The sequence below is a fragment of the Tabrizicola flagellatus genome (genome assembly GCF_046295235.1).
Lineage (GTDB): Bacteria > Pseudomonadota > Alphaproteobacteria > Rhodobacterales > Rhodobacteraceae > Tabrizicola > Tabrizicola flagellata_A.
The window spans coordinates 56,477-99,658 of sequence record NZ_JBKBLV010000013.1; the positions used below are offsets into that span (position 1 = coordinate 56,477).

44 protein-coding genes, 1 tRNA gene, 2 pseudogenes and 1 riboswitch (1 of these 48 running past the window's edge) are annotated in these 43,182 nt (G+C 68.0%); of the genes and pseudogenes, 27 read left to right on the forward strand and 20 right to left on the reverse strand.

The genetic code is table 11. The features are described 5' to 3' along the window. Both ACK4IU_RS07640 and folE2 read right to left on the reverse strand, forming a co-directional pair. Positions 1-305, reverse strand: the start of a protein-coding gene (locus ACK4IU_RS07640; protein WP_409733317.1) for a TrkH family potassium uptake protein. The gene continues 1,144 nt to the left of window position 1, outside the view; 305 of the gene's 1,449 nt are visible here — the first part of the coding sequence; the start codon lies at positions 303-305; the stop codon falls past the left edge of the window. Between the two features lie 46 nt (positions 306-351). Further along, positions 352-1,437, reverse strand: a complete 1,086-nt coding sequence (gene folE2, locus ACK4IU_RS07645) for a GTP cyclohydrolase FolE2 (protein ID WP_409733319.1) — start codon at positions 1,435-1,437, stop codon at positions 352-354. A gap of 607 nt (positions 1,438-2,044) precedes the next feature. Between folE2 and ACK4IU_RS07650 the strand changes: the two genes are divergently transcribed. Then, the gene (locus ACK4IU_RS07650) at positions 2,045-2,620 is read left to right on the forward strand and encodes an imm11 family protein (protein WP_409733321.1); all 576 of its coding nucleotides are present in this window, start codon (positions 2,045-2,047) and stop codon (positions 2,618-2,620) included. 330 nt (positions 2,621-2,950) lie between these two features. On the opposite strand, the gene metZ is transcribed toward ACK4IU_RS07650, so the two are convergent. After that, positions 2,951-4,135 carry an O-succinylhomoserine sulfhydrylase gene (metZ, locus tag ACK4IU_RS07655; RefSeq protein WP_409733323.1) on the reverse strand — a complete coding sequence of 395 codons (1,185 nt, stop codon included), beginning with the start codon at positions 4,133-4,135 and terminating at the stop codon, positions 2,951-2,953. Positions 4,136-4,186: 51 nt separating this feature from the next. Then, positions 4,187-4,264: riboswitch (SAM riboswitch) on the reverse strand. Between the two features lie 128 nt (positions 4,265-4,392). On the opposite strand from metZ, the gene ACK4IU_RS07660 reads away from it, so the two are divergent. Beyond that, complete coding sequence (locus ACK4IU_RS07660) at positions 4,393-5,301, forward strand: alpha/beta fold hydrolase (protein ID WP_409733325.1); 909 nt, start codon at positions 4,393-4,395, stop codon at positions 5,299-5,301. A gap of 138 nt (positions 5,302-5,439) precedes the next feature. On the opposite strand, the gene ACK4IU_RS07665 is transcribed toward ACK4IU_RS07660, so the two are convergent. From ACK4IU_RS07665 to ACK4IU_RS07690, 6 genes are all read right to left on the reverse strand, one after another. Then, positions 5,440-6,075 carry a hypothetical protein gene (locus ACK4IU_RS07665; RefSeq protein WP_409733327.1) on the reverse strand — a complete coding sequence of 212 codons (636 nt, stop codon included), beginning with the start codon at positions 6,073-6,075 and terminating at the stop codon, positions 5,440-5,442. Between the two features lie 97 nt (positions 6,076-6,172). Beyond that, complete coding sequence (locus ACK4IU_RS07670; RefSeq protein ID WP_409733329.1) at positions 6,173-6,781, reverse strand: inner membrane-spanning protein YciB; 609 nt, start codon at positions 6,779-6,781, stop codon at positions 6,173-6,175. Between the two features lie 34 nt (positions 6,782-6,815). Continuing rightward, a complete protein-coding gene (locus ACK4IU_RS07675) occupies positions 6,816-7,694 on the reverse strand; it encodes a hypothetical protein (RefSeq protein WP_409733332.1) in 879 nt (292 codons plus the stop codon). Beyond that, entirely contained in the window at positions 7,684-8,610 is a 927-nt protein-coding gene (locus tag ACK4IU_RS07680; protein ID WP_409733334.1) for a hypothetical protein, read from the reverse strand. The genes ACK4IU_RS07675 and ACK4IU_RS07680 overlap by 11 nt, the downstream gene beginning before the upstream one ends. Continuing rightward, a complete protein-coding gene (ftsY, locus tag ACK4IU_RS07685) occupies positions 8,607-9,785 on the reverse strand; it encodes a signal recognition particle-docking protein FtsY (protein ID WP_409733336.1) in 1,179 nt (392 codons plus the stop codon). The genes ACK4IU_RS07680 and ftsY overlap by 4 nt, the downstream gene beginning before the upstream one ends. Positions 9,786-9,940: 155 nt before the next feature. Then, positions 9,941-10,645 carry a lysoplasmalogenase family protein gene (locus ACK4IU_RS07690; RefSeq protein WP_409733338.1) on the reverse strand — a complete coding sequence of 235 codons (705 nt, stop codon included), beginning with the start codon at positions 10,643-10,645 and terminating at the stop codon, positions 9,941-9,943. Positions 10,646-10,692: 47 nt separating this feature from the next. Here ACK4IU_RS07690 and ACK4IU_RS07695 point away from each other — a divergent pair, with 47 nt between their 5' ends. The 6 genes from ACK4IU_RS07695 to ACK4IU_RS07720 are packed head-to-tail and all read left to right on the forward strand — an operon-like array spanning position 10,693 to position 13,845. Then, positions 10,693-11,766, forward strand: coding sequence for an alkane 1-monooxygenase (locus ACK4IU_RS07695; RefSeq protein ID WP_409733340.1), 1,074 nt, complete (start codon positions 10,693-10,695; stop codon positions 11,764-11,766). A gap of 54 nt (positions 11,767-11,820) precedes the next feature. After that, positions 11,821-12,213 carry a hypothetical protein gene (locus ACK4IU_RS07700; RefSeq protein WP_409733342.1) on the forward strand — a complete coding sequence of 131 codons (393 nt, stop codon included), beginning with the start codon at positions 11,821-11,823 and terminating at the stop codon, positions 12,211-12,213. Between the two features lie 4 nt (positions 12,214-12,217). Beyond that, on the forward strand, positions 12,218-12,652 hold the full coding sequence (locus tag ACK4IU_RS07705; protein ID WP_409733345.1) for a hypothetical protein: 435 nt from the start codon (positions 12,218-12,220) through the stop codon (positions 12,650-12,652). A 2-nt stretch (positions 12,653-12,654) separates the two neighbouring features. Next, complete coding sequence (locus ACK4IU_RS07710; protein WP_409733346.1) at positions 12,655-13,053, forward strand: hypothetical protein; 399 nt, start codon at positions 12,655-12,657, stop codon at positions 13,051-13,053. A gap of 1 nt (position 13,054) precedes the next feature. Further along, positions 13,055-13,447 (forward strand): hypothetical protein, encoded by a 393-nt coding sequence (locus ACK4IU_RS07715; protein ID WP_409733348.1) that lies wholly within the window; start codon positions 13,055-13,057, stop codon positions 13,445-13,447. Then, positions 13,447-13,845: a hypothetical protein gene (locus ACK4IU_RS07720; protein ID WP_409733350.1), complete on the forward strand. Its 399-nt coding sequence runs from the start codon at positions 13,447-13,449 to the stop codon at positions 13,843-13,845. Before ACK4IU_RS07715 ends, ACK4IU_RS07720 begins: the two co-directional genes overlap by 1 nt. Positions 13,846-14,038: 193 nt before the next feature. Here the strand turns inward: ACK4IU_RS07720 and xseA are convergent, their stop codons facing one another. Beyond that, positions 14,039-15,601 carry an exodeoxyribonuclease VII large subunit gene (gene xseA, locus ACK4IU_RS07725; protein ID WP_409733353.1) on the reverse strand — a complete coding sequence of 521 codons (1,563 nt, stop codon included), beginning with the start codon at positions 15,599-15,601 and terminating at the stop codon, positions 14,039-14,041. Between the two features lie 64 nt (positions 15,602-15,665). Between xseA and purD the strand changes: the two genes are divergently transcribed. The 3 genes from purD to ptsP all read left to right on the forward strand — a co-directional run bounded on the left by purD (position 15,666) and on the right by ptsP (position 21,069). Then, a complete protein-coding gene (gene purD, locus ACK4IU_RS07730; RefSeq protein WP_409733355.1) occupies positions 15,666-16,934 on the forward strand; it encodes a phosphoribosylamine--glycine ligase in 1,269 nt (422 codons plus the stop codon). Positions 16,935-17,232: 298 nt separating this feature from the next. Further along, entirely contained in the window at positions 17,233-18,489 is a 1,257-nt protein-coding gene (locus tag ACK4IU_RS07735; RefSeq protein ID WP_409733357.1) for an aspartate kinase, read from the forward strand. Positions 18,490-18,825: 336 nt separating this feature from the next. Then, the gene (ptsP, locus tag ACK4IU_RS07740) at positions 18,826-21,069 is read left to right on the forward strand and encodes a phosphoenolpyruvate--protein phosphotransferase (protein ID WP_409733359.1); all 2,244 of its coding nucleotides are present in this window, start codon (positions 18,826-18,828) and stop codon (positions 21,067-21,069) included. Positions 21,070-21,078: 9 nt separating this feature from the next. Here ptsP and ACK4IU_RS07745 read toward each other — a convergent pair whose 3' ends face one another. Next, entirely contained in the window at positions 21,079-22,296 is a 1,218-nt protein-coding gene (locus ACK4IU_RS07745) for a PqqD family peptide modification chaperone (RefSeq protein WP_409733361.1), read from the reverse strand. Positions 22,297-22,344: 48 nt separating this feature from the next. Here ACK4IU_RS07745 and ACK4IU_RS07750 point away from each other — a divergent pair, with 48 nt between their 5' ends. Beyond that, on the forward strand, positions 22,345-22,575 hold the full coding sequence (locus ACK4IU_RS07750) for a hypothetical protein (protein ID WP_409733363.1): 231 nt from the start codon (positions 22,345-22,347) through the stop codon (positions 22,573-22,575). A 356-nt stretch (positions 22,576-22,931) separates the two neighbouring features. Here the strand turns inward: ACK4IU_RS07750 and ACK4IU_RS07755 are convergent, their stop codons facing one another. The 3 genes from ACK4IU_RS07755 to ACK4IU_RS07765 all read right to left on the reverse strand — a co-directional run bounded on the left by ACK4IU_RS07755 (position 22,932) and on the right by ACK4IU_RS07765 (position 25,778). Continuing rightward, on the reverse strand, positions 22,932-24,404 hold the full coding sequence (locus tag ACK4IU_RS07755; protein WP_409733365.1) for an AMP-binding protein: 1,473 nt from the start codon (positions 24,402-24,404) through the stop codon (positions 22,932-22,934). 83 nt (positions 24,405-24,487) lie between these two features. After that, positions 24,488-25,237 (reverse strand): EcsC family protein, encoded by a 750-nt coding sequence (locus ACK4IU_RS07760; protein WP_409733367.1) that lies wholly within the window; start codon positions 25,235-25,237, stop codon positions 24,488-24,490. A 55-nt stretch (positions 25,238-25,292) separates the two neighbouring features. Then, positions 25,293-25,778 (reverse strand): GNAT family N-acetyltransferase, encoded by a 486-nt coding sequence (locus ACK4IU_RS07765; RefSeq protein WP_409733370.1) that lies wholly within the window; start codon positions 25,776-25,778, stop codon positions 25,293-25,295. A gap of 105 nt (positions 25,779-25,883) precedes the next feature. Here ACK4IU_RS07765 and ACK4IU_RS07770 point away from each other — a divergent pair, with 105 nt between their 5' ends. Both ACK4IU_RS07770 and ACK4IU_RS07775 read left to right on the forward strand, forming a co-directional pair. Next, on the forward strand, positions 25,884-26,465 hold the full coding sequence (locus ACK4IU_RS07770; RefSeq protein WP_409733372.1) for a flavin reductase family protein: 582 nt from the start codon (positions 25,884-25,886) through the stop codon (positions 26,463-26,465). Between the two features lie 6 nt (positions 26,466-26,471). Then, positions 26,472-26,858 (forward strand): annotated as a pseudogene (locus tag ACK4IU_RS07775) (PACE efflux transporter); the annotation flags it as partial. A gap of 89 nt (positions 26,859-26,947) precedes the next feature. Here ACK4IU_RS07775 and ACK4IU_RS07780 read toward each other — a convergent pair. Continuing rightward, complete coding sequence (locus ACK4IU_RS07780) at positions 26,948-27,232, reverse strand: YiaA/YiaB family inner membrane protein (RefSeq protein WP_409733374.1); 285 nt, start codon at positions 27,230-27,232, stop codon at positions 26,948-26,950. Positions 27,233-27,265: 33 nt separating this feature from the next. Beyond that, positions 27,266-27,961: a PspA/IM30 family protein gene (locus ACK4IU_RS07785; RefSeq protein ID WP_409733376.1), complete on the reverse strand. Its 696-nt coding sequence runs from the start codon at positions 27,959-27,961 to the stop codon at positions 27,266-27,268. An 82-nt stretch (positions 27,962-28,043) separates the two neighbouring features. Here ACK4IU_RS07785 and ACK4IU_RS07790 point away from each other — a divergent pair, with 82 nt between their 5' ends. The 5 genes from ACK4IU_RS07790 to ACK4IU_RS07810 all read left to right on the forward strand — a co-directional run bounded on the left by ACK4IU_RS07790 (position 28,044) and on the right by ACK4IU_RS07810 (position 31,273). Then, on the forward strand, positions 28,044-28,661 hold the full coding sequence (locus ACK4IU_RS07790) for a TetR/AcrR family transcriptional regulator (RefSeq protein ID WP_409733378.1): 618 nt from the start codon (positions 28,044-28,046) through the stop codon (positions 28,659-28,661). A gap of 153 nt (positions 28,662-28,814) precedes the next feature. Next, the gene (gene rpsF / locus ACK4IU_RS07795) at positions 28,815-29,270 is read left to right on the forward strand and encodes a 30S ribosomal protein S6 (RefSeq protein ID WP_409733380.1); all 456 of its coding nucleotides are present in this window, start codon (positions 28,815-28,817) and stop codon (positions 29,268-29,270) included. A 20-nt stretch (positions 29,271-29,290) separates the two neighbouring features. Beyond that, on the forward strand, positions 29,291-29,518 hold the full coding sequence (rpsR, locus tag ACK4IU_RS07800) for a 30S ribosomal protein S18 (protein ID WP_103256213.1): 228 nt from the start codon (positions 29,291-29,293) through the stop codon (positions 29,516-29,518). Positions 29,519-29,530: 12 nt separating this feature from the next. Further along, positions 29,531-30,100, forward strand: a complete 570-nt coding sequence (gene rplI, locus ACK4IU_RS07805; RefSeq protein WP_409733383.1) for a 50S ribosomal protein L9 — start codon at positions 29,531-29,533, stop codon at positions 30,098-30,100. A gap of 162 nt (positions 30,101-30,262) precedes the next feature. Then, complete coding sequence (locus ACK4IU_RS07810; RefSeq protein WP_409733386.1) at positions 30,263-31,273, forward strand: GSU2403 family nucleotidyltransferase fold protein; 1,011 nt, start codon at positions 30,263-30,265, stop codon at positions 31,271-31,273. A gap of 50 nt (positions 31,274-31,323) precedes the next feature. Here the strand turns inward: ACK4IU_RS07810 and ACK4IU_RS07815 are convergent, their stop codons facing one another. After that, complete coding sequence (locus tag ACK4IU_RS07815) at positions 31,324-32,148, reverse strand: FkbM family methyltransferase (protein WP_409733389.1); 825 nt, start codon at positions 32,146-32,148, stop codon at positions 31,324-31,326. Positions 32,149-32,355: 207 nt separating this feature from the next. On the opposite strand from ACK4IU_RS07815, the gene ACK4IU_RS07820 reads away from it, so the two are divergent. After that, positions 32,356-33,276, forward strand: a complete 921-nt coding sequence (locus tag ACK4IU_RS07820; RefSeq protein ID WP_409733392.1) for a DMT family transporter — start codon at positions 32,356-32,358, stop codon at positions 33,274-33,276. Here ACK4IU_RS07820 and ACK4IU_RS07825 read toward each other — a convergent pair. After that, positions 33,273-33,800 (reverse strand): HD domain-containing protein, encoded by a 528-nt coding sequence (locus tag ACK4IU_RS07825; protein WP_409733394.1) that lies wholly within the window; start codon positions 33,798-33,800, stop codon positions 33,273-33,275. The two genes, ACK4IU_RS07820 and ACK4IU_RS07825, sit on opposite strands and share 4 nt — an antisense overlap. Before the next feature lie 184 nt (positions 33,801-33,984). Continuing rightward, a complete protein-coding gene (gene tig / locus ACK4IU_RS07830; protein ID WP_409733397.1) occupies positions 33,985-35,319 on the reverse strand; it encodes a trigger factor in 1,335 nt (444 codons plus the stop codon). Between the two features lie 276 nt (positions 35,320-35,595). On the opposite strand from tig, the gene ACK4IU_RS07835 reads away from it, so the two are divergent. Further along, positions 35,596-36,654: a Hint domain-containing protein gene (locus ACK4IU_RS07835; protein WP_409733400.1), complete on the forward strand. Its 1,059-nt coding sequence runs from the start codon at positions 35,596-35,598 to the stop codon at positions 36,652-36,654. A 4-nt stretch (positions 36,655-36,658) separates the two neighbouring features. On the opposite strand, the gene ACK4IU_RS07840 is transcribed toward ACK4IU_RS07835, so the two are convergent. After that, a tRNA-Leu gene (locus ACK4IU_RS07840) sits at positions 36,659-36,743 on the reverse strand. Positions 36,744-36,979: 236 nt separating this feature from the next. Here ACK4IU_RS07840 and ACK4IU_RS07845 point away from each other — a divergent pair. The 6 genes and pseudogenes from ACK4IU_RS07845 to ACK4IU_RS07870 form a co-directional block, all read left to right on the forward strand. Next, positions 36,980-37,399, forward strand: coding sequence for a Hint domain-containing protein (locus ACK4IU_RS07845; protein WP_409733403.1), 420 nt, complete (start codon positions 36,980-36,982; stop codon positions 37,397-37,399). A 104-nt stretch (positions 37,400-37,503) separates the two neighbouring features. Then, positions 37,504-39,099, forward strand: a complete 1,596-nt coding sequence (locus tag ACK4IU_RS07850; protein ID WP_409733406.1) for a GMC family oxidoreductase — start codon at positions 37,504-37,506, stop codon at positions 39,097-39,099. 103 nt (positions 39,100-39,202) lie between these two features. After that, positions 39,203-40,255: a PstS family phosphate ABC transporter substrate-binding protein gene (locus tag ACK4IU_RS07855; RefSeq protein WP_409733409.1), complete on the forward strand. Its 1,053-nt coding sequence runs from the start codon at positions 39,203-39,205 to the stop codon at positions 40,253-40,255. Positions 40,256-40,324: 69 nt separating this feature from the next. Next, the gene (gene pstC / locus ACK4IU_RS07860; RefSeq protein WP_409733412.1) at positions 40,325-41,701 is read left to right on the forward strand and encodes a phosphate ABC transporter permease subunit PstC; all 1,377 of its coding nucleotides are present in this window, start codon (positions 40,325-40,327) and stop codon (positions 41,699-41,701) included. A 9-nt stretch (positions 41,702-41,710) separates the two neighbouring features. Further along, entirely contained in the window at positions 41,711-43,009 is a 1,299-nt protein-coding gene (pstA, locus tag ACK4IU_RS07865) for a phosphate ABC transporter permease PstA (protein WP_409733415.1), read from the forward strand. Between the two features lie 13 nt (positions 43,010-43,022). Further along, positions 43,023-43,182 (forward strand): annotated as a pseudogene (locus tag ACK4IU_RS07870) (phosphate ABC transporter ATP-binding protein); the annotation flags it as partial.

Genomic DNA, 43,182 nt, shown 5'->3' on the forward strand with positions numbered 1-43,182 from the left:
GCGTTCAGGAGGCTCAGCCCCGGCGCGCCGATCCAGAACGGCAGCGCGCCGAAGAAGGGCACGAGGAACCAGATGCCGGCAGTCAGGAGATAGGCCTGCCGCGTGTCCAGCGCCTGACCCAGCGCGTTGCCGGTGGACAGCGTCAGCGCCGCGCCCGTGACGCCGGTCAGCGCGGCCGAGGCAAGGTAGGCATGACCGTTCTCCAGCCCCGCGCGCCAGTCGATGATGGCCGGGGCCAGCATCAGGATCGCCAGCACGATCAGGATGCGGCCGATGACATAGGCGACGGGGCGGAAGTCAACCATGGTCGGGCATGGCTACGCGGCCCCGCGCCTTTGGTCAATCCACCCGTCAGCGGGCGTGGATCAGTGTGCGGAACAGATGCGGGTCCAGGCTTTCGGCTGCGAAGGTCTCGCCCTCGGTCAGAAGGCTGATCGCGTCGTGGCTGTGCAGGCTCTCCTGATGGCTCGCCACCACCCGGAAGTCGCCGATGCGCGGATCGGCCCGCAGCGCCTCGCAGAACAGCCGCGCCGCATCCTCGACGAAGATCGGGTTGGCGGCGTTCAGTTCCGCAAAGGCCTGCTCGTCCTCGCGCTTGACCATGACCTGCGTCTCGGTCACTACCGCGCCGCGCGCGAGGTCCACCAGATCCTCGATCGCCATCTCGCCGGTCAGTTCCACCGACAGCCGCGCCACCGAGCGCTGCGAATGCGGCGTCGCCAGCTGGCCGCGCTCCATCCGGGCATGTTCCGACAGCTCCAGGCTGCACGGGCAGGTCGAGCTGTAGACATAGTCCAGATGCACGATCCGCTTGCGCACACCGGCGGTCTCCACCAGTTCCAGCGCGATGTCGTAATACTGCCAGCCGGTCAGGTCCGATCGCAGGCTGACCATCTGCATCGGGAAGGACAGCCGCATCTGGATGCGCGCGTCGAAGCTGCCGAGATCGGCCTTGTAGTCGTCCAGCGCCGCCTCGATCACGCCGAAGGAGAACTCTTTCTCGGCATGGGCATAGAAGGACCGCATGATGCGGCTCATGTTGATGCCCTTCTTCTCGGCCTCGAGGCTGACCGTGCCGGTCACGCTGGTCTCCAGCACCAGGGGCGCGCCGTCGCGGGTGACAAAGCGGATCGGCAGGCGGAAATTGGAGATGCCGACATGCTGGATCCGCGCCTTCGCGCCCCGGATCAGGCTGGCGGGGCCGTTCTGCAGGTCGGGCATGGCGCGCAGATAGCCTGCATCGGGGCGGAAGGCCTCCGGGTAGATGCGCGACAGCGCCGGATAGCCCTGGCCGGGCAGCAGGAAGCCCACGGCGGAATCCAGCCGGGCGATGTCCTCGTCCGACACCTTGCCTGCCCATTGCCGCAGCACGGCCAGCGCCGCCTCTGCCTCTTCCCGGGTGGGAAGACGGTCGATCTCGGGGGTGTGGATGTTCATGGGCAGGTCCTTTCGGTTCGGGCGCGGCCCTCGGGCAGGCGCCGTCAATTTCCGGAATGTCTTACGAGCAGATCCCGCCTCCGGATCACCCTGGTCCGGGGCAGGCCCCCATCAAATAGGCATTTCCGAGCGCCGCACAAGCGGGGATTGCGACCCGGGCGCCATGATTTCCGTCACGGCGCAGCCGGATGCCGCCCAGGCCGAAGGCGAGACGATGGCAAACATCCGGGATGGTCCGGCACAGCCCCGTCCGTAATGGTCCCGCAGGAAGCGATGCGTGCAGCGTCACCTGCGTTTGCATCTCTCGGATCGCCTGCCGGAAGAGACAACCGCAGCCGGCCTGCACCCGCCCACGCATCTGCGCATGAGACCGGTCTGACGTACGGCAGCGGAGGGATTGCGGTGGCACCGCTGCAATGCGCACCGAGAGGCGCGCTTGCCAGCCATCCTCGGCCTCAACCATAATGAGGGCGTAAATGCCCGCCTTGCGCACTCCATTGCGAACCCGGTCAGCCAATGGAGGTGCATGGTGATCCGGAGTCTCAGTGCCGCGTCCTGGTCCACGCTCGATGGACGGAGTCACCGCTGCTCTCCGATCGACGGAGACATGGACAAGATCGAACTCGATGATACGACGATCGACATCGGGATCTGGCCGATCCCGAGCGTGAGCTATTTCAGGGGCGGTCGCCGCGTCAAAAGCACGGACCTGCCGACGCGGGTCCGAATTGTCGACGGCTCCGGCAGGGCCATTGCGCGCAAGGACATCGACCTGCCCGATCTCATGCGCATGCACATGGCCTATGTCGTTTTGGACCGGTTCAGATCGATTGTGGATAGCTTAGAACCCGGTCTCCATCAGTTCGAAGCCGTCGGCGTGATCTACCCGGGCGGAGAAAGCGAAAGCCGGCCGTTCTACATCCTCGCGGTCGGGCAGCGCGTCGTGACGGCGCTCGATCGGGAAAGAACCAGGCCGCCGATGCGCCAGTTTCCCGAGGTCCCGCAGCTGGTCAGGCCCGATCCTTCCCGGCCGGCCTTCCTGTTCGACAGCGGCTCCACCGACCCCTGGCCCCCGGTTTTGCTGCAAGCTGCGGTCGCGGGCAGGCACTTCTTCTGCGCTGGCGATTTCAACGGCCAGATCTTCGTGTCCGAACCTCTGCATCAGGCATTGACCGAGGGCTGACTGCGAGGACTGCATTTCACGGGGCCTTTCGGCACGACCGAAGACGCCCCCGGACCGGAGCTGAGGTGATCTGCCGCCCTCCGCTACTCCTGTCCGAGAGGACGGTATCCTTTCCTTGTCCGATCAGTGGGTAAAGGCGCAGGGGAAAGGTCAAGCCGGTCTATGTCCGGCAACCCGGCTTCTCGGCGGTCCCCGATGTCTGGATCGACCCGAAGGTAGGCAGAGCGCTGGTCCTGTCGGACCGGCTTCGGGCCGCGCTGAAGGCCGCGCGGTTCGACAAGGCCTTCTCGCTGGTGGCCTGCGCGCCGGGCTGACCGGCCGGACGACCGCTCAGGCCGAGGCCGCCAGCGCGTGCGTCAGGTCGGCGATCAGGTCGTCCGCATCCTCCAGCCCCAGGGACAGGCGGATCAGGCCGGGGGTGATGCCGAGGGCGTCCTTCTGGTCCTGAGGCAGACGCTGGTGCGTGGTGGTGGCGGGGTGGGTGGCGATGGTCTTGGCATCGCCCAGGTTGTTGGAAATCTTGGCGATCGTGAGCGCGTTCATGAAGCGGAAGGCCGCCTCTTTCCCGCCCTTCACCTCGAAGGTGACGAGCGTGCCGCCCGACCCCATCTGCACCATGGCCAGCGCGTGCTGCGGATGGCTCTCGAGCCCCGGATAGATCACCTTCGTCACCTGCGGATGCCCCTCCAGCGCCCGCGCCACGGCCAGCGCGGTATCGGCCATCGCCCGGCAGCGCAGGTCCAGCGTCGCCATGCCGTTGAGATGCATCCAGGCGGTGAAGGGGGACATGCTGCCCCCGGTGTGCTTCATGTAGGGTTCAAGCGTCTTGCGGATGAACTCGCGGCTGCCGCAGACCACCCCGCCCAGCGCGCGGCCCTGCCCGTCGATGTGCTTCGTGGTGGAATAGACCACCACATCGGCGCCCTGCTCGACCGCGCGGGAAAAGATCGGCGTGGCGAAGACGTTGTCGCAGATTACCAGCGCGCCGACGCCATGGGCGATCTCACTCACCCCGCGGATATCCACCAGCTCCAGCGTCGGGTTCGACATCGATTCGAAGAACACCGCCTTCGTCCCCGGCGTGACCGCCGCCCGCCACTGGCCGAGGTCGGCGCCATCGACGAAGGTCACGCGCACGCCGAACTTGCCCAGCACCTCTTCCAGCACATAGAGGCAGGACCCGAACAGCGCCCGCGCGCTGACCACATGGTCCCCCGCCCGCAAGGCCGACATCAGCGCGCCCGAAACCGCCGCCATGCCCGAGGCGGTGGCGAAGGCATCCTCCGTCCCCTCCAGCGCCGCGATGCGGTCCTCGAACATCCGGGTGGTGGGGTTTCCGTAGCGGGCATAGATGAACTCGTCCTCGCCCGCCTTGACGAAACGCACCTCGGCGGCCTCGGCGGTGGGATAGACGAAGCCCTGGGTCAGGAAGATCGCCTCGGCCATCTCGCCGTACTGGCTGCGGCGGCTGCCCTCGTGCACCAGCTGCGTGCGGGTCTTCCAGTCCTTCGTCATCTCGCGGCGGCCCCCCGGCCAAGAAAAAGCCCCGGCAAACCCAAAGGTGCCGGGGCGATCCCCCTCACCTCTTTAGCGGCTTGTTTAACGTGGCCCGCAATCCGGTAACAAAGCGCCACGGGCCGCCTGATACGCCCGCACCCCGCTGTGGTCAAGCTGCCACAGCCGCAGGCTGTCATCTGCCGGTCATCGCTGCGTCACCGCCCCGTTGCCACCCCGCGGCAAAAGGCGGACAAGCGAGCAGTTCGAGACAGGTCATGACCGACGATCCCCGTCCGATCCGAGCCGACATGGGCCCCCGCGGCCTGACCCTCGACCGCGAGCGGCTGGCCCGCAAGCTGGCCGCACTGCCCGCCAGCGCCCCGGTCGTCGTGATGATCCACGGCTGGCGCTATGCCCCGGGCTTTGCCGGGGACTGTCCGCACGGCTCGATCCTGTCGCTCGACCCGCAGCCGGGCGACCGTCGCGCCGTCAGTTGGCCCCGTCACCTCGGCCTTGACGGCTGCTCGGCCCTTGGCATCGCGCTGGGGTGGAGGGCGAAATGCGATCCCTGGCGCGCGCATCTGCGGGCGGGCTGGACCGGCCCCGCGCTGGCCGAGATCGCCCGCACCGTCCATGACCTTTCCGGGCGGCCGATCCAGGTCATCGCCCATTCCATGGGCGCGCGCGTCGCGCTGGCCGCCCTGCCGCTTGTGCCAGCCGGGCACATCCACCGGATGATCCTGCTCGCGGCGGCGGAAACCCGGCGCGTCGCGCTCTCTGCGCTCGACACGCCCGCGGGCCGGTCGGTCGAGGTGATCAACGTCACCACGCGCGAGAACGACCTGTTCGATGCCTGTTTCGAATGGGGCATCCACCTCGGCCTGCGCACTTCGATCGGCCAGGGTCTGGGGCGCAGCCGCCCGAACTGGCACGACCTCTGGATCGACCAGCCCCGCACATTGCAGGCGCTTGCGGGGCTCGGCCATGTGCTGTCCGACCCGCCGCGGCGGATCTGCCACTGGTCGCCCTACCTGCGCCCCGGCACCATCGCGCTTTACCGCGCCCTGATCGAGGGACGGCTCTCGGCCGGGGACTTGCCGCTCCACCGCCCCGGCCGACGCTGGTCGCGCCTCATTCTCGGCGCGCGCGGCATGGATCTGGGCTCGGGCCTGCCCGCCGCCTAGCTTTCGGGCTCAACGGGCGGGTCGATCGAACCGCCCGACCGCGCCCCGCTGACGGAAAAGGAAAGGGCGCCTTGCGGCGCCCCTGATAAAAGTACTTGGGGGAAAAGGTCTTGCGTGGAAATTGCAGGGCCGTCGAGCTCAGGCCCGGTGACCGTTGTCGTCCAGGTTGATGACCGTCAGCACCATGGCGCGCAGGACCGTGTGGCCGATGATCGGCAGCACGGCCCAGAACAGCAGCCAGTAGGACGGATCGGCAACGCGGATCATCGTCTCGTTCATCAGGAGGAAGGCGAAGTTGTAGACCACCATCATACGGGTCAGGTTCGGCAGGTGGTCACGCATTTCCGCGTCGGGCCAGAAGCTGGCTGCGGTCGCCGTGCGGTTGTTCAGGACGTCCTGAAGGAACACGCCGCCGATCACGACATAGAACAGGCTCTGGATCCGCTGGCACCAGAGCGGATCGTCGGCCACGGCCAGCACCAGGAGCGGCAGGCCTGCGAAAGCCAGCGCGAAGGTCACTGCCTGCGCGACCGTGTAGCGGGTCAGAAGCCGCCGCACCATGCCCTCGAAGCCCATCCCGATCCGCACCGCCAGCGCCGCCATGAAGGCCGTAGCGAAGGCCTCGCCGGAATGGTCCGGCCCGTAGGCCACCGAAAGCACCGGATAGGCCACCAGAAGCACCGCACCGGGCAGATAGAGCGACCGCGACAGGGGAGGCAGGTCCTGGAACAGGCTCAGGAACAGGCGGACCAGATCGAACGGTGTGCGGTGCATTGGTCTACTCCCTCTTGCTTGCCGACCGGTCTATCGGTGCATCAAGGCAGCGCTGGGGCAGAACCCGGACCCTTGCGGGGCAATCCTGTGCCGGGCGTCAGGATTTGTCGTCCGGCTCGTCAATCAGGTAGCGTTGCAGCGCCATGAACTGAAGCATGAGGAACAGGAAGAGCGCGGCGGGCATCGCGAAGGTCTCGAGTTTCACCCAAAGCTCGGTGGACTGCGTGCGCCAGATGATTTCGTTGGCGACCGCGAGGGCTGCGAACATCCACATCAGCCGCCGGGTCAGGATCATCCAACCCTCGGGTTTCATTGGCAAAGCCTCGGCCATCACCCATTGCAGGAGACTCTTGCCGCGCAGAAGCCCCGCGCCGAGGATCGCGGCGAAGGTGCCATAGACGATCGTCGTCTTCATCTTGAAGAACCGCTCGTCGTTGAACCAGGCGGTCAGGCCTCCGAAGACCACGACCATCACCGCGACGAAGATCTGCATCCGGCTGATCGTGCCCGTCAACAACCATAGCGCGAAAATTGCGGCAAGAAGCAGCGGAACCAGGATCAGCGCCGCCACAATGAAGCCGGAATAGTCGGTCCCGCCCAGCGTGTAGGTCTGATCCTTGATCCGCATGTAGATCAGGAAGAAGACCAGGGTCGGCCCCAGCTCCAGCACCTGCTTGAGAATCGGGTTGATCTTCTTTTCCGCCATCGCCTCATCCGTCCTTCCTTCGCGCCCGTCGCGCTCATGGCACGATCCCGGGCTGCCAGTCGATCTCCAGCCGGCTGCCCCCGAGGAACCGCGCCAGGGCCTCGGGGCCCGCAGGGTCGCGCGACAGGGCCAGAAGCCCAAGCTCCGCCGCACCGATTCCCCGCTCCGAGACGAGGTCCGCCACCAGCCGCCCCCGCCCCTGCGGCAGGGCTCGCACCGCCGCCTCCAGTTCCGTCCGCCCCGCCTCGGCCAGCGCTGCCTCGGGCAGGGCCGCGACCAGCGCCACGAGAGCGGCCCGCGCCGCCTCCAGTGCCTCGCCTGCCTCGGCGCCCGGCTGCAAGGCCGCGCCCCAGGCCGCCAGCGCCGGGCGCAGGGTCCGCCCGTCGCTGCGCCATTCCAGCCGCAACTGTCGCAGCTTGCCGGAAAGCAGCGACGGGGCCGAAAGCCCGGCGCCCTCAAGCTCGCCCGTCACGCGCAGCGCGCTGCCCCCCGACAGGTCCAGCCGCACGTCTTCAACCAGCAGCCGGTCCTCCCCGGCATCCCGGCGCAGCGCCAGCCGCAGGTCCGCCGTCTGCAACCGCAGAAGATCGCGCAGCCAGCCCGGCAGGTCACGCTCCTGCAGCCCGGGCGCAAGGCGCAGGCCCTGCCCCTCGACCTCCAGCGATACCACCTCCGCCCCCTCGACCCCCGCCCTGGCCCGCAGGCGCGCGGCCGCGACGGTCGGGACACCCGCCCCCGTCAGCCGCGCCCCGTCCAGCACGCACCAGCCGCCCGTCATCGCGGCGGGCGGGGCGCTGACCGTCAGGCCCGAAAGGTCCCGCAGCACCTCGGGCATCCCCGCGCAGGGAACCGGCGTCTCGGCCGCACCCGGCCCCGCCGCCAGCGCGAGGACCAGCGCAAGCCTAAGGCGCATCTGCATGCGTCCAGCTTGCGTCCAGCGCCACGCCCAGAAACAGCGGCGCGGCCTCGGCCAGCGTCGCGGGCATCCCCGTCAGCGCATAGCCGCCGAACCGCACCGGCCCGAGGCCCGGATCGGCCCGCAGCGACAGGTCGAGCACCCCCGCCGGGTTCGGCAGTTCCCCGACCAGCGCCGCCAGAGCCGCCTTGCTTGCCGGCGGAACGCTCGCCTCGGGCAGGTCGGCGACCAGCGCCAGAAGCCCGGCCCGCAGCCGCTCGGCCGCCGCGTCCATGTCGCCCTCGTAGGGCAGCAGGGCCGCCCCCAAGGGCATCAGCAGATAGCCCTCGAACAGCCCGTGCGTCTCGATCCGCAACTCCGCCCCGGTCAGCGCAAAGCCCGTCGCCGACATCTGCATCGCCCCGGTCGAGGAAAGGTCCACCCCCGCCACCGTGGCGCGCAGGTCCAGGGAATTGGCGCCGGGGAAGTCGATGCCCAGCCCCTCCAGCCGCAAGACCCTTGCCGCGGGATCCCAGGCCAGCGAGGCCTCGGCCGCGATCCGGTTCGCCCGCGCCTGCGCCGCGTAAAGCCAGTCGAACTGCGCATTGCCGGTCTGGACAACCAGCCGCAGCCCCTCGACCGCGACCTCAAGCCCCTCGGGCAGGACCGACCCGTCCACCAGCCAGGGCAGCGCGCTGCCGCGGAACCGCAGCCGGTCCATGTGCCAGTCCGGCAGATACTGGCCGTCGAGGTCAAGGACCGGCCGGCCCACCACGCACCAGTCGCCCTCCTGCGCGACGGCCTCCTGCCGGACCGTGCCGAACGGCGAAAGCCCCTCTGCCACCCGCGCCCAGACCTGACCGCACAGCCCCGCCTCGCCCTCGGCGAGGGCCGGCCCGGCCAGCATCAGGGCCAGGGCCGCGCCCCGGATCATGCCTCGGCCCCGACGAGGGCGCGCGCGAACTCCTCGGGGTCGAAGGGGGCCAGGTCGTCGATCTGCTCGCCAACGCCGATTGCGTGGATCGGCAGGCCGAAGCGGTCGGCCAGCGCCACCAGCACGCCACCCTTGGCCGTGCCGTCGAGCTTGGTCATCACGAGGCCCGAGACATCGGCGATCTTGCGGAAGATCTCGACCTGGGTCAGCGCGTTCTGGCCGGTGGTGGCGTCCAGCACCAGCAGGGTATTGTGCGGCGCGGTCGGATCGACCTTGCGGATGACGCGGACGATCTTGGCCAGTTCCTCCATCAGGTCGGCCCGGTTCTGCAACCGCCCCGCCGTGTCGATCATCAGAAGGTCCGCGCCCTCGGTCCGGGCCCTGGTCAGCGCGTCGAAGGCGAGGCTCGCCGGATCGCTGCCCTCGGGCGCGGTCAGCACCGGCACACCCGCGCGCTTGCCCCAGATCTGCAACTGCTCCACCGCCGCCGCGCGGAAGGTGTCGCCGGCGGCGATCACGACCTGCTTGCCCGCCGCCTTGAACTGGCTGGCCAGCTTGCCGATCGTCGTGGTCTTGCCCGATCCGTTCACCCCCACCACCAGCACGACCTGCGGCTTCTGCGGGTAGATCGGCATCGGCCGCGCCACGGGTTCCATGATCCGCGCGACCTCTGCGGCCAGCGCCGCCCGCAACTCGCGGGTGGAGATCTTCCGCCCGAAGCGGCCCTCGGCGATGTTGGCGGTGACGCGCACGGCGGTCTCCACCCCCATGTCGGCCTGGATCAGCAACTCCTCCAGGCTTTCCAGCATGGCATCGTCCAGTACCCGACGCGGCTCCTCGGCCTGGGCGCGCCCGAACAGCCGGCCCAGAAGGCCGGGCTTCGCCTGCGGCGCGGGTTGGGGCGCGGCCGCGGCTCGGGCCCGGTCCATGGGCGCGGGGTCCTCGGGCATCGGCAGCTCGGGTTCGGGCAGGTCGGGTTCGGGCAGTTCCGGCGGCGTGGGCTCGGGCAGGTCCGGTGCGGCGGGCTCGGGCAGTTCCGGCGGCGAAGGCTCGGGCAGTTCGCGCGGCGGGTCCTTCGGGTCCTCGGCCCCCTCGGCGACCAGCGCCTCCAGCCCCTCGCCGATCCGGTTCGAGGACCGGAACATCCGCTCCTTGAGCTTGGTGAAGAACGACATGGGCGGCACCCCCGGGCTGTTTCCCTTCACCTAGTCGCTTTGGCCGGGCTTTGGAAGGCCGGAGGCCGGACCGCGGCTCTTCGTTCGCCTCCGGCTCCTCATCGCAGAGGCGCCCCCCGCGAGGAGCGACGAAGGCGACGACGAGCCGCCGCCCCTCAGCCCGCGTAAAGAACCGCCCCCCACAGGATCAGCGCCTGCCCCGCCCAGTAGGCCGGCCAGAGCGTCAGCGCCAGCCGCCGCCGCCAGCCCGCGCCCTTCACCACGAAGAGTTGCAGGGCCAAAAGCAGGTCCGACAGGATGAACAGCCCCGCCCCCGCCCGCAAGACGACCTGCCCCGCATGCGCGGGCAGCACCAGCGCCGCCGCCCCCATCAGCCCGATCAGCCCGACATAGCCCCTCACCGGCTGCCGCAGGTCCCCCGTGCGCGGCGCGAGCCAGACCTCGGTCGAGACCAGCAGGGCTGCCAGACCCGCCAGCGTCAGCCCCTCCCCCGCCGAGATCCCGTCGAACCCCAGCTCCGCGCCCCGCCAGAGGAACCCGCCGGCATAGGCCAGATGCCCCAGCCCGAAGGCCGCCACCCCGGCCAGGAACCGCCCGATCCCGCCCAGCGCCAGCATCAGGTCGCCCAGTGCCCCCAGCGCCAGCCCGAGGGGCACCAGCCAGAACCACCCGCCCGGCGCCAGCGTCGCCGCCTGTCCCAGCGCCAGCACCGCCAGAAGCCCGGTCGAGGCCGTCTTGACCGCCGCCCCCGTCGCCCCCTTCACCTCGCGCGTGGCGAAGCCAAGCCAGAAGACCACCGCCGCCGCCAGCGACAGGATGGCTGTTGCAATGGCCAGCATTTCGCCCAACTTTTCCGGCATCACTCCCTCCGCGCCACCCGCGCCAGACTTGACCGCCGACCGATCCGATGCAAGCCCGCCCCCTGCCCCTTGCCGCCTTCGCCCTTGCAGCCCTCAGCCCGCTGGCGCTGATCGGGCTCGGCCTCGCGCTCGGGCCGGGCTGGCTCTGGGCGGTGTTCCTCTACATGGCGGTGCTGACCGTGATCCTCGACCAGCTCATCCCGCTGACCGCCGGCCAGGCCGAGGGCGACGAGTTTCCCGCGGCCGACGCCCTGCTGATCGCCACCGGGATCGGCGCGCTCACGCTCTTGCCGCTCGCCACCTGGGGCGTGGCCGGCGCCTCGGGCCTCACGCCCGGCCAGCGGGTGCTCCTGTTCTTCGCGGCGGGCTTCTGGCTCGGCCAGGTCGCGCATCCGGCCGCGCACGAGCTGATCCACCGGCCGCGCCGGGCGCTCTTCCGGCTCGGCGCCACGGTCTATGCCGCCCTCCTCTTCGGCCAGCACGCCAGCGCCCACCGGCTCGTCCACCACCGCCATGTCGCCAGCCGCGACGACCCCAACACCGCCCGCGCCGGGGAAAGCTTCTACCGTTTCGCCCGCCGCGCCTGGATCGGCAGCTTCCGCGACGGCGCCCGCGCGGAAACCGCGCTGCGCAATGGCGCGGCCCGCCCCGGCCTGCACCCCTACGCCGCCTACCTGGCGATCGGGCTGGCCGCGCTGATGCTCGCCACGCTCATCGCCGGCCTGCCGGGACTGCTCGCCTGGACCGGCCTCGCGCTGCATGCGCAAAGCCAGATCCTGCTGTCCGACTACGTCCAGCACTACGGCCTGACCCGCGCCCGCCGTCCCGACGGGCGGCTGGAACCCGTCGGCCCCGCGCACAGCTGGAACACCGCGCACTGGTTCTCCTCGGTCATGATGCTCAACGCCCCGCGCCATTCCGACCACCATGTCCACCCCGCGCGCCCCTTCCCCGCCCTCGCCCTGCCCGCGGCCGAGGACGCCCCCCGCCTGCCCTGGCCCCTGCCGCTCGCCTGCGCTCTTGCACTCGCCCCCCGCGCCTGGCGCCGCGCCATCGCGCCCCATCTCGCCCGCTGGCGGGAAACCCGACCCTCTTCCGCAGCCCCGGACACGGCGGCTTGACTGGTCAAGCCGCGCCGCCTTTGGCACTCTCCCCGCGAAGTCACGGAGCCCGAAATGCGCCCCACCGCCCTTGCCCTGATCCTTGCCGCCACACCGGCGCTGGCCGAAACGCCCCTGAACGCCGATCAGTTCGACGCCGCCACCCGCGGCGACACGATAACCTACGACTACGGCGGCGGGCTCTTCGGCACCGAGGAATACCTCGAAGGCCGCCGCGTCCGCTGGGCCTTCGAGGGCGACCTCTGCATCTACGGCATCTGGTATCAGAAGGACGACCAGATCTGCTTCGAATACGAACGCGACCCGACACCCGCCTGCTGGCTCTACTTCCTGGAGAACGGCAAGATCCGCGGTCGCTACATGGGCGAGGGCGGCGGCTGGGAGATCCTCGAATCCAGACGCGACGGCGGTCCACTGCCCTGCGCCGGGCCGGACGTGGGCGTCTGACGCCATGCGCCGCAGCGCCGCCCTTCTCGCCCTCGTGCTTTCGCCCGCGCTGGCACTCGCGGACACCCCGCCCGCCGGGGAGATGGTCCCATCGCTCGGCACACCAATCTCGGCCGAGGAGTTCGAGGCCCATGTCGTCGGCAAGACCGTGACCTACCACCAGCATGGGCTGCTGTTCGGCATCGAGGAATACCTCCCCGACCGCAAGGTCCGCTGGAGCGTGACCGCCGACACCTGCCAGTATGGCGTCTGGTATCCCTCGGGCCAGGACATCTGCTTTGTCTATGAGGACGATCCCAAGCCCGCCTGCTGGACCTTCTGGCTGAATGACGGAGCCCTTGTCGCGCTTTCGACCGAGGCCGCGCCGGGGCAGGAGCTTTACGAGACCTCCGCCGACACCACGCCCCTGCCCTGCCCCGGCCCGGACGTGGGCGTCTGACCATGCGCGCGGCCCTCGCCTGCCTCATCCTCGCCGCGCCTCTGGCCCAGCCCCTCGTCGCCCGCACCCTGATGACGGCCGAGGAATTCGACCGCTTCTCCCTCGGCAAGACGCTCGACTATGCGACGGACGGGCAGGTCTGGGGGTCCGAGGCCTATTTCGAGGGCCGCCGCGTCCGCGATGCCGATACGGGCGGCCCCTGCCTGGACGGCAGCTGGTTTCCGCAGGGCGATGCGATCTGCTTCGTTTACCCCGCACGCGACGGTCTGCACTGCTGGCACTACTGGCGCGAGGGCGACAGGGTGCTGGCCCAGCCCCTCTCCAGCCCCGACGCGCCCCCGCAAGAGGTGACCGAGGCCGCCTCCCCCCTCGCCTGCCCCGGCCCGGATGTCGGGGTCTAGCATGCGCGCCCTCCTCCTGCCCGCCCTGCTCGCCGCGACCCCGGCCTTCGCCGGGGATCCGGTCACGGCGGACGAATTCGACGCACTCACCCTCGGCCGCAGCATGTCCTGGTCGGAGTCCGGCATGGTCTATGGTCTGGAACAGTATCTGCCCGACCGCCGCGTCCGCTGGGCGGCGGTGGGCGAGGATTGCACCCTGGGCCACTGGTATGCCGAAGGCCCGGCGATCTGCTTCAAGTATGAAACCGATGTCGAGCCCGACTGCTGGATCATCACCCGCAGCGCCACGGGCTTCGACGCGGCCTATACCACGAACCCGCCCGGAACCCCGCCCGTGACCGTCGCCGTTACCCCCGATCCCCCCGCCTGCCCCGGCCCCGAGGTCGGCAGCTGATGCGCCCCGCAGCCCTGCTTGCCGCTGCTCTGCTGCTCGCCCTTCCGGCCCGGGCCGAGCCCGCCGACCCGCCGCTGTCGGCCGAGGCGTTCGAACGTTTCGTGCAGGGCCGCACCTTCGACACCCATGACGAGACCGGCCGCTACGGGGTGGAAACCTTCCTCCCCGGCCGGCGGGCGATCTGGCGCGATGCCGAGCGCTGCCTCGAAGGCCGCTGGCGGCCGCAGGGGCAGCTGATCTGCTTTGACTACCAGGGCATCGACACTCCCTTCTGCTGGACCTACCATGATCGCGGCGGCTCGCTCGAAGCCTGGCTCGACGGCGATCGGACGACGGCGCCGATCCGCCTTTTCCCCTCGCCCGAGGTCGTGACCTGCGAAGGCTGGTTCGGGGTCTGACCGCGCACCCTGGCCCCCGGGGCCACCAAGTTTCTTAAGCAAGAAATCTGCCAAAATCCTAGTTCAAGGATTTTGCCGCCCCCGGTCCGCGCCGGTCGCGTCTTGGCTCACCTTCGTCAACAGAACCTGAACGCCCACGGCCAACCCATTGAGTCTGCGAAGGTCCACCGGCATGTCCCGCATGGACAGGGGCTCAGAACAGGCTGCCCTGCCCGCCGTCGCCCTCGCCCCTCGCCCGCCGCGCGGGACGGTTGCCGACCGCAAGCCGCCCGTCGGCAAATTCGATCTCCAGCGCCGCCGCCCCCTCCGCCGCCGCCTTCGAGGTGACGACCGCCCCATCCCCCCGAACGACCGCATAACCCCGCTTCAGCGTCTCGTGGTAGCCCAGCGTGACCCGGGTCCGGTCCAGCGCCTCCAGCCGGTCCGCCAGCCGCCGGAACCGCTGGTCCAGGGACGCGTCCATGCGCTCGCCCAGCCGCGACAGGTCGCGCCGCCCGTCGGACACCTTCCGCCCCGCCTCGCCCAGAAGCCGCGCCAGCGCGGGCGCCAGCCGCGCCGCGAGGCCCTCCAGCCGCTCGCGCCGCCGCTCCAGTCTGAGAAGGATCGCACGGGCCAGCCGCTCGTCCCTGGCCGACAACTGGTCCCCCTGCCGCGCCAGAAGCCCCCGCAGCGCGCCGGGCTGCAACCGCCCCGCCACCCGGTCGAACTCCCGGTGCTTCTTGGCGACCGCCAGCCCCAGCGCCGACCCAAGCCGCATCGTCCCCGCATCCAGCCGCTGCCGGGGCGAGGCGACCAGCGTCTCCACCCGGGGCAGCGCGCGGCTCAGGTCCCGCAACCGCTGCCGTCGCTGCACAACGCCCTGCCCGACGCCGCGCACCAGCCGCGCACCCAAGGCCTCCAGCACCGCCAGCAGTTCCAGCCGCACCGGCACCGCCAGCTCCGCCGCCGCAGTGGGCGTGGGCGCGCGCAGGTCGGCGGCATGGTCGATCAGCGTCGTGTCCGTCTCGTGCCCCACGGCCGAGATCAGCGGGATGCGGCTCGCTGCCGCCGCGCGCACCACCACTTCCTCGTTGAACCCCCAAAGGTCCTCCAAGGACCCCCCGCCCCGCGCGACGATCAGCACGTCGGGGCGCGGGATCGGCCCCCCGGGCTCGATCGCGTTGAAGCCCCGGATCGCGGCGGCCACCTCGGCCGCGCAGGACTGGCCCTGCACCGCCACCGGCCAGACCAGCACATGCCGGGGAAAGCGGTCGCGCAGACGGTGCAGGATGTCCCGGATCACCGCCCCGCTGGGAGAAGTCACCACCCCGATCACCTGCGGCAGGTAGGGGATCGGCTTCTTCCTGCCTTGGTCGAACAGCCCCTCGGCCCCCAGCGCGGCCTTGCGCTTCTCCAGCATCGCCATCAGCGCGCCGGCGCCGGCAGGGGCCACGTCCTCGACGATCAGCTGATACTTCGACTGGCCCGGAAAGGTGGTCATCCGGCCCGTGGCCACGACCTCCATCCCCTCCTCGGGCCGCACCTGCATCCGCGCGACCTGCCCCTTCCAGCTGACCGCCGCGATCACCGCGCGGTCGTCCTTAAGGTCGAAGTAAAGGTGCCCCGAGGCCGGCCGGCTGACCCGCCCCACCTCGCCCCGCACCCGGACAAGGCCGAACTCCCCCTCGATCACCCGCTTCACCGCGCCCGAAAGCTCCGAGACCGTGTATTCCGGCTGGTTGCCCTGCGGCGCGGGTCCGTCCTCGAAAAGGTCCATACTTGCCCTCCATCGCCCCCGACCCTATGACGCGCCGAGGGAACTTCCAAGCGGGGGCGCGGCCATGAACATCCTGATCCTGGGCTCGGGCGGGCGGGAACATGCGCTGGCCTGGGCGGTGAAGCAGAACCCCAAGACCGACCGGCTGATCGTGGCGCCGGGCAATGCCGGGATCGGAATGCTGGCCGAATGCGCGGACATCGACATCCTCGACGGCGCGGCGGTCGTCGCCTTCTGCGAGGAAAACGCCATCGACTTCGTCATCGTCGGCCCCGAGGCGCCGCTGGCCGCCGGTGTCGCCGACGCAGCCCGTGCCGCGGGCCTCCTGACCTTCGGCCCCTCCGCCGCCGCGGCCCGGCTCGAGGCCTCCAAGGCCTTCACCAAGGAAATCTGCGACGCCTGCCAGGCCCCCACCGCCGCTTACGAACGCTTCACCGAGGCCGCACCTGCCAGGGCCTACATCCGCGCCCAGGGCGCGCCCATCGTGGTCAAGGCCGACGGTCTGGCGGCAGGCAAGGGCGTGATCGTGGCGATGACCGAGGCCGAGGCGCTTGCCGCCATCGACGACATGTTCGGCGGCGAATTCGGCGCGGCCGGCGCCGAGGTGGTGATCGAGGAGTACATGACCGGCGAAGAGGCAAGCTTCTTCGTCCTCACCGACGGCACCCATGCGCTGCCCATCGGCACCGCCCAGGACCACAAGCGGGTGGGCGAGGGCGACACCGGCCCGAACACCGGCGGCATGGGCGCCTATTCCCCGGCCCCCGTCCTGACCGAGGCGATCCAGCGGCAGGCCATGGACCAGATCGTCCTGCCGACAATCCGGGAAATGGCCCGCCGCGGCACGCCCTACCAGGGGGTCCTTTACGCCGGGTTGATGATCCAGAACGGCAAGGCCCGCCTCGTCGAATACAACGCACGTTTCGGCGACCCCGAAGCCCAGGTCCTGATGATGCGCCTCGGCGCTCAGGCGCTGGACCTCATGCTCGCCACCGCCGAGGGGCGGCTCGACGCGGTGCAGGTCAACTGGGCCGAAGACCACGCCCTGACCGTGGTGATGGCCACGCAGGGCTACCCCGGTCATTATGCCAAGGGCAGCCAGATCCGGGGGCTTGAGGAACTGCCCGAGGACAGCCGCCACATGGTCTTCCACGCCGGCACCGCCGAGCGCGACGGCCGGATCATCGCCAGCGGCGGCCGCGTCCTGAACGTCACGGCCCGCGGCGCCTCCCTGCGCGAGGCGCGCGACGCGGCCTACGCCCTGGTCGACCGCATCGACTGGCCCGCAGGCTTCTGCCGGCGCGACATCGGCTGGCGGGCACTGACCGAATAGCGCGGCTGACGCCGCAAGCCTTTTCTCTCGTCGTCGGGGCTTTCGCCCTCCTCCTCGGCGCATGGGGGCGCCGCCCCCACGCCCCCGGAGTATTTGAAAAAGAGCAAATCCATTTGCCCATTCCCAAATACTCCCGCCGGCAGCCCCTGAGGAGGAGGGCGAAAGCCCCGACGACGAGGCAAGGGACTTGCGCGTCAGCGCTCATTTTCGCGCCCGCCGCCACTTGCACCGCCCCTTGGGCTTGCATATGACGCGGCGGGAATTCTGACGGGCCCGAGAGTGCTCTTGGGGAGGGACCATGCCGCTTCTGGTTATGAAATTCGGGGGGACCTCGGTCGCCGACCTCGCGCGGATCGAGAACGCCGCGAAGAAGGTCCAGGCCGAGGTCGAGCGCGGCTATGACGTGATCGTCATCGTCAGCGCCATGTCCGGCAAGACCAACGAACTGGTGGGCTGGGTCGAGCAGACCTCGAAACTCTACGACGCCCGCGAATACGATGCCGTTGTCGCCTCGGGCGAGAACGTGACCGCCGGCCTCATGGCGCTGCGGCTGCAGGAAATGGGCATCCCCGCGCGCAGCTGGCAGGGTTGGCAGGTGCCGATCAACACCACCTCGGCCCATTCCTCGGCCCGTTTCGTCTCGATCCCGCGCGACAACATCGACGCCAAGTTCGCCGAGGGCTTCAAGGTCGCGGTCGTCGCGGGCTTTCAGGGCGTCAGCGCCGAGGGGCGGATCACCACGCTCGGCCGGGGCGGCAGCGACACCACCGCCGTCGCCTTCGCCGCCGCCTTCGGGGCCGAACGCTGCGACATCTACACCGATGTCGATGGCGTCTACACAACCGACCCCCGCATCTGCGCCAAGGCGCGCAAGATGGACAGGATCGCCTTCGAGGAGATGCTGGAGCTCGCCTCGCTCGGCGCCAAGGTCCTGCAGACCCGGTCAGTCGAACTGGCGATGCGCTACAAGGTGCGGCTGCGGGTGCTTTCCTCCTTCGAGGACACCGACGAAAACTCTGGAACCCTGGTCTGCGACGAGGATGAAATCATGGAATCGAAAGTTGTCTCCGGCGTCGCCTACAGCCGTGACGAAGCGAAGATGACGCTCCTCAAGGTCGAGGACCGGCCCGGCGTCGCCGCCGCGATCTTCGGCGCGCTTGCCGACGCGGGCGTGAACGTCGACATGATCGTCCAGAACATCTCGGAACAGGACGACCCCTCGGACAAGCGCGCCCACACGGACATGACCTTCAGCCTGCCGACGAACCAGGTGGACCGCGCGAAGAAGGCCATCGAGGACGCCGCCGCCGCAGGCAAGTTCGTCTGCACCACGCTGGTGACGGATACGGACGTGGCCAAGGTCTCGGTCGTGGGCATCGGGATGCGGTCGCAGGTGGGTGTCGCCGCGCGGATGTTCGCCGCCCTCGCGGCCGAGAACGTGAACATCAAGGTCATCACCACCTCCGAGATCAAGATCTCGGTACTGATCGACCGGAAGTACATGGAACTGGCCGTTCAGGCGCTGCACGACACGTTCGAGCTGGACAAGGCGTAAGGTCCGGTTCGGCCATTCTCGTCGCCACCGGGATCCTTTCGATTGTGGTGGTTGCACCAGGACTGTCCGGGCTCTTCCGGCGCTGACCCGGAGCTGAGCTGCGCATCCTCGGCGCGATCCCCGTTCTGCCCCTTCCCGTCTTCCGGGCCTGGCTCATCCGCAGGCGTGATGGCACCTGACAAATGATCGGGCGGCGCCCGAGCTTGCAGACTCGTTGCGGCCATCCCATGCCCGGATGCCAGACAGGTCGATTGCAGGATCGCGGCGAGGTATCAGCACGGTTCCCCTTGATCGCGTCCTGTGCTCTAAGGGCGGAAACAACCTCAGGGATGCCCGATGCCCGAACGCAGTGAAAGCGAAAGCCGCAAGCTTCTGCGCCGTCTGCGCGACGTGCTGTCCACCCCCGGTGAGGGGCAGGACCGGCTGGACCGCATCACCCACCTGATCGCCGACAGCATGGGGACCGAGGTCTGCTCGATCTACCTCTTCCGCGACCCCGAGACGCTGGAGCTTTGCGCCACCCAGGGCCTGAAGAAGGAAGCCGTCCACCAGACCCGCATGAAGCTGGGCGAGGGTCTTGTCGGCCGTGTCGCCCGCACCGGCCAGCCGGTCAACACCGCCGACGCCCCGAACGAGAGGGGTTTCCGTTACATGCCGGAAACCGGCGAGGAACTCTTCTCCTCCTTCCTCGGCGTGCCCATCCAGCGGGTCGGAGAGAAGCTGGGCGTGCTGGTCGTCCAGTCCAGGACCGCGCGGCAGTTTTCCGAGGACGAGATCTACGCGCTGGACGTGGTGGCCATGGTGCTGGCCGAGATGACCGAGCTTGGCGCTTTCACCTCGGGCGACGGGGCGATGCGGGCCCTGCACAAGCAGCCGGTCATGTTCCGTGCCACTTCCGGCCAGGAAGGCGCGGCCGAGGGGCGGGTCTGGCTGCACGAACCCCGCGTCGTGGTGACGAACCCCGTCGCCGACGATCCCCTGACCGAGATCGACCGCATCCGCGCCGCGGTGGGCGAGTTGCGCGTCTCGATCGACGACCTTCTCGCCGCCGAGCATCTGGACAAGGACCAGAAGCAGGTGCTGGAAGCCTACCGGATGTTCGCCCATTCCCGCGGCTGGCTGCGTCGCATGGAAGAGGACATCATGCGCGGCCTTTCGGCCGAGGCGGCGGTGGAAAAGGAACAATCCGCCGCCCGTGCGCGGATGGAACAGGTGCCGGACCCCTACCTGCGCGAACGGTTGCAGGATCTGGACGACTTGTCGAACCGACTGCTGCGGATCCTGACCGGCCAGGGGCAGGACACCGGGGCCGAGATGCCGGACAACCCGGTTCTCGTTGCGCGCAACATCGGGCCGGCGGAACTCCTGGACTATGGCCGCAAGCTGAAGGGCGTGGTGCTGGAAGAAGGCTCGGTCGGCAGCCATGCCGCCATCGTCGCCCGGGCGCTGGCGATTCCCCTCGTCATCAACGCCCATCGCGTGGTGGCCGAGGCGCTGAACGGCGACCCGATCCTTGTCGATGGCGACCAGGGCATCGTGCACCTGCGCCCCGAGGAGACCGTCGCCCGCGCGTTCCGCGACAAGATCGCCATGCAGGCCGAGGCGCAGAAACGCTATGCCAGCTTGCGCAACCTGCCTGCGACCACGCTCTGCGGCACCACGATCGCGCTGCACATGAACGCGGGCCTCATGGCCGACCTGCCCAGCCTCGAGGGTTCGGGCGCCGACGGGGTGGGCCTTTTCCGCACCGAGCTGCAATTCCTGATCCGTTCGAAGATGCCGCAGCGCGCCGAACTCGCTGCGCTCTATGCCCGCGTGATGGATGCGGCAAAGGGCAAGCGGGTGGCCTTCCGCACGCTCGACATCGGCTCGGACAAGGTGCTGCCCTACATGAAGCCCCCCGAAGAGCCCAACCCCGCGATGGGCTGGCGCGCGGTCCGCGTCGGCCTCGACAAGCCAGGCGTCCTGCGGATGCAGCTTCAGGCGCTGATCCGCGCCGCGAAAGGGCGTCCACTGACCGTGATGTTCCCCCTCATCACGGAGATGAGCGAATTCCAGCAGGCCCGCTCCTACGCCTTGCGCGAGTTGCACCGCGAGAAGTCGCTCGGTCACCCGGTCCCCGAACGGATCGAGATCGGCGCGATGATGGAAACACCCTCACTGGCCTTCGCACCGAAAAGCTTTTTCGAGCTTACCGACTTCATCTCGGTCGGCGGCAACGACCTCAAGCAGTTCTTCTTCGCCGCCGACCGCGAGAACGAACTGGTGCGCCGGCGCTATGACACCCTGAACCTGTCGTTCCTGTCGTTCCTCGAACAGGTCGTCGCCCGTTGCGCCGAGACCGGCACCCCCCTCTCCTTCTGCGGCGAGGACGCGGGCCGGCCGATCGAGGCGCTGGCGCTCGCCGCGATCGGCTTCCGCGCGCTCTCCATGCGGCCGGCCTCGGTCGGGCCGGTCAAGGCGCTCCTGCGCCGGGTCGATCTGACCGAGGCGCGCAAGGTAATCGACCGGGCCCGTGCCGAGGGCGCCGAAAGCGCGAGGCCGCTCCTGATGGACTGGTTGGCGACCGTCGAGACTTGAGACGTTGGCTCAGCCCTTGGCCTCAAGGTCGATCAGGGCTTCCCTCGCCAGCCTCTCGATCAGGTCGCCCAGATCGGCGGCGATCCGTGCGTGCGGCGTGCCAGGAAAAGCCTCGGCCAGATCGGCGGCGATGTCCTCCGGCAGCGCCGGATCGGCCAGGAGCTCCCAGATCAGCGCCGCCATCCCGTCCATCCGGTGGATCGCCAGCCCCTCGGCATCGGCAAGATAGAGGGTGCCGCCGATTTCGGCCGCGACCGTGCCGGCACGCTGCCGGACCCGACCCCGGATGCCGCGATCTGCCATTCCGCGCGCGCTGAACTCTGCCAGCCGGAAGCGGCGGTCCGGGCTGACTGGTTCTGAGGGAAGGTCATCCGGCCAGCCCTCAAAGGCCTGCTCCAGGCAGGCCACGGCTTCGGACAGGTCTTCATAGGTCAGCCGGAACACGGGGCGCAGGGCCAGGACCGAGGCCATCGCCACCAGAACGTCGCCCGAATGGCGGTCGCGGGTGAAGTTCTGATGCAGCAGCGCGTCCATTGCCGCATCCGGCGAAACCGGCTCCAACCGGGGCAAGGTGCGGTCGTCGCGCCGGTCGAGGATCACGAAAGCCCCCAGCGGGCGGACCACGCCATGCGCCGGCTGGTCGGGCAGGCAGAGATACTGATACTGCCGGTTCTTCGGCCCGCCCACGCTGTCCACCCAGGCCCGGAAGAAGGGGTCGATCGTCCCGGGCAGCGGCAGACGCAGGCGCGGGGCGATCCCCATCGCGAGCCCCCAGGCCAGGTCGTCCGTGGTGAAGGACAGGGGCAGCACATCGTCGCTGAACAGCGGATGACCAGCCCGGGCCAGGGCCGAGGACAGCGTGCTTTTCCCCGCCCGCCGGACATTGGGAAAGACCACCAGGCGCCCAGCCATTTCGACCGCGGCCGCATGCAGACAGATCAGCCGGTCGTCCTCGGCCGGCAGCGCGAAGGCGACCGCCGAAACGGCATCGCAGACCGCATTCACGGCATCGAACCGGCGCACGGGGCGATCATCGACATGACTTTCGCAGGCCAGAAGCCCGTCCTCGCCGGCCGTGATCGAAAAGAAGGGCTTTGCCATCGCCCCCGCCGCCCGGGCGTCATAGGGCCAACCCGTGAAAACATCGGGAAGCAGACGCAGCACCGGTTCGGCCTCCTGCAGCCGCAGGGGTGCCTTGAGTCCGCGAAAGGCGATGTCCTGACGCATCGGGGGGAAAATCCGGTTACCCTTGGCACCAAAAGGCGCCAAGGGGTCTTGCAGGGAAATATCAGGGGGACGGACTGCGATCAGCCGCAGCCGGTATCGTCGTCGTTCGGACCCGAGCAGGTGCTGGGCGAGGTCGAGGATCCGGATCCGCTGGTGCCCCCGGATTTGCTCGGCCCGCTGGACCCGCTGGACCCGCTGGAGCCGCTGGACCCGCTGGAGCCGCTGGACCCGCTGCTCGCCTGGGCCACGCTCAACGTGGTCATCGCGGGCACTGCGTAGGCGCCGAGGGCAAGAGCCGCGATCCGTGTCAGGGCCTTGCGGCGCGACAGGATGTCTTCTTTCGTCTTCGGTGTCATCGTCTGTTCCTCTTTGCTTCGTATGCTTTGTGTCCCGGAGGTCACGATCGCGTAACAGCCGGAATACGATATCGAATGCGCAAGTCTTGTCGGCAGGCCAGTTGCCAGAGGTTTATTCCGGGGAATTAAACCAAAGGTATAAGCGAATTCCCGCAGACGCCTGCCAAGCGGGAGGCGCTCTAAGATCCCGGGCGCCCCCTGGCAGACCGCCGACATACAAGTTCAAACCAATGATCGGCTTAGGTCATTCCCGGGTTGCCGCGGCAGACACCCTGCTGCTCACCCTGCCTCGAACAGCCCGGCATGCGCGCGCCGCAGCTCGGCCTTCTGGACCTTGCCCATTGCATTGCGGGGCAGTTCGTCCAGCACCAGCACCCGTTTCGGGATCTTGAAAGCCGCCAACCTGTCCCGCAGCGTCACTCGGATTCGCTCCTCGTCCAGTTCCGCACCGCGCGCGGGCACCAGGCACGCCACGACCGCCTCGCCGAAATCGGGATGCGGCACCCCGATCACTGCCGAGGCCGCAACGCCTGGCAGATCGTCGAGCGTCGCCTCGACCTCGGCCGGATAGACGTTCAGCCCGCCCGTGATCACGAGGTCCTTGGCGCGACCAAGGATCGACAGGTAGCCGTCCGCATCGAAGGCCCCCATGTCGCCGGTGACGAACCAGCCGTCGCGGAACTCTTCGGCGGTCTTTTCCGGCAGCCGCCAGTAGCCCTTGAAAACGTTGGGGCCCCTGACCTCGATCGCCCCGGCCTCTCCCTGCGGCAGTACGGCGCCATCCGGCCCGGTGATCCGCACCTGCACCCCCGGCAGCGGCATCCCCACCGTCCCGGCCCGCCGCGCGCCCTCGTACGGGTTCGAAGTGATCATGTTGGTCTCGGTCATCCCGTAGCGTTCCAGGATCGCATGCCCGGTGCGGGCCTGCCACTCGGCATGGGTCGCGGGCGACAGGGGGGCCGAGCCGGAGATGAAAAGCCGCATGTGCGCGGTTGCCTCGCGCGTCAGGCCGGGGTCGGCCAGGAGGCGCGTATAGAAGGTCGGCACGCCCATCATCACCGTGGCCCGCGGCAGGTCGGCCAGCACGGCGGCGGGCTGGAAGGCATGGTGGAAGATCATGCTGCCGCCAGAATAGAGGACGCAGTTGGTGGCCACGAACAGCCCGTGCGTGTGGAATACCGGCAGCGCATGCAGAAGCACGTCGGATTCGCTGAACCGCCACAGCCCCACCAGCGCCTCGGCGTTCGATGCCAGGTTCTCGCGGCTCAGCATCACGCCTTTCGACCGGCCCGTGGTGCCCGAGGTATAGAGGATCGCCGCCAGGTCATCCGGCCCAAGCACCGGATCGTCGAAGCCGGTCCCCTGCCCCGCAGCCAGCGCCAGAAGGTCGGGCAAGGCCATGACCCGCGCGCCAAGGCCGGCCAGATCGGCGACCCGTCCCGGTTCGGTGACGGCCAGGGCCGGTTCGGCATCGGTCAGGAAATGCGCGGTCTCGGCGACGGTGTAGCCGGGGTTTACCGGCAGGAACACCACTCCCGCCCGCAGGCAGGCAAGGTAAAGCGACAGCACAGCCTCGCACTTCTCGACCTGAAGGAGCAGCCGATCGCCCCGCCGCAGCCCGAGCGACAGAAGCGCGTTCGCCAGCCGCCCCGTCTCGGCCAGCAGGCCCGCATAGGTGGCGCCCCCGACAATCCAGACCCGGCCCGGATCGGCGGCCATTTCCTTCAGCCTGACGATGACATCTGTGCTCATGCTCCCCCTCCCCTTGCGTCGCGGGCATTTATTCGCAACGCCGGAGGAAACCCAAGATCCTTCGCATGGAAATCGTAGCCTGCTCAGGCCCGGATCACTTTGGGCGGCGCGGCCGCAAGCCGGAACTCGGCCTCGACGGCCTCGGTCCCATGCACCTCGGCCAGCTTCAGCAGGGCAAAGCGCACCCGCGCCACCTCGCGGTAGAAGGCCAGGTAGGCCGCGTTCAGCGTGGCGCCCGATACCGCACCCAGGACCGGGATCGCCTGGGCGGCCAGCTTCTGGCCCAGCACCGCCGCAAGCTTCGGCGCGATGGCGGCAATCAGGTTCCGGACCGCCGAACCCGTAAGGGCCAGCCGCGAGCCGATGAACGAGGTGTTGACCCCGTCATCCTGCTTCAGCAGGCTTCCGGCCGAGAACACCTGCAGACATTCGGCACGCACCCAGTCCTCGTTCGGATCAAGGCCCGCCGCCCGGGCCTCGGCCCGGATCGCGTTCAGGAACAGCGTCACCGTCACCGGCAGTTCGGCCACCGCCGTCGGCAGCCCCCCCGCCCCGCCGGCGGCCCCGCTTGCGATCACGGCGGCAATCGGCCCGCGCGGCCCCAGGTCCGGCGTCCGGGCGGCGACGCCGTAGGACGCCTCCAGCGCCTGGGCCGTCACCCGCTCGATCTGGCTGCGGACCGACTCCGGCAAGGCCGAGAGCTGTGCCTCGAAGGCGCCGCCCAGCCGGTTGACCAGCCGGATCACCGGCCCGTTCGCGCGCCTGTAGCGGCGGGCAAGCTCGGCCACCTCGGCAGCAAGGTCGGATGTCGGTTCGGTCAGGTCACGGTCCATGACCCTGATATGGGGCCGCTGGCGCCCCGCGCAATGCCCACCGCGGCCGGGTCGCTCAGGTTGCCTTCGTGACCTTTCCGCGCACGCCCTCCCAGGCCCCAGCCTTCAGTTCCAGCCCCAGGACCCGGTCGGGGTTGGTGGGCGGCGGCATCTCCACCCCTTCCAGCTTGCGAAAGCCGAAGCGGCTGTAATACGGCGCGTCGCCGACCAGCATGACCCGCTCCCAGCCCAGCCGCCGCGCCTCGGCCAGGCTTTCGTTGATGAGAAGCGCCCCCAACCCCTCGCCCTGATGGGTCGGGTGGACGGCAACCGGGCCCAGAAGCAGCACGTCATGCTCGCCGATCAGCGCGGGCCAGTAGCGGATGACGGCCACCAGCGCGCCCTCCTCGTCGCGCAGCGTCAGGCAAAGCGGCGCCACGGTCGGCACACCGTCGCGCAGCCGGTACGAGGACAAGGCCGTCCGTCCGGGGGCAAAACACAGGTCATACAGCGCCTCGACTTCCCACCAGTCGTCCTCGGTCTCTTCCTCAAGCCGGTACACGCGTCATGGTCCCCCGAAGGCCTTGCCGAATCCACTGGCCCGAAATCACTGGAATCGCGCCGTAACATGCCGCAGGGTCACGATCAATTTGTGAAAGGCACCTCGATGTTCTACCGCCCCGCCGAAGGCCATAGCCTGCCGCACAGCCCGTTCCCGGCCATCGTCGCCCCCCGGCCCATCGGCTGGATTTCCACCCGCGCCAGCACCGGGGACAACCTGGCCCCCTATTCCTTCTTCAACGCCGTCGGCTACACGCCCCCGCAGGTGATGTTCGCCGGCGACTACCGCGACAGCATGGCCAACGCCGTGGAAAGCGGCGTATTTGCCGTGAACATCGTGGCCGAAGCGGCGCTCGAGGCGATGAACGCGACCTCGGCGCGCTATCCACGCGGGACGGACGAATTCGTGGCAGCCGGCGTGGCCAAGGCGGACTGTGTCGTAATCGACTGCCCCCGGGTGGCCGATGCGCCCGCGACGCTGGAATGCCGGGTGGTGAAACTGGTCGAGCTTCTGGGTCCCGAACGCATGGTGATCGGCGAGGTGGTGGGCGTCCACATCCGCGACGACGTCCTGCGGGACGGCCGCCTTGACCCGACCCGCTACCGCCCCGCCGCCCGGCTGGGGTATCACGACTACACCTTCGTCCGCGAAGTCTTAGAACTGCGGCGACCGAAGGATCCCGCCTGACCCCTGATGCCACCCACCCGCCGCAAGATCGTCTATGCCGTCACGTTCGAGGCGCTGGGAACGCTGGTCGCCTCGCTCTACCTGTGGCTCGTGTCAGAGGCGAGCCCCACATCCTCCATGGCGCTGGCGATCCTGACCGCGACCATCGCCCTGTGCTGGAGCTACGTCTTCAACACCCTGTTCGAGACCTGGGAATCGCGGCAGTCTGAGAAGGGCCGTTCCTTCAGTCGCCGCACCGTTCATGCGCTCTTGTTCGAGGGCGGTCTGGTGCTGATCTGCGTCCCCATCATGACCTGGTGGCTTGCGGTGAGCCTGGTCGAGGCCGTCGCCTACGAGACCGGGCTGATCCTGGTGTTCATCGCCTACACCTACCTGTTCACCTGGGGCTTCGACCGCATCTTCGGCCTGCCCGCATCGGCCAGGCAGCACCAAAGGCAACCGGGGCCGCATGCGACCCCGGCGCTCTTTCAGGATGTCAAGGATCAGCGGTCGCGCGAGACCTCGGCGAGAAGGCGCTCGGTGCGGGCTTCCTCCAGCTTGTTGTGCAGGCGGTCGGATTCCTCCTTGTCGCGGACGGCCTTGGTGATGCCCACCGTGGACGAGACCAGCATCAGCGCGGCCATGGCGTAGAAGCCCTTGGCGGCAAAGCTTGCCTCGAGGAAGTAGATGCCGCCCGCCATCATCACGGCGGCCACCGCGAAGTTGACATAGCTGAACATGGTGTAAGCTTGCGAGGTGCGGATCGTCGGCTGGATCATGTCGGTCATCTGTGGGTCTCCTTGGGTTTGAGGTTCTGGGGATCAGGCGGATTTCTGTTTCAGCCGCTCCAGGACGGCCGCTGCATCGGGACGGATCGAGGGGCCGCAGCCCGCCGCCGCCAGCCGGGCTGAGATCGCTTCGGCGGACTGACCGGCGGACAGTTCCACCACGGCAACGGCGGTCGCCTCGGCATGCAGTTGCCGCGATTGCAGCCGCGTCAGGGTTGCCTCGGCCTCGGCCAGGGACGCGGTCATCGGACGGCTGACAGCGCCGCGCACGGCCTGGGATTTCTGCGCCGCATCTGCCAGCTGCAACCCGCGCTGCAACTCGCGCAGGCGCAGTTCAGAGGTGCCGAGTTCCTCCTGCAGGCGGGCAATCTCGACCTCATAGGTGGCCAGCGCGCGTTCCGAAGTGGCGCGTTCGGCTTCAAGCTGGGCGATCGCGGCGGCGGCTTCGGTCGCCAGGTCCTCGCGCCCCTGCGCCAGAGCGGCGACGGCCCTGCCCTCCAGATCGGCGATCTGGGCGTTGATCCGCGGCAGCGATTTCCGGTCGCGCTCGGCATAGGCCATGACGACCGCGACCGACCGCCGCGCCGCCTCGACGCCAGCCGCAGAATCGCGCAACTGCTGGCGCAGGATAGACAGCGCGTTGGCATCCGCCACCGCCTGGGCGGCATCGTGGCTTCGTCCCCTGACCAGCGTGATGATCGTGTTGAACATCTGGAACTCCCGGTGCATGAACACTGTTCAAAGCCTGCCAAATTCATGAACACTGTTCAAGAAATTCTCTGAACAACGTTCATGTGACGTGAGGTCACAGATGGAAAAGTCGCCCGACAAGGACCGCAAGGCCGATCTCAGAACGCGCCTGATCGAGGCCGCCGAGGCCGAGATTGCCGAAAAGGGCCTTCTGGGCCTGAAGGCTCGGAACGTGACGCAGCGGGCAGGCTGCGCGCTTGGGGCGATCTACAATGCCGTGGCCGACCTGGACGAACTGGTGATGCGGGTCAATTCGCGCACCCTGGAACGTCTGGGCAAGGCCCTGGCCCCGGCCTCCGACGCCGGAGGACCCGAGGCGGTGACACTCGCGCTCGCCGACGCCTATGCCGTCTTTGCCCTGGAAAACCGACGCCTCTGGTCCGCCCTGTTCGAACACCGCCTGCCCGAGGGGGTCGAGATGCCGGACTGGCACCGGCAGGAGCATGAGGTGCTGATCGCAAGGATCGTCGCACCCTTGCGAACGTTGCGCCCCGACCTGGCGGATGCGGATGTGCGCCTGCGGGTTCGCACCCTGTTCGGCGCGGTGCATGGCGTGGTGCATCTGGCGCTCCAGGGCAGGCTGGTCGGTGTGCCCGAACCGCTGCTCCGCCAGGAAGTGGCGGCCCTGGTCGGCGCCTTGGTGCTGGGGGCCAGGATGGCGCGTCCCGACCCCGCGTAAGCCGCCGCCGATTCGCCTTGCGCCAGGGCGCGCAATCTGTATAAGGCCGCATCCTTTCCGCTTATCCATGAACCGGCGATGCCTCTCGTGGACGGGCTGCGGAAAAGGCCATCGCCCGTCCTATGAAGCCGCCCGAGACAAAAGGAAGCCCGCATGCCTCTTTACGAGCATGTCTTCATCGCGCGCCAGGACCTGTCCAACGCGCAGGCCGAAGGTCTGATCGAACATTTCTCCACCGTCCTCGCGGACAACGGCGGCAAGGTCGTTGAGAACGAGTACTGGGGCGTCAAGACGATGGCCTACAAGATCAACAAGAACCGCAAGGGGCACTATGCCTTCCTGAAGTCGGACGCACCCGCCGCGGCCGTGCAGGAAATGGAACGCCTGATGCGGCTCCATGACGACGTGATGCGCGTGCTGACCATCAAGGTGGACAAGCATGCCGAAGGCCCGTCGGTCCAGATGCAGAAGCGCGAAGAGCGTGACGGCGACCGTGGCGACCGCGGCGGTTTTGGCGGCGAACGCCGTGAACGCCCGTCGTTCGGCGACCGTCCCGACCGTGGCGCCGATCGTGGCGACCGTCCGTCGTTCGGCGCTCCGCGCCGTTGATCCGAGGAAAGGAATAGACCATGGCGAACAAGCCGTTTTTCCGCCGCCGCAAGGTTTGCCCCTTCTCGGGCGACAACGCTCCGGCCATCGACTACAAGGACACCCGTCTTCTCCAGCGCTACATCTCCGAGCGTGGCAAGATCGTCCCGTCCCGCATCACCGCAGTCTCGGCGAAGAAGCAGCGTGAACTGGCCCAGGCCATCAAGCGCGCCCGCTTCCTGGCCCTGCTGCCCTATGCCGTGAAATAAGGAGCGACGCACATGCAAGTCATCCTTCTGGAACGTGTGGCCAAGCTTGGCCAGATGGGCGAGGTCGTGAACGTCAAGGACGGTTACGCCCGCAACTTCCTCCTGCCCCAGGGCAAGGCGCTGCGCGCGAACGAGGCCAACATCAAGTCGTTCGAGGCGAAGAAGGCCCAGCTCGAAGCGCAGAACCTGGAAACGAAGAAAGAGGCCGAGGCCGTGGCTGCCAAGCTCGACGGCCAGACCTTCATCGTGATCCGCTCGGCGTCCGACGCCGGGGCGCTCTACGGCTCGGTCACGCCGCGCGATGCGGCGGAAGCCGCGACCGAGGCGGGCTTCACCGTCAATCGGTCGCAGGTCGTTCTGGACAAGCCGATCAAGGAACTGGGCCTGCACACGGTTTCCGTGCGCCTGCACCCGGAGGTTGCGGTCAAGATCAAGCTGAACGTCGCCCGTTCGCCCGAAGAGGCCGAACTGCAGGCCTCGGGCAAGTCTGTCGCCGAACTCGCTGCCGAAGCCGAAGCCCAGGCCGAGTTCGAGATCGCCGAGCTTTTCGACGAAATGGGCGCGGCCGCGTCCGAAGAATAAGCCTTTCCCTTCAGGGATTTGCAAGCCGCGTCCGGGTAGCCCCGGGCGCGGTTTTTCTTTGCTCCGCATTTGTACTACATCTGAATTCTATTGTAGTACATAGATCTTGCACCTTCACCGCCCCTTATGTACTACACTGACAATCAGACGCAGTACATCACCATGCAGAGACTGAGCGCGATTGCACATTCGGCCTATCTAGACCTCCGCACCGCGCTGGAGGACGAACAGGCAAGCGACATCATTGGCACACCGCGACTGGAGAAGCGCGGAGCCAAGTCCTACTGGTATGACATGTACCGGGTCGGAAGTGACGTGAGAAAGCGCTACATCGGCGAAGATACCCCCGAAATGGCGGAAAGGATCGCCCGGCACCAGGACCTCAAGGCCGCCCGAAAAGCTCGCGCAGCCGACCGCACCCGCTTGATCCGCGTCCTGCGCGCCGAGGGGGTACGGACGGTTGATCCGGCGACCGGCTCGCTGCTCTCGGCGCTGGAACAGACGGGGGCCTTCCGCCTTGGCGGCACCATCGTCGGCACGAATGCCTTTCGCCTTTATGAGTGCGAACTCGGCATCCGCATCCAAGGCACTGAAATCATGCAGACCGGCGATCTCGACATCGCCCAGTTCGAGCGCCTCTCCCTCGCCCTTGGCGATACCGTCGAGACACCCCTCAACGAAACCTTCAAGACGCTGGACTTTGCCCCGATCCCTTCCATCAACCATCGTTCAATCTGGCGCTGGCGGCAAACCAAGTCGAACACTCTGGTCGAATTCCTGACCCCCTCCTTCCGCCCCGAGGAAGACACCCGCGACCTGCCCGCCCTCGGCGTCGCGGCCCAATCCCTGCACTTCCTCAACTACCTCATCGCCGAACCGATCAAGGCCGCCGCCATCTACCGCGCGGGCGTCCTAGTCCAGATCCCCCGGCCCGAGGCCTATGCGATCCACAAGCTGATCGTCGCCGATCGCCGCCAAGGCCCCGACCGGCTGAAGGCGCGCAAGGACATGGCCCAGGCCGCCCTCCTGATCGAGGCGCTCGCCGAGGACCGGCCCGACGAGTTGCGCGAGGCCTACGAGGACGCGCTGGACCGCGGCCCCCAGTGGCGGGCGCATATCGGCGCGACGCTGAAACGCATGCCTGAGACCGCGGCAAGGCTGGCCGCGCTTTGACCTGCAATCATCTGGTCCAGGTCATGGCCGGATGAAAGGCCGGTGGCAGGTCAGCTCCGGATCAGAATCTCCCTTGGAAACATGGAGTGGCGCTTCAGCCCGTCTTCAAGAGCATCCCTCTTGATTTCCGCGCCATCAGATCCCGCAATTCTGCGCGACCAGGGCAGGCTTTCGATGACCGACAGGTGCTGATCGACATAGATCACGGAAGCTTTCATCGGGTCGTTCGTGGCAGCTAACGAATTGCGCAGCATTCTGGGGTGAAACGAAACATAGGCGGTCACCAAGGGGTCAGCGATGATGTCGCCGATCGCGGGCAGCAACTCGTATTCGCCACCCTCGATGTCGATCTTGATGAACACCGGCTGGCCGGGTTGCCGTTCGGTTGCCAACACATCATGAAGCCGCCTTGCTTCGACCGTCCATCGGCTTGTCCGGTTGGGAAACAGGGCACTCGACATCGAATCCCCGCCCTCGCCGCGGCCGCCAAGAATGAAGGATCGTCCATCGCTGTTGATGGCGCACTGATGGAGTTCAAGCTTCTCGACCCAGACCTGGCCCCGGTTGGCGGCAACGTTTGCCTCAAGCTCGGCGAAGGCGAGCGGATCGGGTTCGAAGGCGATGCAGCGGGCGGCGCGCTGAACGCCATAGAGAGCGGTCGGGCCGATCCAGGCGCCGACATCGAGAAACAGGGACTCCCCTCCAATGAATTCATCGAAGATCGCAAAGGTCTCAGGCTCCCACACGCCACTGTTGACCCGTTTCCAGAAGCGCCGGTGGGCACCCTCTTCGACAGCGTAACTGCAATTTCCGATCGCAATCGTTCTCGGCAAGACGCCCGTCCCCTCGCTGAAGCCTTCGGGCCATCTTGCCAAGGCGCATGATGAGTGCAAGTGGCGGCGTCCGTCGCACTTCGGACGTTGCACAGTTGACCTGAGGACAGGCCGCACCCGAAGGCAGGTCCCTGGCGCGGCGTGCAGGAAAAGACGGATGCCGGAGACCGCCGCAAGGCTTGCCGCGCTTTGACCGGCCCGTGTCGGCGGCAGGCAAGCCGCGCGCCCGGCCCCGGCTAGCGTGGCCCCATGCAGCTTTCAGCCACCCAGCGCGGCATCCTTGCCCTTGTCGTCGGGATCGCGGTCTTCTCGCTTCAGGACGTGATCCTGAAGCGGCTTTCCGGCGATTATCCGCTCTATCAGGCCATGGTGATCCGCAGCCTGACGGCCGTGCCGCTGCTTCTGATCATCGTGCGCCTCATGGACGGGCGGCTGACCACCATCACCACCCCGAACTGGGCCCTGATGCTGGCGCGCGGCTTCCTCAACTTCACCGCCTATACCGCCTATTACCTGGGCCTTGCCGCCATGCCCATGGCCGACACCGTGGCGCTGTTCTTCACCGCGCCGCTTTTCATCACCATCGCCGCCGCCCTGATCTTCAAGGAGCGTATCGGCCCCTTGAACCTGATCGCGCTGGCCGCCGGATTCCTCGGCATGGTGATGATCTTCAACCCCAGCGCCAGCGTCTTCGACCCTGCGGCCCTTCTCCCCGTCCTCGGCGCCTTCGGCTATGCGCTGACCCAGCTTGCCACCCGCGTCCTCGGCCGGACGGAAACCGCGGGCGCCATGACCTTCTGGGGCAACCTGTCCTTCCTTGCCGCGGCACTCGCGCTGACCGTCGTCTTTGGATCGGGCGCGCATGACGGCGCAACGCACCCCTCGCTCGCCTTCCTGACCCGCGGCTGGCAAGAGATGCCGACCAACGACCTTCTCCTTTTCATGGCCTGCGGGCTGATCGCCTCCATCGGCCTGTCGCTCTTGACCTATGCCTACCGGGTCGCGCCGTCCTCCTCGGTCGCGCCTTTCGAGTACAGCTTCATCATCTGGGGGGTGCTCTGGGGCTGGCTCTTCTGGGCGCAGCTTCCGACCGCGCTCGCCTGGGCCGGCATCGCGCTGCTCATCGGCGCGGGGCTACTGGTCATCCGGGCCGAAGCCGCGCGGGCCTAGCCCTGCGCCAGCGCCATCCGCGCCACCCTGGCGGTCGCCGCAAAGCGGGACAGGCCGTCCGGCGGCAATCCCGGCAGGCCGGCGACCACCGCTTCGGCCCAATCGACATAGGCAGACCGGCGGGCCTGATCCCAGTGAACGGGCGGGCTCTTCGCCAGCGAGGCCACGTTGGAGATCTTGTCGCACAGCTTGACCAGCGCCGCATCCGCGTCCTTGCCCGGGGCATGCAGCACCTGCAGGCGCTTGCGTTCTGCCTTGGGCAGCGACTTGTCGTCGGTCAGGGCCGCGACGATCCGGGCAACATCCGCACCGAACTCCCGCAGGAGCGTCTCGGGCTGGACGCCGCAATCCTCGACCGTGTCATGCAGCCAGGCGGCGGCGATGGCCTCGTCGCTGCCGCCGAAGGTGCGGGTCAGGTTCGCGACCTCGGCAAGATGGGTGACATAGGGTTCCTGTGCGACCCCTTTGCGGACCTGGCCGGCGTGGGCAGACTCGGCAAACCGGTGTGCGGCATCGATCAACATATCATACCTCTCGAACGCCCTTGAAGCCGCGCAGGAGGCGCGGCCGACGGGCATGGCAATGTCAGGGAAATGGGGGCGTTTTCTTCCCCCGATGCAACAGTGCCCCGATCCGCGAGACCTGTCAATGAAAAGGCCGCACCCGAAGGCGCGGCCTGATCCTCCCCGTCGGACCCGGGTCCGCTTCTTACATCTCGTCCAGCGCCTCGACGGCCTTCTGGAGCTTTTCCTTCGAGACTTCCTTCTCGGTCACCATGGCCAGGCCCACGAGGTGATCGACCACCTTGTCCTCGAACACCGGGGCGCGCAGTTGCTGCTGCATCTGCTGGTTCTTCTGAACGAATTCGAAGAACTGCCGCTCCTGCCCCGGATACTGGCGGGCAGCGGCCAGCACGGCCTGCGTCATCTCGGCATCGCTTACCGTGATCTCGGCCTTGCGGCCGATCTCGGCCAGCAAGAGGCCCAGGCGGACGCGACGCTCTGCCAGCTTCTTGTGCTCGTCCGTGGTCTCGATGGCCCCATGGTTGTGGCCGTGCTCGTGCGGATGCTCTTCATGCCACAGCTGGTGGGCAATCTGGTTGGCTTCCGCCTCGACCAGGTTCGCGGGCAGGTCGAACTTGACCATGCCGTCCAGCTGGTCGAGCAGCGACCGCTTCAGCACCGCGCGGGCCGCACCCTTGTATTCGGCCTCCAGACGTTCGGCGATCTGCGCCTTCAGGGCCGCCAGGTCATCCGCACCGAACTTCTTCGCCAGCTCGTCGTCGATCTCGGCCGGCTTCGGTTCCTTCACCGCCTTCACGGTGCAGGCAAAGACCGCGGACTTGCCCGCCAGATGCGCGGCACCATAGTTTTCCGGGAACGACACGTTCACCGACACTTCGTCGCCGACCTTGGCACCGACCAGCTGGTCCTCGAAGCCCGGGATGAAGGATTTGGAGCCCAGGACCAGCGGATAGTCCTCGGCCGAGCCGCCATCGAACAGCTCGCCATCGACCGAGCCCTTGAAGTCGATCACCACCTGGTCGCCGTCCTTGGCCTTTGCGCCCTTCTTGCGGTCCTCGAAGGACTGGGCCGACTTCGCCAGGTTCTCCAGCGCCTCGGCGATGGCCTTGTCGTCGGCCTTCACGATCAGCCGTTCAAGCTTCAGCTTGGAGGCATCGACCTCCGGGATCGGGGGCAGAGCGTCATAGGTCATCTCGACCACGACATCCTGGCCCTCTTTCCAGGTCTCGCCGCCGACCATCTTCACTTCCGGTTGCAAGGCGGGGCGGTCGCCGGTCTTGTCGAAATGGTCCTTCATCGCCGCGTCGATGGCGTCCTGCATCGCGTCGCCCAGAAGACGCGTGCCGAACTGCTTCTTCAGGATCGCCAGCGGCACCTTGCCCTTGCGGAAGCCCTTGATCTCGACCTCGGGCTGGGCTTCCAGCAGCTTTTCCTGGACCTTCGCGTCCAGTTCGGCCGCCGTCACCGTGATGGTGTAGCCGCGCTTGAGGCCTTCGTTCAGGGTCTCGGTGACCTGCATGGGGGACGTCCTTCCTAAGATCATTCGGGCGCTTTCGCGCAATAGCTCACCCGCGCAGGGCGGAAGCCCGACGCTGTTTCCCGGGCCTCATAGCAAAGCTTGCGCGGGGACGTAAGGGGTAATCCATTGCCGGAATGCGCGGCCTGGGACGCGACATTTTGCCAGCAGAGGCAGAAAAACCCGGGTTTTGCCGCTCAGGATGCAATTTCCGTTAAGACATGGTTTGCACTTTTGCGTTAACCGACAGGCGACAAGAAGCCAAGCAGGAGCAGCCGCATGCCTGTGTATACCGTCTGGATGCTGGAAAAACAGAACATCACCGTTTCCGGTGGTGGCAGTCTGGACGGCATCACGCAGGGCGACGGATCGCATCTTGTCGGCCAGACGATCACACTGAACAACGCCAACTGGCTGCAAACCTCGATCCTCGACAACGATACCGACTTCGAGGACAACGATGGCACCCAGCAGACGCTCAGCGGCGCGCAGACGATCAACGGTGTCACCTATGCCTCGGGCACCCGGGTCGAGGCGGAGTACCACATCGTCCTGACCGATCCCGACACCGGCAAAAGCTGGACCGCCTATGCCTACAACGTGAACAACTCCTCACCGGCCTATGCGACGATCGAAGGCCTGATCCTGCGGCCCGATGTGGACGGAACCTATCCGCCTGTCGGCAAGGCGCTGACGGTCACATTTGCATCCGAGGGGCGCCGCGGGGTCGGATCAAACCTCTACGACCTGTATGACACCCCGCCTTGTTTCGTGCCGGGAACCCTGATTGACACCCCCGACGGCCCTCGCCGGATCGAGACATTGCGGGCCGGCGATCTGGTGACGGCACTCGACCACGGTCCCCGGCCCCTGCGCTGGCTGGGCCGGGCCCGGCTGACCTCGGCCGATCTTGCCGCACGGCCACAACACGTTCCGGTCCGCATCGCATCCGGATCGCTCGGGGACGTTCTGCCGCGCCGAACGCTGACCCTGTCGCCCCAGCACCGCGTCATGGTCTGCGGCTGGAGGGCAGAACTCATGTTCGGCGCGCCAGAGGTTCTGGTTCCGGCTGTCGCCTTCCTCGGGGATCGGGCGGCACGCTTGGATACGGACGGCAAGGACGTGGAGTATCTGCATCTTCTGTTCGACCGGCACGAGATCGTTATTGCCGAAGGGGTGCCGGTGGAAAGCCTGCTGCCCGACTGGCTTGCCGCGACGGACCTGCCGCCTGCGTTGCGGGCCGAACTGGGGGACCTTTTCCCCCAAGGCCCGGGGCCTGCGGATCGCCAGGCCGCGCGGCCCTGCCTCACACCTCGCGAGGCGCGGCTGGTCATCTGAGAGCTGGTGCGGGTGAAGGGACTTGAACCCCCACGCCTTGCGGCGCCGGAACCTAAATCCGGTGCGTCTGCCAGTTCCGCCACACCCGCACGCCGCGCCCTTCTAGCAAAGCCTTGCCCGGGGCGCGAGAGCCAATCGCCCCATTTGCGCCACAACCGCAGCGAGATCAGGCCACATCTGCCCAGAAATGACCGAACGAGGATCGAAAGCGGACCACAAAGCCCTGCGACTGATCGGCAAACAGGTTGGGAAAGGCCGAACCTTGGACGCCGAAGCACCATTCTCTCGATCCGCAGGCGGGGCCGGAACGCCCCCGGCACAGGGCATGCTGGCGGGAACCATGGTGCGCACGCTGGACGGGCTGATCCCGGTCGATTTCCTGACCCCCGGCGACCGCGTCGTCACCCGGGCCGGCGCGCGGCGACTGACCTCGGTCTCGGTCGTGGCGCGCAAGCAGGTCGATCTGGTGCGCATCAAGGCCTCGACCATGGGCCATGACCGGCCCGACCAGGACCTGCTCCTCTCTCCCGGCCAGCCGGTGCTGATCCGCGACTGGCGGGCCAGGGCGCTCTATGGCCAGCCCGTCGCCGCGATCCCCGCCGTGCGGCTCGCGGACGGCGAATTCGTCTGCCTCGAGACCCACCGCAACGTCCGTCTCTTCACGCTGCGCTTCGACGAGGACGAGGTGATCTATGCCGAGGGGCTGGAACTCGCCTGCCCCGCCTTCCTGGCCGAGCTTGCCTGACGCAACGTCGCGCTATGCCCTCAATGCAAAGCGGGTCAGGATCGCGCCATGTCCGGCGCCTGTCCCTGCCCTGTCCCCGTTCCTGCCGCCCGCCGGTGGCCGTCATGACCGCCTTTCACTACATCATCGTCGGCGCCGGTTCCGCCGGCTGTGTGCTGGCCAACCGCCTGTCCGCCGATCCCGCCACCCGAGTCTGCCTGGTCGAGGCCGGCCCGCCCGACCGCAACCCGATGATCCACATGCCCTTCGGCCTGGCCGCACTCGCCCACATGTGCTGGCTGAACTGGGGCTACGCGACCGATCCCGAACCGCAGCTGGCAGGCCGCCGCCTCTACTGGCCGCGCGGTCGGGTGCTGGGCGGATCGTCCTCGATCAACGCGATGATCTACATGCGCGGCCATCCTCAGGATTATCGCGACTGGGCGCGGGCGGCAGGCGATCTCTGGGACTGGCCCCGGGTCAGCCGCATCTTCCGCGAGATGGAGGACAACCGGACCCTTGCCGGCGACCTCCACGGCCGGGGCGGGCCGCTGACGGTTTCGGACCTCTGCCAGCCGAACCCGCTCAGCCGCGCCTTCGTGGCCGCCGGCGTCGCCTGCGGACTGCCCGAGTCGCGCGACTTCAACGGCCCCGCGCAAGAGGGCGTCGGGCTCTACCAGGTCACCCAGCGCGACGGCCGCCGCTTCAGCGCGGCGCGCGCCTTCCTCGACCCCGCGCGCGGGCGGCCGAACCTCACGATCCTGACCCGCGCGCAGGTGCGGCGCGTGCTGTTCGACGGCCGCCGCGCAACCGGAGTTGACCTCGGCGACCGCGGCCTGACGCTGGCCGAGGGCGGCGAGGTGATCCTGTCGGGCGGGGCGATCAACTCGCCGCAGCTTCTCATGCTGTCGGGCATCGGTCCCGGCGCGGAGTTGCAGGCCCTGGGCATCCCCGTCCTGCACCACGCGCCCGAGGTCGGGGCCAACCTCGCCGATCACCTCGACATCGCGGTGCAGGCCGCTCTGAATGGCCGCGAGGCGATCGGCATCGCGCCCTCCTTCCTGCCCCGCGCGGTCCGCGCCGCCTGGGCCTGGCTGCGCCACGGGACGGGCGAGTTCACCTCGAACGTGGCCGAGGCCGGTGGATTCGCGGCCTCCCACCCCGACCGCGACCGGCCGAACCTGCAATTCCACTTCATTCCCGCCTATCTCCACGACCACGGCCGCCGGCTGTCGCTCGGCTACGGGCTGACGCTGCATGTCTGCGACCTGTTGCCGAAAAGCCGGGGCCGCATCCGGCTTGCCAGCCCCGACCCGCTGGCCGCCCCCCGGATCGCGGCCAACTACCTGTCGCATCCCGACGACCTGCCGACGCTCCTCGCCGGCCTGAAACTTGCCCGCCGCATCACCGGGGCGCCGCCGCTGGCCCGCTTCATCGCCCGGGAAACCCTGCCCGGCCCGGATGCGAGCTCGGACGCGGCGCTGACGGACTTCATCCGCACCCGGGCCGAGACGATCTACCACCCGGTCGGCACCTGCCGCATGGGGCGCGACCCCGCTTCGGTCACCGATCCCGAAGGCCGCGTGCGCGGGGTCGAGGGGCTGCGCGTCGTCGATGCCTCGCTGATGCCGCAGATCATCGCGGGCAACACCAACGCCCCCACGATGATGATCGCCGAAACCATCGCGCGGGCCATGCGCGGACCGGCGCACGCCATCTGACTGTCATCCAGTTTTTACACTCCTGCAATCTAAGCGTCATGCGACCGGACTACAGCCGACATACGCTGCCAACCACGGCCGCACGTTTTGCAGGAGCGCATCCATGAAAACCATCCACCTGTCCGCTTCGGTCCTGGCGCTTGCCGCCATGGCCACGATGGCCGAAGCCCGCGACCAGATCCGCATCGTCGGGTCCTCGACCGTGTTCCCCTACACCCAGGCGGTCGCCGAAGAGTTCGCCAACCAGGGCGGCGCTGCCCCGGTGGTCGAATCGACCGGCACCGGCGGCGGAATGCAGATCTTCTGTGGCGGTGTCGGCGCGGATCACCCCGACATCACCGGTGCCTCGCGCGCGATGAAGAAGTCGGAATACGAACTCTGTGCCCAGAACGGCGTGACCGACATCACCGAAGCCCTGATCGGTTACGATGGCCTGGCCATCGCCATCAGCCGCGCGAACGAGACCGACTGGAACCTGACGCTCGAGCAGGTCTACAAGGCGCTTGCCGCGAAGGTTCCGGTTGACGGCGCCCTCGTGGACAACCCCTACAAGAAGTGGTCGGACGTCGATGCTTCGCTGCCCGACACGCCGATCCTCGCCTACGGCCCGCCGCCCACCTCGGGCACCCGTGACGCCTTCGTCGAACTGGCGATGCACAAGGGCTGCGAGTCCACCGACTACGCCAAGAAGCTGAAGGAAACCGCTTCCGAAGACGACTACAAAAAATTCGTCGAGGAAGACTGCTCTCGCATGCGTCAGGACGGCCTGTTCGTCGAAGCGGGCGAGAACGACAACCTGATCGTGCAGCGACTGGAAGCCGACCCGAACGCTGTCGGCATCTTTGGCTACTCGTTCCTCTACGAGAACCTGGACAAGCTGAAGGACGTCAAGATCAACGGCGTCGAGGCCAACCAGGACACGATCGCCACGTTCGAATACCCGATCTCGCGTCCGCTGTTCATCTACGTCAAGAACGCGCACCGCGGCGTGATCCCGGGGCTGAACGAGTTCCTGGCCACCTATGCCTCGGACGCGGCCATGGGTGCCGGCGGCTATCTGGAAGAGCGCGGCCTGGTGGTTCTGGCCGATGACAAGATCAAGGAAGTCCAGGACGCCCTGACGAACGCCGTCAATATGGCGGCGCCCGAGAAGTAATCTCGGCATTAAGAACCGGCCCGGGGGATGCGTCTCCCGGGCCTATTCCCTTTCCAGACGGGGATCGTCGTGACCGGTCTTGCCTTCCTCATCCTATTCGTCGCCGTGCTCGCGGGATATGTGTTGAACCGCATGGCGGCCTCGCAGATCCGCGCCGGCGGTGGCAAGCTCCACTCGCTGACCGGCTTTCATGGCCTCTATTCCGCCCTCATCGTCGGCGTGCCCGGTCTGATCGTGATCCTCCTGTGGCTTGCTTTCCAGGGTCCGGTGATCGACCGCTCGGTCATGGCCGGCCTGCCTGCCGACAAGCTCTCGGGCCTCGACAGCGGCGCCGTTTCGCTGGTTCTGGCCGAGATCAAGTCCATCGCGCGCGGCCAGGTCTTCGGCACGCCCGAGGACTGGAAGCTTGCCGCCGCCCGGACCATGGCAGAGCGCACCGCCTCGGCGCGGCTGGCGCTGGTCGTGGTGATCGCGGTCCTCTGCACCGCCCTGATCGCCTTCTCCCGCTCCCGCGTGTCGGCCGAATTCCGGGCCCGCCACGGGGTCGAGCGGATCGTGCTGGGGCTGATGATCTTCTGTTCCACCATCGCGATCTTCACGACGCTGGGGATCGTCCTGTCGCTGGTCTTCGAAAGCATCAAGTTCTTCCGCATGGTGCCGGTCAGCGAATTCCTCTTCGGCCTGCGCTGGGAGCCGCAGATCGCGATCCGGGCCGACCAGGTGGCCGGCCAGGGCGCATTCGGGGTGATCCCGGTGGTTCTCGGTTCAGTCGTCATCATGATGATCGCGCTGATCGTCGCTGTGCCGACGGGGTTGTTCTCGGCGATCTACCTGAACGAATTCGCCTCGCCCCGCGCCCGCAACATCATCAAGCCGCTGCTCGAGATCCTCGCCGGCGTGCCGACCATCGTCTATGGCTTCTTCGCGATCCTCGTGGTCGCTCCCTTCCTGCGCTCGGCCGGGGCGTCCTCCGGGCTGGACGTGTCGCCCAACACCGCGCTGGCGGCGGGCATCTGCATGGCGATCATGCTGATCCCGTTCATCTCCTCCTTCACCGACGACGCGCTGTCGGCGGTGCCGCGGTCGCTGTCGGACGGCTCGCTTGCGCTGGGGGCGACGCGGGGCGAGACGATGATGAAGGTGCTGTTCCCTGCCGCGATCCCCGGCATCGTCGGCGGCATCCTCCTGGCCGTCAGCCGCGCCATCGGCGAGACGATGATCGTGGTCATGGCCGCCGGCATCATCGCCAAGCTGACGATCAACCCGCTCGACTCGGTCACCACCGTGACCGTGCAGATCGTGACCCTGCTGATCGGCGACACCGAGTTCGACAACCCCAAGACGCTCGCCGCCTTCGCGCTCGGCTCGCTCCTCTTCGTCATCACGCTCGGTATCAACATCCTCGCGCTCCGCGTCGTGCGGAAGTACCGCGAACTCTACGACTAGGGGCCGGACATGTCGGACATCACCAATACCCCCGCCTCGCCCGCCCGGGCCTTCGACTGGAAGGCACCCGACTATCAGGACCGGATCCGCCGCCGCCGCCGCAGCGAACTGTGGCTGCGCAATGCGGGGCTGGTGTCGATCACCCTCGCGCTGGGGTTCCTCGCGCTGATGCTGGCCGCGCTGACGGTCACCGGCTACAAGGCCTTTACCCAGACCCATGTCCAGCTGAACGTGCCGATCCCGGCCGACCTGGTTGATGCCAACGACATTGCAGGCAGCAACTGGCGCCGGGTCATGCAGGGCGCCATTTCGGCCGAGTTCCCGGATCTGGAAGGCCGCGCCCTGCGCGACATCACGGCCATGCTGTCGGACGGCGCGCAATTCCGTGTGCGGGACATGGTGATCGCCGACCCCTCGCTGATCGGCAAGTCCGTTGCCGTCACCGTTCCGATGTCCGACCCCTTCGACCAGCTCGCCAAGGGCCTGGTCGATCGCGCGACGCCCGAGGCAAACCGCCGCGTCAGCGACGCCCAGATCGCCGCCTTTGACAAGCTGGCGGCCGAGGGCCGGATCTCGCGCCCCTTCAACACCGCCCTCTTCACCAACGCCGACTCGCGCTTTCCCGAACTCGCCGGCCTGAAGGGCGCCTTCGTCGGCACCTTCTACCTGCTCCTCGTCTGCTTCGGCATCGCCCTGCCCGTCGGCATCGGCGCCGCGATCTACCTGGAGGAGTTCGCGCCCAAGACCCGGCTCAGCGACCTGATCGAGGTGAACATCAACAACCTCGCCGCCGTGCCCTCGGTCGTCTTCGGCCTCCTGGCGCTGTCGGTCTTCCTGAACTGGTTCGGGCTGATGCGCGGCTCGCCGCTGGTCGGGGGCATGACGCTGGCGCTGATGTCGCTGCCCACCATCATCATCGCTACCCGCGCCGCGCTGAAGGCCGTGCCGCCCTCGATCCGCGAGGCCGCGCTCGGCATCGGCGCCTCGCGCCAGCAGGTCGTCTTCCACCACGTCCTGCCCCTGGCCATGCCCGGCATCATGACCGGCACGATCATCGCCATGGCCCAGGCCATCGGCGAGACGGCGCCGCTCCTGCTGATCGGGATGAACGCCTTCATGACCTCGGCGCCGGCAACTCCGTTCGAAAGCGCGACGACGCTGCCCACCCAGATCTACATCTGGGCCGACAGCCCGGAACGGGGCTTCGTCAGCCGCACCTCGGCCGCGATCCTGGTGCTCCTGGCCATTCTTGTCCTGATGAACGGCCTGGCCATCTGGCTGCGCCGCAAGTTCGAACGTCGCTGGTAAGGATATGGACGCCATGAACGACATGACCCGCACAGGGCTGCACACCGACACCGCGACGGCGAAGATCTCGGCGCGGGGGGTGCAGGTCTATTACGGCCAGAACCACGCGCTGAAGGACGTGGACGTGGACATCCGGGACCGGGCGGTTACGGCCTTCATCGGGCCTTCGGGCT

Excerpts from the sequence above, each read along its gene's own strand:
- ACK4IU_RS07700 (WP_409733342.1), top strand. The coding sequence starts at position 11,821 with ATGCGCCCCACCGCCCTTGCCCTGATCCTTGCCGCCACACCGGCGCTG.
- ACK4IU_RS07790 (WP_409733378.1), top strand. The coding sequence starts at position 28,044 with ATGGAAAAGTCGCCCGACAAGGACCGCAAGGCCGATCTCAGAACGCGC.
- ACK4IU_RS07755 (WP_409733365.1), bottom strand. The coding sequence starts at position 24,404 with ATGAGCACAGATGTCATCGTCAGGCTGAAGGAAATGGCCGCCGATCCG.
- ACK4IU_RS07670 (WP_409733329.1), bottom strand. The coding sequence starts at position 6,781 with ATGGCGGAAAAGAAGATCAACCCGATTCTCAAGCAGGTGCTGGAGCTG.
- ACK4IU_RS07650 (WP_409733321.1), top strand. The coding sequence starts at position 2,045 with ATGGACAAGATCGAACTCGATGATACGACGATCGACATCGGGATCTGG.
- ACK4IU_RS07705 (WP_409733345.1), top strand. The coding sequence starts at position 12,218 with ATGCGCCGCAGCGCCGCCCTTCTCGCCCTCGTGCTTTCGCCCGCGCTG.
- ACK4IU_RS07745 (WP_409733361.1), bottom strand. The coding sequence starts at position 22,296 with ATGCGTCAGGACATCGCCTTTCGCGGACTCAAGGCACCCCTGCGGCTG.
- ACK4IU_RS07715 (WP_409733348.1), top strand. The coding sequence starts at position 13,055 with ATGCGCGCCCTCCTCCTGCCCGCCCTGCTCGCCGCGACCCCGGCCTTC.
- ACK4IU_RS07680 (WP_409733334.1), bottom strand. The coding sequence starts at position 8,610 with ATGATCCGGGGCGCGGCCCTGGCCCTGATGCTGGCCGGGCCGGCCCTC.
- ACK4IU_RS07695 (WP_409733340.1), top strand. The coding sequence starts at position 10,693 with ATGCAAGCCCGCCCCCTGCCCCTTGCCGCCTTCGCCCTTGCAGCCCTC.
- rplI (WP_409733383.1), top strand. The coding sequence starts at position 29,531 with ATGCAAGTCATCCTTCTGGAACGTGTGGCCAAGCTTGGCCAGATGGGC.
- ptsP (WP_409733359.1), top strand. The coding sequence starts at position 18,826 with ATGCCCGAACGCAGTGAAAGCGAAAGCCGCAAGCTTCTGCGCCGTCTG.
- ACK4IU_RS07660 (WP_409733325.1), top strand. The coding sequence starts at position 4,393 with ATGACCGACGATCCCCGTCCGATCCGAGCCGACATGGGCCCCCGCGGC.
- ACK4IU_RS07735 (WP_409733357.1), top strand. The coding sequence starts at position 17,233 with ATGCCGCTTCTGGTTATGAAATTCGGGGGGACCTCGGTCGCCGACCTC.
- ACK4IU_RS07770 (WP_409733372.1), top strand. The coding sequence starts at position 25,884 with ATGTTCTACCGCCCCGCCGAAGGCCATAGCCTGCCGCACAGCCCGTTC.
- ACK4IU_RS07780 (WP_409733374.1), bottom strand. The coding sequence starts at position 27,232 with ATGACCGACATGATCCAGCCGACGATCCGCACCTCGCAAGCTTACACC.
- ACK4IU_RS07760 (WP_409733367.1), bottom strand. The coding sequence starts at position 25,237 with ATGGACCGTGACCTGACCGAACCGACATCCGACCTTGCTGCCGAGGTG.
- ACK4IU_RS07690 (WP_409733338.1), bottom strand. The coding sequence starts at position 10,645 with ATGCCGGAAAAGTTGGGCGAAATGCTGGCCATTGCAACAGCCATCCTG.
- tig (WP_409733397.1), bottom strand. The coding sequence starts at position 35,319 with ATGCAGGTCACCGAGACCCTGAACGAAGGCCTCAAGCGCGGCTACACC.
- ACK4IU_RS07785 (WP_409733376.1), bottom strand. The coding sequence starts at position 27,961 with ATGCACCGGGAGTTCCAGATGTTCAACACGATCATCACGCTGGTCAGG.
- ACK4IU_RS07710 (WP_409733346.1), top strand. The coding sequence starts at position 12,655 with ATGCGCGCGGCCCTCGCCTGCCTCATCCTCGCCGCGCCTCTGGCCCAG.
- ftsY (WP_409733336.1), bottom strand. The coding sequence starts at position 9,785 with ATGTCGTTCTTCACCAAGCTCAAGGAGCGGATGTTCCGGTCCTCGAAC.
- ACK4IU_RS07845 (WP_409733403.1), top strand. The coding sequence starts at position 36,980 with ATGCTGGCGGGAACCATGGTGCGCACGCTGGACGGGCTGATCCCGGTC.
- metZ (WP_409733323.1), bottom strand. The coding sequence starts at position 4,135 with ATGACGAAGGACTGGAAGACCCGCACGCAGCTGGTGCACGAGGGCAGC.
- rpsF (WP_409733380.1), top strand. The coding sequence starts at position 28,815 with ATGCCTCTTTACGAGCATGTCTTCATCGCGCGCCAGGACCTGTCCAAC.
- folE2 (WP_409733319.1), bottom strand. The coding sequence starts at position 1,437 with ATGAACATCCACACCCCCGAGATCGACCGTCTTCCCACCCGGGAAGAG.
- ACK4IU_RS07855 (WP_409733409.1), top strand. The coding sequence starts at position 39,203 with ATGAAAACCATCCACCTGTCCGCTTCGGTCCTGGCGCTTGCCGCCATG.
- ACK4IU_RS07810 (WP_409733386.1), top strand. The coding sequence starts at position 30,263 with ATGCAGAGACTGAGCGCGATTGCACATTCGGCCTATCTAGACCTCCGC.
- ACK4IU_RS07675 (WP_409733332.1), bottom strand. The coding sequence starts at position 7,694 with ATGCGCCTTAGGCTTGCGCTGGTCCTCGCGCTGGCGGCGGGGCCGGGT.
- ACK4IU_RS07820 (WP_409733392.1), top strand. The coding sequence starts at position 32,356 with ATGCAGCTTTCAGCCACCCAGCGCGGCATCCTTGCCCTTGTCGTCGGG.
- ACK4IU_RS07720 (WP_409733350.1), top strand. The coding sequence starts at position 13,447 with ATGCGCCCCGCAGCCCTGCTTGCCGCTGCTCTGCTGCTCGCCCTTCCG.
- ACK4IU_RS07825 (WP_409733394.1), bottom strand. The coding sequence starts at position 33,800 with ATGTTGATCGATGCCGCACACCGGTTTGCCGAGTCTGCCCACGCCGGC.
- rpsR (WP_103256213.1), top strand. The coding sequence starts at position 29,291 with ATGGCGAACAAGCCGTTTTTCCGCCGCCGCAAGGTTTGCCCCTTCTCG.
- purD (WP_409733355.1), top strand. The coding sequence starts at position 15,666 with ATGAACATCCTGATCCTGGGCTCGGGCGGGCGGGAACATGCGCTGGCC.
- ACK4IU_RS07665 (WP_409733327.1), bottom strand. The coding sequence starts at position 6,075 with ATGCACCGCACACCGTTCGATCTGGTCCGCCTGTTCCTGAGCCTGTTC.
- ACK4IU_RS07850 (WP_409733406.1), top strand. The coding sequence starts at position 37,504 with ATGACCGCCTTTCACTACATCATCGTCGGCGCCGGTTCCGCCGGCTGT.
- xseA (WP_409733353.1), bottom strand. The coding sequence starts at position 15,601 with ATGGACCTTTTCGAGGACGGACCCGCGCCGCAGGGCAACCAGCCGGAA.
- ACK4IU_RS07835 (WP_409733400.1), top strand. The coding sequence starts at position 35,596 with ATGCCTGTGTATACCGTCTGGATGCTGGAAAAACAGAACATCACCGTT.
- pstA (WP_409733415.1), top strand. The coding sequence starts at position 41,711 with ATGTCGGACATCACCAATACCCCCGCCTCGCCCGCCCGGGCCTTCGAC.